Source organism: Maricaulis sp. ABE4_448 (assembly GCF_056160825.1).
In genome coordinates this window covers 2501-58642 of the sequence record NZ_JBSWXX010000003.1, presented here as the reverse complement: position 1 = coordinate 58642, position 56142 = coordinate 2501, and the positions used below count along the sequence as shown (strand labels likewise).

The window sequence follows — 56142 nt, the reverse complement described above, 5'->3', positions numbered from 1 at the left end:
CATCATCGCCGAACCGTTTGCGCCAGAGTGCTTCGCCCATCGGCGAGCGGATGGCATTGCGTCCGCAGACGAACAGGACCGAGGGCGTCGTCATGAAGCGGCCCGCCGGTGCAGGGCGCAGATCAGGGTGAAGAGCCGCCGGGCGGTGTCGAAATCCACCTCGATCTTGCCGCTCAGCCGTTCGCGCAGCAGCGTCGAGCCTTCATTGTGCACACCGCGGCGGCCCATGTCGATCGCCTCGATCTGGGCCAGAGGCGCATCGCGCACGGCCTCGTAATAGCTCTCGCAGATCAGGAAATAGTCCTTGATGATGCGGCGCAGCGGACCCAGTGCGAAGACAAAGGCACGCACGGGCGTATCGTCATCCTGGCGCACATCGAAAACCAGGCGGTCATCCTCGATCGCCAGGCGCAGGGCAAACGGGCCCTCCGCATCGCCGGACGGACGAAAACTGTTGGCTTCGAGCAGGTCGGCAATCGCGACACGCCGCTCATGGTCGGCATTGACATCGCCCGGCCCCATGCTGGCGGCATCGAGATCGATCCTGACAATCCGGTCCGGCGCCTCACTCATTGCCTGCTTGCCCCTTCTTCCGGCCCGTCCTCATGCGCCGGTCTGCCGCCGGTCGCGCGCCAGGGCGCGGTCAGGTCGGCCATCACCACATCCAGGCATTCCACATCAAGCCGTACTTCGCCGCCACCGGAAAACACCAGTACGACCGTGCCGGCCGGCATTTCCGACGGTTCGAAGGCGATCGAGAGCAGGTTGACCACGGCGTCGGCGGCGCCCTGGCGGATATTCTGCGAGCGCGCGGCGGAGACGCGGCCGATCTGCAGGCCGCTACGCACACGGCTGTCACGCCGCCCGGCTTCCCAGCAGAAGCGGTTGAAAGCGATGGTGAATGCCTTCTCGCGGCGCGAGAACTGGAAGTCGCCCAGCTGCGCCACGGCATCCTGCAAGGCTGCCGATATCGGCTCGAGATCCGCCGCGTCGAATGCCACCAGACGCAGGGGCCGGTCGTCTCGCTTCAAGGTCTCAGGACTCCGCCGGTTCAGACTGACGTTCGATCCGCGCGCCGCAGCCTGACAGCTTTGCCTCCAGGCGCTCGAACCCGCGATCAAGGTGATAGACCCGATTGACCACGGTTTCACCCTCGGCGGCAAGTCCGGCAATGACCAGACTGACCGAGGCGCGCAGGTCCGTCGCCATCACAGGGGCGCCCTTCAGGCGCGGCACACCGCGCACGACCGCCTCATTGCCATTGACGCTGATATCGGCACCGAGACGGGTGAGCTCGGGGGCGTGCATGAAACGGTTCTCGAAGATCGTCTCGCGGATCACCGATGTGCCCTCGGCCGTCGTCATCAGCGCCATGAATTGCGCCTGGGCATCGGTTGGGAAGCCCGGATAGGGCTGGGTCTCGATATCGACACCCTTCACGCGGGCGCCATTGCGCTCGACCCGCACACCACCATCGACTGGCTGAACCCTCACGCCGGCCTCGTTCATCGCATTCCACAGCGCCTTGTTGTGCGCCCATACGGCGCCGTCCAGCACCACGTCGCCGCCAGCGGCAGCAACCGCCAGCGCATAGGTGGCAGTCTCGATCCGGTCGCCGACGACAGCATGCGTGACACCGTTCAGGCGTTCGCGGCCCTGGATGCGGATGGTCGAGGTGCCCGCGCCCTCAACCTCGGCGCCCATCGCTGTGAGGCAGGCCGCCAAGTCGGCGATTTCCGGCTCGCGCGCGGCATTCTCGATCACGGTCTCGCCACGGGCCAGGGCCGCTGCGAGCATGGTGTGTTCGGTCGCGCCGACCGAGGCAAAGGGCAGATCCACCTCACCCCCGACGAGACCCCCGGCAGGCGCCTTGGCGTCGACATAGCCTTCTTCCAGCGTGATCTGCGCCCCCAGCGTCTCTAGCGCTTTCAGGTGCAGATCGACCGGACGCGCGCCGATGGCGCAGCCGCCGGGCAGCGAGACGCGGGCCCGGCCTTCACGCGCGACCAGCGGGCCGAGCACGTTGAAGGTGGCGCGCATCTTCCGCACCAGGTCGTAGGGCGCGAACGTGTCGGTGATCTCGGCCGCGTGCAGCTGCATCTGGGCGCCGGGGCCCTCCTCCACGCGCAATCCCAGACGCGCCAGCAAATGCCCCATGAAGCGGGAATCGGCCAGGCGCGGCATATTGGTGAGAATCAGCGGCTCGTCGGCCAGCAGCGCGGCGGCCATGAGTTTAAGGGCGGAATTCTTGGCGCCGCTGATGGCGATTCGGCCGTCGAGCCGGGCGCCACCCTGGATGACGATACGGTCCATGCTTACTCCCCGGTACAGATTGGTCCGATAATGCGAGCCGGCATGCAGCCCGGCGAAGCGGGCGGCATTATGACGGCTTTCCGGGCTTTTCCGGGGCCGTTTCCGCAGCTGCGGGTGTTTCTGGTGCAGTCGTGCCCTCCGCCGGCTTCGCGGCAGCCTTGCGGCGGCGCAGATTGGCCCGCAGGGCCTCGGCCAGACGAGCCTCGCGGGATCCCGGTTCGGGCTTGCCGGACTTGCGCGGGGCGGAGGGACCGCCGTTCTGGGATGGTGTCTTCATGTAATTGGTCATGTCGAACGCTGCACATCGCGTCAAGACACTCTTGGCCTCGGTCCTCCCTTGGGTTATACGCCCGTCTCTCGATCGCCGACAGGCGAACCCGGTGCGCCGCTATAGCTCAGGGGTAGAGCGTTCCCTTGGTAAGGGAGAGGTCGAGTGTTCAATTCACTCTAGCGGCACCATTTCTTTCATTTCCATCCGACACGCCCGCTCAGGGACAGTGTTCTTTATTGTCCGGCATCGCGATATGGACGCCGCGCGGCGCTGGCGATAACGTCCGCCGCCGAATATCGAGGGGGCGTTCCGGGGAATGCTGGGTTCTGATCTTTTTCGAGCTGCGGGCCTGCTGGCTGCAACGGCAGCCGGAGCGGCTGTGCTGGCGGGATTTGCGCCGGAACTGCGTGCCGCCGGCGTGCTGCCTGCACCGGCGGAACGCGAGACGCTGGTCTATACCGTGATCGAGATGACCGAGCGGTTCGACACGCGGCGCGCCTGCCCGCTGGATCTGGACACCGCACGACAGAAAATCGAACGGCAGATCGGCCGGCTGGGCTTCCAGCCCGTCTACAGTCCGATCGCCGGTGGGCCGGACGTGCTGACCCATGAATTCCTGGCCGAACGCGACATCAGCCCCCAGGCCGGTGCACAAGCCTGCGCCTGGCAGGTCGCCGCCTTGCTGAACGGCCGCATGACACCGGCCAGCCGCGATATCGACGGCCAGCCCCTGTCGGCGGTGGACCGGCTGACACCGGCGCTGACACATCTGCTGGCCGACCGGGCAGCAGCGCCGTCATCCTGACTGCAGCGCGCATTGGAACTCATCGCGCCCCGGCCGGGTTACTGCTCACGCGCGGGCGGAGCCGGTGCCGTCCCGGATCACCCTCCGGCCCCTCTGGCTACACCCCTCATGCGCTTGACGTCGGCCCGGCATAACGCACCATTGAGGCGATGACCGAATATTTCCCCTCTCTCCCGCCCCGCCGCGCGGACGACCTGCCGGTCTCCGGCGGTCACACGCTCTATTTCGAGGAATGCGGAACCCCGGACGGGCTGCCGCTTGTCTTCCTGCATGGCGGACCGGGCTCGGGCGCATCGGCCAAATACCGGCGCATGTTCGACCCCGACCTGTTCAACCTCATCCTGTTCGACCAGCGCGGCTGCGGGCGTTCGACGCCGCATCTCTCGCTTGAGGCGAACACGACGGCCCACCTGATCGAGGATATCGAGCGGCTGCGCGAACATCTCGGCTTCGAGCGCTGGATGGTGTTCGGCCCGTCCTGGGGATCCACACTGGCCCTCGCCTATGCCGAAGCCTTCCCGGAGCGGGTGAGCGGGCTGGTGGTGGAGGGGATTTTCCTCGCCCAGCCATCCGATCTCGACTGGATGCACGGCCCCGACGGCGCCCGCAATGTCTTCCCCGACGCTTGGGCGGATTTCGCCGCGCCGGCTCCGGAGCGGGCCCGCAAGTCACCGCGCGCCATGATGGAGTGGTGCTTTGAACAGATGCAGGCGGAGATCGCCAACGGTCTGACGCTGCTTCGCCGCCTGGACGACACGACTGTCAGCCTGGAGGAGATCCGCCAGTCCACGCTCTACCGCTGGACCGAGTATGAGGACCGCCTGTCCTATCTCGACAATCCGCCAGAAGCGGTGCTGTCGGGCCTGCGGGCCCGCGGCGCCGAATTCGTGGCGGCCCACTCGCTGATCGAGCTGCACTATTTCCGCAATGGCTGCTTCCTCGAACCAGACCAGCTGATCCGCGATGCGCGGCAGTTGGCCAACACGCCCATGCACATCCTGCACTCGCGCTATGACATGGTGTGTCCGGCCAGTGCCGCTTTCCGCCTGGCCCGCGCCTGCCCCCATGCCGGTTTCGACCTCATCACCGTCAATGGCCACGCCATGACCGAGACCACCCAGCCGGTGCTCAACCGCATCATGGCGCGCATGGCCGAAGTCGTGGAGTAGCGCCGTATCAAAGCGCCGGCGCCAGCGGCCGCCAGGCGTGAATGGCGATGGCGACGCTGCCGCCGGTGAAGTCGCCGCCATTCGCGGTCAGCTCGACGGGCGTGTCGGCATAAAAGGCTGTGGGTCCGATCACGCCGATATTGCTGGCACCGGGTGACACCCCCAACGAACCGCCGAACTTCGACGCCTCGCCGGATATCCCGCAATCGAAAGAGGCCGCGCCGGTGATCGCGCTGCGCGTTGTCACCGAGACCGCGAAAACGATGGAACGCGCCGGGATCACCACGCTGCTGGCAGCGCTGGCACCGGAAAGCCCTGACAATATGTCCTCGATCAGTACAGCCTCGGTGGCCGCACCGCCCTCGCCAGCCGTCAGGATGGTGTTCGCCGCCGCGGCGATCCACGTTTCTCGGCCGGCATCGAAGGCCACGCTGCGTGCCTCGTCGCGCACATGCACCCGCCAGCCATCCGCTGGCGTGATCGCTGTCCAGAAGCCGTCACGCCAGATCGCCAGCGTGCCCGCCGCCATCGCCGCCCAGTCATCGCCGCTGGCGCCGGCCGGCACGATCCAGACATCGCCCTCGCCGGGCGTTTCGGGCTGGACGGCCAGCGTGCGGCTTTCCACACAGGCCTGTGTGAGGGCGTCGAGCCGCAGCAGCGCCTCGTTCACGGTGACATGTTTCTGCGCCTGGGCCGGCATGACCAGCGGCAGGGACAGGTTGGGGGTGGTTTCGCTCATGGTTGATGCTCTCCCGGTTTGCCCCGTCATTGTGCAGCCGGTTTGGCGTGCGGGGATTTCCCCCATGCACTGTCCACGCACCGCACCGCCTCTTGACGCACGGGCCGTGCGCGCCTTTTCTCCGCGCCAGAACAAAAACACACGCTTCGAGGACAATCGCGCATGACCGACGATATCCGCGCCCTGGCCGGGGGATTTCCGGCCTTGAGCCCACAGGATTGGCGGCCCCTCGCCGAGAAGGCGTTGCGGGGCGCGGATTTCGAGGAGGCGCTGTCGCGCACCACGATCGACGGGATTGATCGCGGACCGGTCTTCTTCGACCGGCCCAAGGGTGCGCACGCTGTCGACGCGGCTCCGCGCGACCTCCATCTGCCTTGGGGCATGCGCCAGACTCTGGTCGAGGCCACACCGGAAGTGGCCAATGCCGCAGCGCTGGCCGACCTGATGGGCGGCGTGTCCGAGCTGGAATTGCGGCTCGATCCGGAAGGCCGCTTCGGTCTCAAGGCCAATGATGTCGATCTGATGGACGCCGCCCTGAAGGGCGTCGACCTCACCCTCGCCCCCATCCATCTGGACAGTCTGGGCGGCCAAGGCCACCACGCCCATGTCTTCCTGACGCTGATGGCGCGTCGCCGCGTCGATGGCGAGCAGATCGAGGGCGGGCTGGGCATCTCCCCGGTCGAACGCGCTGCGCGCCAGGGCGTGGTGCTGGACGATCAATGCTTCCCCAAGGCGATCGAGATCGCGCAGCTGGCCCATGCCGCCTTTCCCAATCTGAAAATCTTCCGCGCCGATGCCGCGCTGGCCTTCGAAGCCGGCGGCAGCGAGGTGCAGGAATTGGCGATGATGGCCGCCTCGGCCGCAACCTATATCCGCCTTGCCCTCAAGGCGGGGCTGGATGCGGACGCCGCCGCACGTTCGGTCGAGGCCCGCCTGGTGGCCGATACCGATATCCATCTGACCATCGCCAAGCTGCGCGCGGCCCGTCGCATCTTTGCCCGCATCGCAGAGAGCTTCGGCGCGTCGGACAATGCCCGCCGCCTCAGCCTCCATGCCACCACGGCACACCGCATGCTGTCGGCCAGGGATCCCTGGACCAATCTCATTCGCAATGCCTGCGCCGGCTTTGCTGCAGCCGCCGGCGGCGCCGACGCGATCACCGTGCGTCCGCTCACCGAGGCGATCGGCCGGCCGACGCCCTTTGCCCGCCGCGTCGCGCGCAATCTGCACATCCTGCTGGCCGAGGAGAGCCATCTGGGCAAGGTCACCGATCCGGCCGCCGGATCCTACCTGCACGAAAGCCTCGCCGACGCCCTGGCGCAAAAAGCCTGGGCCTTGTTCCAGGAGATCGAGGCCAAGGGCGGACTCGCCTCGGCCTTCTCCTCGGAATGGTTCCAGTCAGAGATCGCCAAATCCCGCCGGGCCCATCTCAACCGCTACGAGGCCGGCAGCGACCAGATCCTGGGCGTGACCCAATATGCCGACCCGGATCCACGCGCCGTCGAGACCGACGGCAGCTGGCCCGATGACGACCTGCCCGCCTGCGCCCTCGCCCCGATCCGCTTTGCCGCCCAGTTCGAGGAGGCCGCCCAATGACCCCTCCCCGCCCCGACTTCACCCGGATCGATCTCGGCGACGCGCAGAATCCCGGCAGCGGATCGCGCGAGCCCTGGGACACCGCCGAAGGCATTGCCGTGAAATCGCAATACCGGGCGGAGGATGCCGCCGGGATCGATTTCACCGGCTCCGTCCCGGGTGCGGCGCCCTTCGTGCGCGGTCCCTACCCGACCATGTTCCTGCAGCGGCCCTGGACGATCCGGCAATATGCCGGTTTCTCGACGGCCGAGGATTCCAACGCCTTCTACCGCCGCAATCTGGCGGCCGGCCAGAAAGGCCTCTCCGTCGCCTTCGACCTGGCCACACACCGCGGTTATGACAGCGATCACCCGCGCGTGTCCGGCGATGTCGGCATGGCCGGCGTGGCGATCGATTCGATCTACGACACCCGCACGCTCTTCGACGGCATTCCGCTGGACGAGATGTCGGTCTCGATGACGATGAATGGCGCGGTGCTGCCGGTGATGGCGCTCTACATCGTCGCCGCCGAGGAACAGGGCGTGAGCCCGGACAAGCTCTCGGGAACGATCCAGAACGATATCCTCAAGGAGTTCATGGTCCGCAACACCTATATCTACCCGCCGCGGCCCTCGATGCGGATCATCTCCGACATTTTCGAATACACCTCGACCCACATGCCGCGGTTCAACTCGATCTCGATCTCCGGCTATCACATGCAGGAAGCCGGAGCGCCGGCGGATCTGGAACTCGCCTACACGATCGCGGACGGGCTCGAGTACATCGCCACCGGGATCGAGGCGGGTCTCGACGTCGACACCTTCGCGCCGCGCCTCTCCTTCTTCTTCGGCATCGGCATGAATGTCTTCATGGAGGTCGCCAAGCTGCGCGCCGCGCGCCTGTTGTGGGCCAAGCTGGTGAAGGAACGTTTCTCGCCCAAGTCCGACAAGTCGATCTGCCTGCGCACGCATTGCCAGACCTCGGGCTGGTCGCTGGCTGCCCAGGATGTGTTCAACAATGTCGGCCGCACGGCGCTGGAAGCCATCGCCGCCGTCGACGGTCACACCCAGTCGCTGCACACCAATTCGCTGGACGAGGCGCTGGCCCTGCCGACCGATTTCTCGGCCCGTATCGCCCGCAACACCCAGCTCCTGCTGGCCGGTGAAGCGCATCTTTGCGACGCGATCGATCCCTGGGGCGGCAGCCATTACATCGAACGCCTCACCCATGATCTCGCCGCCCGGGCGCTGGACCATATCGCCGAAGTCGACGAACTGGGCGGCATGGCCAAGGCCATCGAGGCCGGGATTCCCAAACTGCGGATCGAGGAAGCCGCTGCCCGCACCCAGGCGCTGATCGATAGCGGCCGCCAGACCATCACCGGCGTCAACAAGTTCCGCCTTGACGAGGAAGAGGACGTGCCCGTCCTCAAGGTCGACAATTACATGGTCCGCAAGCAGCAGATCGAGAAGCTGGAACGCCTGCGCGCCGAACGCGACCCGGCCGCTGTCGAGGCTGCCCTCAACGCGCTGGCCGAAGGCGCCCGCACCGGCGAGGGCAATCTGCTCGCCCTCTCCGTCGACGCCGCCCGCGCCAAAGCCACCGTGGGCGAGATCTCCGACGCGATGGAGACCGCCTTCAACCGCCACGTCGCCAAAATCAAGGGTGTGACCGGCGTCTATGGCGCGGCGGCGGGTGAGGACGACAAAGTCAAACACGCCCTCGCCCTGGCCGAGGCCTTCGCCAAACGCCATGGCCGGAAGCCGAAAATCCTGATCGCCAAGCTCGGCCAGGACGGCCATGACCGCGGCCAGAAAGTCGTCGCCTCGGCCTATACCGATCTGGGCTGGGATGTGGTGATCGGCCCGCTCTTCCAGACGCCCGGCGAAGCCGCTGAACTCGCTGTTTCGGAAAGTGTCGATGCGGCAGCAGCCTCATCGCTCGCCGCCGGCCACCTCACCCTGGTACCCGAACTGCGCGACGCGCTGCGTGACAAGGGGCGTGAGGACATCCTGGTCATCGTCGGCGGCGTCATTCCGCCGGATGACGAACCGGTACTGCGCCAGATGGGCGCTGCCGCCGTCTTCCCCCCCGGCACCGTGATCGCCGACTCGGCCCTCATCATGCTGGAACGCATGGGGATGGAGGAAGAGGAGGCGTAGGGTGCACCTTCACCCTTCCCCTTGATGGGGAAGGTGTCCGGCAAAGCCGGACGGAAGGGGTGAAGCCCGGTGCCTGACCGGGGGACACCTCGCCCCCACCCACTCCACCGCGCATTCGCGCGGTCCCCCTCGCCCATCAAGGGCGAGGATGGTGCGTCTCAGATCACCAGCCCGTGCAGAGCCAGCCAGGCGAAGCCGAAGTAGAGGGCGGAGAGGACGGCGGTCATGCCGGCGCCGGTGAGGAAATAGGGTTTCAGGGTCGGCAAGGAGAGCCCGTGGGCGATGGCGGCGACCTCGCGCGCGATCTCCTCGACCAGCCGGTCGCGCTTCTGGCCGGCCAGCGCCAGCAAGAGATCGTCATGCCAGAGCTGCGGCTGCTGGGCGCTCTCTGCCAGCACTTCGTCGAAAGTCTGGGCGGCGATGATCTCGGCGACGGTCAGGCGCGGCCGCCAGCCATGCTTGCGCAACTCGCTGGCGGCAAAACTAAGCGTCGGCCAGAGCATGTAGAGATCACGGATCAGGAAGGCCGTCAGCAGCGCCAGCAGCATCGCGCCATAGAGCCAGCCCTGCAGCACGCCCAGCCGCTCCAGCGCCAGCACGAGCAGTAACAGACCGGCCTTGACGACCAGAGCGATGGAAAAGCGGCGCAGATGGTCGACCACGAAGCCGCGCGCCTGGGTGCGGATGCGTTCGCGCACCTCCGCACCGGCGCGCTGGACCAGCGCTGCCTTCTTCTTCTCGACCTGGCCGGCCAGCAGTTTGCGCCCGATGAAGACGCCACCGGACACCGCCGACACGACCAGCGTGGCGATCCTGAATACGCTCATCGTCCCTACCGTCTGCGGACCACTTACCGGTGGCCCTGTCATGCCCTGATCGCGCGATTCTGGCGCCAACTAGCGGCGAAATCGCGGCAAGGCCTGACGACTAGATAGAAATCGCCGCCGTTCAGAGCAAACCGGCAATGACACGCTGCACGCCCCGCGTGGCGTTTTCCGGGTCGCGCGCCACGACATAACCGGCGGCCAGCGCGATCGCGACGGCGCTGAGCGGGTGTTTCTTGACGATGTGCTGGACGGTGTCGAAGGGCAGGTCGGCCAGGGTTTCCGCCGCCAGGCTTTCGGCCTGTTGCGCTTCGGCCTCTGCCGGCTTGTAGGGCAGAAGAAAGAAATAAAGGCACAGGCAGGACAGGCCGATCAACACGCCCCCCACGCTCACCGTCGCCCAAGCCAGCCCGAGGACCGGCGTCAGCACGACGACCAGCGCGTAGGCCATGGACAGCGCCCCGGCAAAGCCGAACAGGGCGCCGCCCACAGCGGCCAGCAATCTGAGCTTGGCCTTTTCCATGACGCGATCCCTCTCGCAGCCCTAGCGGCGCGACGAGACGTAGGAGAGCAGCGCGCCGACGCCCATCGCGATGCCGATGGCGGCCAGCGGATTCTCGCGCACCTTGTCCTCGACCGTGGTGCGGGCCTCGTCGACGCCCTGCTGGGCGCGTTCGGACCATTCCTTCGAGCGCTCGATACCCTCGCGCGACTTGGCGGAGGCGTAGCTGCCCGTGTCTGAAAGCAGTTTCGACAGATCGCCGCGCAGCGCCTTCAGGTCGTTGCGCAGTTCGTCGATATCGGAATCCACGGACTTGGCGGCATCCTTGGCGTTCTGCTGGCCCGCCGCGATCTTGGCCTCGGTCTTCGTCGCCATGTTTCATGCTCCTTGGGCTGGTTTCCGGTTCGGGTTCCCCTTTGCAACACCCACCGCGGGCAATCGTTCCATCATTCCGCGCATTCATGCAGATCGCCGCTCCCCGGTCGCAAACGGACAAGACCGAGCGGAACACTTGGCTGGTTTCACACGTTGTCCTTGCAGTTGGCCGGCTGTGTACCGCCCCTGCGTATCGAGCCGGCGCCTCCAGGAGCCGCCCATGCCGAAGAAGCACTTGTTCAGGACTGCCCAACGCCCCGCTCAACGCGCGGCCGGCTATGCCCTGATCGGGCTCGGCGGTATTCTCGCCGTGACCCCGCTGCCGGCTGGCATCCTGCTCGCCGGCGTCGGAGCGGCTATTCTCATGCCGGCGGATTCAGGGTTCCGGCGCTGGGTGCGCGAACGCCGGCGCAGCTGGAAATGGCTCGACAGCACGCTGAACCGTGTCGGACACGCCGTCCCCGGCGCCCTCGGACGCTATCTCGTCCGTTAGCCCCTGGCCCTGCAGGCTGTGACGAACAGAAGCGCCGTTCATCGCGGTGTCAGCGGGAATATGGCACAGTCCTCATCAGCTCAGAAAAGTGAGGTTATCCGACATGCGCTCCCTCATCTGCCTTATGGCGTTTGTATCCGTGACAGCCTGCGCCTCGACGCCAACCGCCTATCAGCCGATGGCCGGGGGCGAGCGCGGTTATTCGGAAATGCGCATTGAGCAGGACCGCTACCGCATCCGTTTTGCCGCCGGCAGCGATGCCTCCTTCCAGCTGGCTGAAGACTACGCCCTGCGCCGGGCAGCCGAGATCACCCTGCGCGATGGCGGCGACTGGTTCCTCGTGGTCGGTCGCGCCCGCGACGGCAATGACCGCAATCCCGTCGGCGTCGGTGGTTCGGTCGGTCAGAGCTGGGGCTCCGGAGGCTTCCGCGCTTCCGGCGTCGGGATCGGCCTTCGCATTGATGGCCGTGCGGGCGAGAAGGAAGTAATGCTGGAAATCGTCGTGCGGTCCGGCGCCCGGCCGCAGGATCCGCAGGCCTATGATGCCCGTGCCATCCTGGACTTCGCGCCGCGCTAGTCGCGCGCCTATTCCGTCAGCAGACCCAGTTCACGCTGTTTCTTCTTGCTCAGGCCGGATGCGACGAGCTCGTGTGACTTGGCGATATAGGCCTGAAGATCGCTGTCCGGCAGCCCTGGCGTGTCATAGTGCTGTATCCAGCTCATCCCGCGCGAGGCGAGATAGGGTGCCGGGCGCAGGCCGGGCTGTTCCTGCAGGATTTCGAAGGAGAGCGGCGTCACCTTGAAGGTGATGCCCGGATAATCCCGCTGGCCCCAGCCGCCGATGGCGAACACCTTCCCGCCGACTTTCCAGACATTCGCATCGCCCCATTGCACCACATGTGTCGTCGCGGGCAGTGAGGCGCAAAAGGCGTTGAATTCGTCTTCGGTCATGGCCGGATGTCAGCCGGCGAGCTCACGCGCCTGGCTGACCCAGTTGTCGCGCTCGATCCGGCCACGGCCATTGATACGATCGTCCCAGACTTCCACATCGGTTTCGCTCCAGGCCGCGATCTGGGCGAAGGTCGTTACGCCGCCAGCCTTGAGGGCCGCTTCGGCCTTGGGGCCCAGCCCCTTGATCCGGGTGAGATCATCCTCGCCGGAAACCGTCTCCGCCTTGGCCGGCGCCTCTGCAGTGTCTGCCGGCTTCGGGGCGGGGGCCGGTTTGGCTTTCGCCCTGGCTTTGACCTTCGGCTTGGGCGCGGCTTCGGCGACAGGCTCCGGTTCCGACGTTTCAGGCGTCGCTGGCACTGCCGGTGCAACCTGGGGCGCAATCTCGGCAGACGGTGTGCTGCGGGCCGACGCCTCGCCAAGGCGGCGCGCCAGATTCTCGTTCTCCTGACGCAGGCGGGCATTGTCGGCCTGGGCCTTGTCGGCGTCGATGCTGCGCGCATCGCCGCTCCAGACCAGATAGCCTACCAGGAGGCCCAGTCCGCAGAAGATCACCAGCAGAACACCCATTTGCCAGATCAGCCAGAACATGCGTCAGTCCTCATTCGTCGAGATGGTGAATGAAATTGCCGCGTCCTGGTCCTGCACCAGTTCGACAGCGATACGCGGCGCCTCGGTGCCGCCGGCATCGACCAGCCGGCTGACCTCGGCCATGCGTGCCTGGTCCAAGCCGGCCTGCACGGCTTCGCGCAGCACGCCGACCGTCAGGACCGCATCGGCCGGACAGGCCGCAAACGCGCGGGCCACTCGGCGCAGGGCAACAACCGTCAGCGGGCTCGGTGCCGCACCGGCGCGGTCGAAGCGCAGGTTTTCGGTGCCTTGAGCAGCGCGTACGATGGCGGCACAACCGTTGACATCGGCGATGCGGCTCACGGTCGGTGCGCCCGCCGGCATAACGATCCAGGCGGCCTCATAGGGTTCGGGCATGCTGGACAGCGCAGAGGCGACCGATTGCGCGATCTGCGGATTGGCGGCCTCGCCGACCAGCGCGCCGGTTTCTGACTGCAGCACGATTGCGCCCCGATCGAGCCGCGCCAGCTGGCCGAGCAGTCGCCGCGCAGCAGCTTCCCAGTCCGGCGCGGCACCGCCGCCCGGAACCAGGGTGAGGTCGGTATCCGCGCCATTGGCAAAAGTGGTTTCGGCAAAGGATGCGATGGCCTCGCGTGCCACAGCGTCCGTTGCATCGCCGCGAATCAGCACCCGGCCATTCACCGCCATGTCGGCACGGAAAACGAAGCCGTGCCGCAGGCGCGCCTCGACCGTTTCGTCGGTGATGGCAGTCACTCCGCCGGCGACGCGGCCACCTGACCAGGTCGAAGCCATGACGGTCGCCAGGGCATCGTCACGCGCCGTGCCGCTGGGCGCAGCGCCGGTCAGAATGGCGTGCTGCCCGTCGAACCGGACCGACGCCCAGTCGTGCCCACGCAGGCTCAGGGCCTGCTCGGCATTGGCCGTCAGCCGGGTCTCCAGCGCGCCGATCGAAAACGGACCGACGCTCATTGCAAGGGCCGACACAGCAACCAGCCCGGCAATCGCTCCGAAGAGGATCCGGCGTTGTCTCGATGTCGCGGCAAAAATCGTCATTGCGTGAAAAACCGTCCCGCGGAGCATACAACCGACAGATATCGGCGGTTTCAGGGCAAGCCTGCACCGGAATTACCATTAAAAATTCGGCATCTCCAGAGGGCAAACCCCAGATTGGGCACTCTATTGCCGCAACGCACAAACGCAGCGGCAAAAAAAGCAGAGGGCCGCAGCACCGGCTGCGGCCCTCCCCTGTTCGGATTGCGCAGCCTGCTAGCGGCGCACGCGCAGGGTCACGCCATAGGTCCGCGGACGGCCCAGGAAGGCGTTGAAGGAACCGGCCTGGAAGGGACCATCAAACCCGACCTGGATATAATCCTCGTCGGTGATGTTCTGGCTCCACAGCTCGAGATTCCAGGTGTCGTCGACGGCACCGATGCCGACCCGCGCATTGAAGATCGCGTAGCCGTCCTGGACCTTTTCAGGATCCAGGTCCGAACCGGTGTTCTGTTCGGACATCCAGCGGCCGTCCAGGTGAGCCAGCCAGCCCATCCCGTTCTCCAGCGTGCCTTCATAGGTGATGGCACCGGAGGCATACCATTCCGGAGCCAGCGAGAAGTTCTGGCCCGACAGACGGTCCACGTCCGGCGTACCGGTAGCCGGGAACTCGTCATAGGTGGCATCGGCATAGGTGACACCGCCCTGAAGGGTCAGACCGTCGATCTCGCGCGGCAGCCACAGCAGTTCCAGCTCGGCGCCCTGGGTGGAGGCCCCCGGGATCGACGTCACGAAGAAGCCGATGCCGTTGAACGTGTTGAGCTGGTAGTTCTCGAACTCCGAGGAGAAGAGGTAGAAGTTGGCCAGCACGCTGTCATTGGCCCACTCGGTCTTGATACCGATCTCGAAACTGTCGACCGTCTCCGCGTCGAAGGAGGCCGGATAGAGTTCCGGATTGGCGATCACCGCTTCGAAATTCACCGGATCGCTACCGGCCTGGGTGAAGCGGTCCAGGTTGAAACCACCCGCCTTGTAGCCGCGCGAATACGTACCGTACATCAGCAGGTCTTCGTTGAAGCGGTGCGACAGCGAGACCATGCCGGACATTTCCTCTTCCTCGATCGACTGGGTGTGGTCGATCATGGAATAGACGTCGCGGCTCTGCGGCAGGCAGGAGAAGGTGCCGAACTGGGCCAGCGTTGCTCCCGGCAGGCCGGTCGCGCCGGACAGCACACCAAGCAGCGCCTGGTTGGCCGGCGAGGCGAAGTTGAGCGCCGGACCGAAAGCGTGTTCCCAGACCGCACAGGCCGGGCTGTCGCTGTCGCTCCAGTCGAAGGTCGCCGTCTTCTCGGTCGAGGTGTAGCGCAGGCCGAAGGTCAGGTCGGTGCCCTGGGTCATGTGCCACGTATTGTGGGTGAAGAACGACAGGGCCTCGGCTTCCTGATGGTAGTAATCGCCGCCGGAATTCCAGGCGCCGGCCGGAATGGCCTGGCCTGGCGCCAGCGGGGTGAAGCCCGGGACCGGATTGCCGAGCGCAGCCGAGACACCGGCCACGCCATTGGCCAGATCCGCCACGGTGGTGGTGGACAGGCCGTTGGAGGCCAGCAGCGACAGGAAGGGTTCGAAGTGAGCACCGACGACAATGCTGTCGCGGCGTTCCAGGGTCTCATCTGAGAAATATGTACCGACCATCCAGTCAAAATTCTCGGTCGCACCGGACAGACGCGCCTCGAAGGTCGTCACATCGACATCAACCGTGTTGTCGTCCGGCAGACGGTAGACGATGTCGGCGCCGGTGAAATCGACGTCCTGGCCATTGGCGATCCCGAAGGAGCGATCAGAGGCGATCACGGTGAGGTCGAAATTCTCGAACGCCCAGTTCAGCTCGCCGGAAAACCCATAATCCTCGATCTGCTGCAGCGTGGTGCGGTTCGCGTGAACGACGCGGCTGAACGGATCGTCCTGCCCCGGCAGCGGGCGGCCGCCCGGCTGCAGCGCATTGATGATGCCGGCCGTCGGGCCGGATTCGAGCGACGCACCGACACAGCAGTCCTCGTCACGGTCGGTATAGTCGGCACTGAGCAGGAGGTTCACATCATCGGAGATGTCGAACAGCAGCTGGCCGTTGATCGTGTAGAAGTCCTGGTTGGAATCCTCGGTCTCGCTGCGCGGACCATTGAAGGTTTCCACCGACTGGAAGCCGTCGCGCGCACGACGGGCCACATAGATGCGGCCGGCAACGTTTTCGGAGAGGCCACCGGTCATGCCGCCGGCAAGCCCCCAGCCATCAGCGCCTCCGCCAGACAGTGTGGCTTCGGCATGGGCGCCGAACTCGTATTCCGGACGCTTGGTGACGACGTTGATGATACCGGCGGAAGTGTTGGCGCCGAACAGCGTACCCTGCGGGCCGCGCAGCACTTCGATCCGTTCGATCTCACCGAGATCGCCGAAGCCGACACCGTTACGGGCGCGCGGCACGCCGTTGATGACGACACCGACGGAAGATTCCAGCCCCGGGTTGTCACCCACGGTACCGATGCCGCGGATACGAGCGGTCGTCTGGAACTCGTTCGAGGTCGAGGTGACGTTCAGGCCCGGCGCGATAACGGCAAGGTCTTTCAGGTCGCGGACACCGGCATTGGTGAGGAGTTCCTCGTTGTACGCCGTAACGGCGACCGGAACGTCCTGGATGCCTTCTTCGCGTTTCTGGGCCGTGACGGTGATGACGTCGACCGTGCGGCCTTCATTCTGGGCCGCGGCGTGACCGGCCGTCAGCGCAGCCGCCGAGGCGGCTGCGAACAGAATCGTGCGCTTGGTGAGTGACATGCTTTAACTACCTCCCGTATCGACGGTCATTGCCGCCGTTTTGTTTTGAACGCGGACGAGCCGACGCCATCCGGTTCTTCTCCGAACACTTTTCGATAACCCGGGTCGACCCGGGCTGAAAAGGCGAGAAGGCCTCCTGCTGACCGGCAGGACGCTTTGCGTGTCGGTTTTCCACGACCATGTTGCAGGACTGTCACATAACAACCAGCAGCAGCAGCATTGCTGGCGCCTCAAAGGCGAGCTTAGATGACCGGGTATTCGAGGAGACCGCGTGTGATCAAAACGACAAGCTGTGTTCTGGCCCTCATGGCCATCACCCTTCCCGCCTCTGCCCAGGCCATCCGTCCCCTGTCCCAGGAAGATGTGTTCCGCCTGGAAGCCGCCGCTGACCCGCAGATCGCTCCAGATGGCGGTATGGTGGCCTATGTGCGCCGTAGCAATGATATCGCCACCGACCGCACGCGCAGCGCAATCTGGATCATCAACGCCGATGGCAGTGGTCACCGCCAGCTCCTGCCCGGCCAGAGCGAGAGCGGCAGTCCGCGCTGGTCGCCGGACGGCGCGCAGCTGGCCTATGTGCGCACGCAGGACGAGACCACCACGCTGGAAGTCCTGACGCTCGCGGACGGCACTTCGCGCACCTTGACGACACTTCCCGCGGGCCAGTCCGGCCTGGCCTGGTCGCCGGACGGGACACAACTGGCCTGGGCCGCCTTCCGGCCGTCTGCCAGTCCGGCCGCTGCAGACCTGCCCGAACGCACCGAGGAGATGGACTGGGCGGCCGGAGCGCAGGTCGAGGAACGCCTTTCCTTCCGTTTCGACGGGGCGGGTGAACTGCCCATGGGCCGACAGCAGCTCTTCGTCATCGATGTGGCCGGCGGCGAGTCGCGGCAGCTGACCGATGACGAAGCCGGCGCCGGCGGCGAGTTCGCCTGGTCGGCCGATGGTCATGCGCTCTACTTCTCCGCCGACCGCCGTCCCGACAATGGCGCCCTCGCCCCGGACAGCGAACTGCACCGGGTCGACCTGGCCACGGGCGAGATCGAGACGCTGACCGGTCGCACCGGTCCCGACACCACGCCGCGCCCCTCACCGGACGGGTCGCAGCTGGCCTGGCTGGGCTATGACGATCACCGGATGGGCTATCACAATGTCGAGCTTTATGTCGCCGGCCCGGACGGGACCGAGCCGCGTTCAGTGACCGCAGAACTCGACCGGTCGGTCTCGGCGCCGCAATGGAGTGCCGACGGCCGCATGATCTATTTCCTGTACGATGATTCCGGCCAGACCCGTCTTGCGCGGACCAATCTGGAGGGCCATATCGAGGTCGGGCTCAACGACCTCACCCCGCCGACCTTCGGCCGTCCCTATACCGGCGGCAGTTTTTCGGTGTCGGCAAATGGGCGCGTGGCCGCGACCGTTGGGTCATCCATACGTCCCCCGGACGTGATCCTTATGTCACCGCTCGGTGATACGCACGTGCTCACTTCACTCAACGAAGATGTCCTTGCAGAGATCGATCTCGCCCCGGCCGAGGAAATTCACTGGGCTTCGCCGCATGACGGTCTCGATATCGAAGGCTGGGTGCTCTACCCGCCCGGATTCGACCCCGCACGCGAATGGCCGATGATCCTGGAAATCCATGGCGGCCCCTTCTCCGCCTACGGTCCCGCCTTCTCGGCAGAATTGCGGCTGATGGCGGCGGCGGGTTATGTCGTCGTCTACACCAATCCGCGCGGATCAACGAGCTATGGCTACGACTTCGCCAACCTGATCCACCACGATTATCCCGGCCATGATTATGACGACCTGATGGGTGCCGTGGACCACATGATCGGCCGCGGCTTCATCGACGAGGACCGGCTGTTCGTGACCGGCGGTTCGGGCGGCGGCGTGCTGACGGCCTGGATCATCGGCAATACCGACCGCTTCGCCGCGGCCGCCGTCGTGAAGCCGGTGATCAACTGGACGAGCTTCGTGCTCTATTCCGACCTGCCGCAATTCTTCTACCGCTACTGGTTCGCCAGCGCGCCGTGGGAGGATCCGGAGGAATACTGGCGCCGCTCGCCGCTGTCGCTTGTCGGCAATGTCGAGACCCCGACGCTGATGATGGTCGGCGGTGCCGATCTGCGCACGCCGCGGGCGGAGACGGAGCAATACTATTCCGCCCTCCACCTCAACGGCGTGCCGACCCGGCTGGTGGTGATCCCCGACAGCTATCACGGCATCTCGAATTCGCGCCCCAGCCGCCTGCTCACCAAGGTCGCGGAAATCCTGCGCTGGTTCGGGGAATACGATCCGGCGGCACAGTCTGGCGGTGCAGAGCCGGAGGCTGCTGGCGAATAGGCTTCCAGCATTTGTCATCCCGGATGGATGGCCGGCCTTGGGCCGGGCGGAAGTCCGGGACCCATAATCACGGTCTTCGTCCGGTTGGCACGAACAGCGAGCCTGCTTTCGGCCGGCATCGGTGCGTATGGGTCCCGGCCCTCCGCCCCGCCTGCGCGGGGCATTCGGCCGGGATGACAATGCTGGATGACGAAAGCTAGGCCTCCGCGCTTGGCCGGGCGCCGACCGTCGCCCGCCACTGGGCGAGATGGGTCAGCGTGTCGGCCGGCTTCAGCTTGATCCAGCCGGCAAAGTCCACGAACACAAAGGCCGCGATATCCGCAGCGCTGAAGCGCTCGCCCGCGAGATAGGGCACCTCCGCCAGACGTGCGTCCAGCACCTGGAAGAAGGCTTCGGCACGTGTGCGTCCACGCTCGACCAGTTCGGGTACCTGGGCATAGCGCTCCGGGCCGGTGATCGAAGAATCCTTGAAGAATTCGGAGCGGTTGCGCAGTGCTTCGGCGACACCGAGCAGCCCCTCTCCCTCGGCCCGCGACATCCATTCGGCCACCAGAGCCTTCTCGACCGGTGTCGTGCCCAGAAGCGGCGGGTCGGGGAAGACTTCCTCCAGATAGCGCGCGATCGAGGTGTTGTCGCACAGCACCGTGCCGTCATCGAGGACCAGGGCCGGGACCGTACAGCGCGGATTGACGGCCCGGTAGGCCGGCTCGAACTGGGCCTTCACCCCCAGATCGACCTGCTCGGTTTCGATCTCGATGCCCTTTTCGGCCATGAAAATACGGGCACGGCGCGGACTGGGCGCCGCGCGATAATCGTAGAATTTCATTAGTTTATCCTGACTGTCTGAAAACTAGGCAAACCCGGATGGACGTTCATTCGCGACCCCAAGCCGCGCTTCGATCGCACGCCCCAGCGCGATGATATTCCCCTCCTCAAAGAGGGGCGCCCACAGGCTGGTGGTCTGGGGCACACGGAACTCGGCCGCGCCGGCATCCGCCTGCTCGCCGCCAAAGATGGTCCGGGTGCGCTGCTGGGAATAGCCGGAGCGGAAGGCCAGCTGCGGATGGCCGGTATAATTGGTGATCAGCAGCATTCCGCCCGCGAAATTCGGACCGATCACGGCGTCCAGCCCGTCAAAGGCCGCATGGACGTCCTGCATCACCTGGCGCCGGAAACGGTCGACATTCACATAATCGACGGCCGAGATGAAACGGGCCCGCCGCCAGGTATTGGGCCAGGCCTGCGGCGCCTGCCAGACCAGGCTGTCATCGCTGTTGTCCAGGGTGAGATGTTCGAAGGCTGCAGCCGACTCCACCTCGACACTCGCCAGCAGTGCATCATAGGGGCGGTCCGGCAGCGAGAATTCGACAAGCTCGACGCCGGCATCGCGTGCGGCCTGCAGCGCAGCGCGGTCGGCATCGGTGCCGTTTTCGAACCAGGCCGGATTCCACCCGACCCGCATGCCGCGCACATCGCGACCGGCATCCGCCTCGAACCCCGCCTCCAGCGAGCCGGGGTCCAGCGGGTCGGCCCCGTTGATCACCGACAGGATCAGCGCCGTATCCTCGACGGAACGCGCAATCGGGCCGATCTTGTCGAGCGACCAGCACAGCGCCATGGCGCCTGAACGCGACACCCGGCCAAACGACGGGCGCAGCCCCGTCGTGCCGCAACGATGCGAGGGCGAAACGATCGAGCCGAGCGTTTCCGTGCCGATACCGAAGGCGACCAGTCCCGCCGCCGTCGCCGAAGCCGATCCGGCACTGGAGCCGGACGAGCCTTCCTGCGGGTTCCACGGATTGCGGGTCTGGCCGCCGAACCAGCGATCGCCATAGGCCAGCGCACCATTGGTCGTCTTGCCCAGCAGCACGGCCCCTGCCTCGCGCAGCATCACGGCGATACGGGCATCCTGTTCGGCAACACGCTCGCGATAGGGCGTGGCGCCCCAGGTCGCCGCCACACCGGCCACATCAATGATGTCCTTCATGCCGTAGGGAATGCCGTGCAGCGGCCCCAGAAGGCGCCCCTCCGCAAGTACGCGATCGCACTGATCGGCCTCGGCACGCGCGATCTCCGGCGTCACGGTGACGAAACAGTGCAGCGTGCCGTTATAGCGGGCGATCCGGTCGAGATAGATCTCGGTCAGCCGGCGCGCGGACAGCGCCCCGGAGCGGATCCACAGAGCCTGCTGCCAGACCGGCGCAAAAGCGATATCGGCATCATTGTCCGGCAGGGCACCGGTCTGCTGCCCGGACAGGCTGAGCGCATTTGACTGAGGACGGTAGGCGACCCCCGGCAGACGCGGATCGAACATGCAGGACGGCGCCAGCGTATTCGGCTTCTCCACCGCCCGCTGCTGCGAGGTTCTCGCGATCCAGTCATCAAGACCGGCCACAACCTGTTCCCGCTCGGCATCCGTATAGCGGATATCGAACAGGGCCTCGGCGCAATGCAGCGTATCGGCCGAGAGGGCGGGCGCGGCAGCATCGGCCGTAGCGGAGGCAGCGTCCTGACGCGCCAGTGCCGGACCAGCTGTCCCGGCGGCAACGACAGCAATGGCGCCCCCCTTGAGCAGTTCACGCCGCGTCGAAACCTTGTCGGACATTCTTCCCCTCCCCGCTTTTTTCTGCCCCCCGAGCGTGAGCGCCAACCCACCGGAATTCAATACACAAGCGGCAGAGAAAGACCGGCCCACCCCAAAATAGCCGCATTCCGCCCCATTTCGGTTCACAATTGGCCGTTAACCATGGCTGAAACGCCAATGCGGCGCGCGCCAACCGGGGGGAGGCCATGCCCTTAGACCAGATGGAAAACACCGTGCTCGACCGAAGCGATTTCGGCAGTAGCCAGGACTATTCGACCGAAGCGAGCGAGATGCGCGAGACCCGCGCACCGGCTGCCATGATCCAGTTGTCACGCGCCCGGGCCATCGCCCGCGCCCGTCATGCCGACCTGTTGAAATTCCGCCGCACCTGGGGCGGCGCGATCAACGACCCGGCCGAGGACGGCAAGGCTGACGAGGCCCGTCCGGCTGTGAAGCCGATCGACCGGGCGGCGGTCTATCCCAAATCCCACATCCTGCACTTCTCCGTGCTGGCAACCCTGGTGCTGTTCGAGGGCCTGGCGAATGCCTACTTCTTCTCGACGGGCTCGGACCTCGGCCTGCTGGGCGGCTGGCTGCAGGCCATCACCGTCTCCTTCACCAATGTGATCGCGGCCTTCTTCCTGATCGGCTTTATCGGCCTGCGTCACATGTCAAACCGCAACAAGCCGATCATCGCCGCGCTCGCCGCGGTCGGTGTCGGCGTCACGGTCGCTGCGCTGGGCCTGTTGAACCTCACCGCAGCCCATTTCCGCGACCTGCTGGAACTGAATGCGGCCACGCTCGCCCTGGGCGGCGCCGAAACCACGGGTACGGTGCTGACGCCGGTTCTGGATGCACGGGCCAACCCGTTCAACCTGCAGACCCTGGAAGCCCTGCTGCTGTTCATCCTCGGCTCCACCTTCGCCGCTATCGCGGCCTACAAGGGCCGCACGTTCGACGATGCCATCCCCGGCTATGGCGGTGTCTCCCGCCGGCTGGACGTGGCGTCGCGCGACCTGGAAAAGGCACTGGAAACAGGCTGGAAGGACGCGAAAAAGCTCTCGGCACCCGAGCTGGAAGAGCTGGTCGAAGCCAAGGCGCTGCTGGATGAAATCTGCCAGGATCTGGCCGGACCGGGCCACCAGCGTTAAGACAGACAAGCCGGTGCGGGGCTGTACCGGTTCGACCTGCGACGGGAGGGGGCATGTCCGGACGCGATCTCATCGGGCTTTTCAACCTGATCATCATCGCCGGCGTTGTCGGTGCCATCAGCTATGCCGCCTTCGTTCTGAAGCCGGCCGAGTATGACAGTCAGACACTGTGCCTGGTCGACGAGACGCCGCCCCACCGCGTCGTCGTGATCGACAAGACCGACCTTTATTCAACCGCCCAGGCCGACGCGATCGGCGCTGTGATCCTGGGCGAGCGCAATGCGCTGGCGGTCGGCGAACGCTTCTCGCTCTACGAGCTCAATGAGAGCGGCGAGCTTCGCAACACCAACCGCTTCTCCCTGTGCAATCCGGGCGCCGGCGAGCAGGTCAATCCGCTCTATCGCAATCCCGAACGCGTGCAGGCCCGCTACAATGCGCTGTTCGCCGAGCCGCTGCAGCGGGCGCTGGCCGATCTCGTATTGCCCAAGGACGCCCCGTCCAGCCCGATCATCGAAGCGCTCGCCCGCCTCGGTCAGGACCCGGCCTTCGACCGGACCGTGCCCCGGCGGCGCATCGTGCTCGTCTCCGACATGCTGCAGAATTCGGACATTTTTTCGGTCTATGGCCGGCGCCGGGGCAGTTTCGAACAGCGCGTTCCGCCGGCCCGCGCCGTCGCGGACATCATCCGCGAGACCTATGGCGACAGCCTGCGCGGCAGCGAGCTGGAAATCCGCCTGATCCCGCGCGAGACCTGGGAAGCCGAACAGCGCGGCGAGTTGCAGGCCTATTGGAGCGAGATCTTCCGGCAGCTCGGCGTCCGCGCCTACTGGCTGGACATCTAGCGCCACCCCCTCCTGTCCCTCGCCAGGTTTTCCACATTCGCGAACCGGGATGCATAGGATATGCATTTCCCCGACTCGCAACGCGTACCACAATATCTGGTATTGAAACTGAAACGATGCGCTAGAGATGGGGCTCGCCATGTCCATTCAGCCCGCGCGAAACGCGACCGGAACACGCGCCCTGGACCGTGAGGCACGTCGCCTGCTCGACCGCGACATGCTGACCTTCTGCGCCCGCCAGCCGCAGCTTGCGGAACTGGCCTTCACACTCGCCGATCATGGTCACACCCATGTCGGCCATGTGGCGAACCTGACCTTCTACACAATTCTCGACCTCGCTGGCGGAGATCGCGCGCTGGCGGAAGAGTTGCAGCACCGGCTTCGCCATGCCGGTCTCGATACCGGCCTTTCCCTGCCCGACTGGCAGCAGCCGGCCGGCGATATGATCGAGCCGATGCTCGATTAAGGTTTTGCATTGCAGCACCGCACAGGCGCTCTATCTTTGCGGGAAGTGACGAAACCCGCAGGACAATAGCCATGATCACGGTGCACCACCTCAACAATTCGCGCTCGCAGCGCATTCTCTGGCTGCTGGAGGAAATCGGGCAGACCTATGAAATCCGCAAATATGAGCGTGACGCGCAGACGATGCGCGCGCCGGCGGCGCTCAAGGAGGTTCACCCGCTGGGCAAGTCGCCGGTGATTTCCGATGGCGACCGCGTCATCGCCGAGTCCGGCGCGATTACCGAGTATCTGACCAACACCTACGGCTCCAGCCTCAAGCCCGAAGCCGGCAGCGACGAACACCGGCGCTATGTCTACTGGCTGCACTTTGCCGAAGGCTCGGCCATGCCGCCGCTGCTGGTGAAACTGGTGGTCGACCAGATCGCCAAGGCCAAGATGCCCTTCTTCGCCAAACCGATCGCGCGCTCGATCGTGACCCGGCTCAATGACGGTTTCGTCCAGCCCGAGATCGACAATATCTTCGGCTATATCGAGGCCGAACTGTCCGGACGTGACTGGTTCGCCGGCGACAGCTTCTCGGCCGCCGATATCCAGATGAGCTTCCCGCTGGAAGCGGCGGCAGCCCGCGGCGGTATCGGCAAGGCCTATCCGGCCATCCAGGCCTGGCTGGAACGCATCCACAACCGCCCCGCCTATGTCCGGGCGCTCGAACGCGGCGGCGAATACGGGATCGTCGGACGCTGATGTCATGAAAAAGAGGCGGGAGCCACGCTCCCGCCTCTTCCCTGTCAGACTGTTTGCGGTCGGAGCCTACTGGCTTGCCGTGTCGTCCGGCGTTTCGCGGAAGTCGACATCCGTCTCCGCCGCCAGGTAGACCAGCGCCGCATAGGCGGCGACATTCTGGGCCAGCTCGTCGGGATCGATCTTGTCCAGCGTGTCGTCCGGCGTGTGGTGCAGGTCGAAGTAATCCTCGCCATTCTGCTCAAGACGCACAGTCGGAACGCCCAGCATGGCCAGCGGGATGATGTCCGGGCCGCCGCCGGGCTCGTTCGAGCCGCCGCGGATAATCCCCAGCGGGGCGATGACACGGCCCACCTCGTCGATCACCGGCGTGCCGGCGTCCGAGACATTCGAGGACAGGCGCCAGACGGTCCGGGCACCGAAATCGGATTCGGTCGCCAGCACATGGTTGGCCACCTCATCGGCGTGTTGTGCGGCATAGGCGCGCGCGCCCAGAAGACCGACTTCCTCGGCCCCGAACATCACGACACGGATCGTGCGGCGCGGCCGTTGCGGCAGGTCGGCGATCAGCTTGGCAGCCGCGACCGTGATCGCGACACCAGCCCCGTCATCGACAGCCCCCGTGCCCAGATCCCAGCTATCGAGATGGCCGCCGATCAGCACGATCTCTTCCGGGTTTTCCCGCCCGACAAGGTCCAGCACGACATTGCCGCTGGTCACTTCACCATGCCAGCCGGCAGCGGAATTCACCGTCAGGCTGATGGCCTCGCCATTATTGTGGAGGCGGCGCAGATGGTCGGCATCGGGATTGGAGACCGCGATCACCGGGATACCGGCCCAGCTGCCGTCGAGATCGCTCATCATGCCGGTGTGCGGAAAGCGATGGCTGTCCGAGCCGACCGAGCGAACGACCAGGGCCGAGGCGCCAGCGCGCTCGGCATGTTGCCAGCCGATACGGCGGCGCTGATTGGCCGGGCCATAGCCGGCCCCGACCTGGCTGCGCACCATGATGTTTCCGTCGATGAAGGCAATACGGCCTTCCAGTGAACCGTCTTCAGCGGCCACCAGATCATCAACGGTGCGGAAATACACGATCTCCGACTGAACGGAGCCAGCCCCCGAACCACCCAGCGCCGTACCGTAGAGCTCCATCTCGTAAGGGGCGGTCATGGTGATGGACAGGCTGTCGCGATCCCAGAAGGGCATTGTGAAGCCTTCGACCTCGACGCGGTCGAAACCCAGTTCCTGCCCCAGCGCCGCACCCCAGGCGCGCGCCCGCTCCTCGGCTTCGGAACCCGCCAGACGCGGCCCGATTTCCGTCGTCAGAGACTCGACAATGTCATAGGCCAGGTCGCTTTCGAGCGCGGTCTCCATCAGCGTGCGTGCCGTGGCGGCTGCTTCCGGTGAAGTATCCTGGCGCTCCTGACCGATTGTTTCCGCCGTGAGAAACATGGTCATTCCAAGGGCGACAATTGCTTTCATCCTTACCTCCCCACACATTCGATGCGTCACTATGAAACGCTTTGCCCCCGGCGCAAGGGCCGGGGCTGTGGAAGCCGTCACCAACAGATGGGAACGAAACGATGGACAGCAAGATCGAACGAACCATTCAGGGACGCACGCGCGACCTGGGCGGATTTGAAGTCCGCCGTGTCCTGCCCTATGCGCGCCGCCGCATGGTGGGGCCCTTCATCTTTTTCGACCAGATGGGCCCGGCCGACTTCGCGCCTGGCCAGGGCATCGATGTGCGCCCTCACCCCCACATCGCCCTGGCAACGGTGACCTATCTGTTTGACGGCGCCATGCAGCACAAGGACAGTCTCGGCGTCGACCTGACCATCCGCCCCGGCGATGTGAACTGGATGACGGCCGGCCGCGGCGTGGTGCATTCCGAACGCACACCGGACGAGGAACGGACTGCCGGGCATCGCCTTTACGGTATCCAGACATGGGTGGCCCTGCCCTCGGACAAGGAAGACATCGAGCCGGCCTTCCATCACCACAAGGCCGAGACCCTGCCGCGCTTCGAGCGCGATGGTGGCGATTTCCGGCTGATCCTCGGCACCGCATGGGGGCACCGGTCTCCCGTCGAGGTGTTCTCGCCCATCGTCTACCTGCACGGCGAATTGCGGGCGGGCGCCTCGACCAAGCTCAATCTCGAGCATGACGATGTGGCGGTCTATCTGGTGGAAGGCGCCGTCACGGTCGACGGCCAGGCGCTCGAACCGGGTGAAATGGCCGTGATCGAACCGGGCACGGCGCCGGAGCTGGGCGCACAATTGCCCAGCCGCATCATGATCTGTGGCGGCGCCCCGCTGGGCGACCGGCACATCTACTGGAATTTCGTCGCCAGCGACGAAGCCGATATCGACACGGCCAAGCATGACTGGGTCGCAGCGGCGGAGGCCGGTTTCCCGGACGGGGGACGTTTCATCCTGCCGCCGGGCGAGCAGGAACACATCCCCCTGCCCGACGACATCAAACGCGAAGAGCCGGTCAAACCGACCCCGGACAACCCGACCAGCTGATCTCAGCCATCCTCGCCGGCGGACGGTACGGCGCGCCATAGCGGTGCGTCGAGCGCACGGCCCGTGACATAATAAGTGGCAAAGCTCGCAAGCCAGTGTCCGCCGGCATAATCATCGCCCGTCACCGAGGCGATACCCGCCTCGCCATGGCGCTGCGCGCTGGCTTGCAGGGCTGCAATGCGCGGGTCGCCCTGCGGCAGGGCATGGGCGATCGCATCGAGATTCCAGGCGCGCGACAGGTTCACACCGTCCAGGTGGACCAGCTTGCCATCGGTCGGATCGACAACCCGTCCCGGCTCCAGCCAGTCGGCGGACCCGTCCTCCGGGATGCCCGGCAGGAAACTGCCCAGCCAGGCCGCAAACTCGGCCTGCGGCATCACGCGCCGCATGAGATCCGCCTCCATCAGACAGGGTGACAGGAAATCCTCGCCGGACGGTTCATAGGCAATCGGGCAGTCGCGGTCCCCGATGTGAAATTCGCGCGCCTTGTCGACGATCAGCCTTTCCAGCCCGGCATCGCCGGTCGCCCGGGCCCAGTCCAGCGCGAGGGCAAAGCCGAAGGCCGACTGGTTGTGCGTGCCGATGCGGATCGGATAGAGCAGATTGGGCAGCCAGGTCTTGTACCGGTCGGCCACCACCGTCTCGAGCGGCGCCAGCGCCGCCAGCCAGCGCTCGGCGCGCGGGTCATCCCATTCGCGCAGCTCGAGACCAAGCTGCAGCAGCCAGGCCAGACCGTAAGGGCGCTCGAAGGAGCCGCGCCCCTCGCCGCCGAAATAGGCCACTTCCCCGGCAATATTCCCGGGCGTCAGATTGGCATCGAGTGCCGCGGTCGCGCGGTCGGCCAGCTCACCGTCTCCGGCCTCGCGCAACAGCCGGACCAGAAGCCAGTGTCCGTGGACCGCCGAATGCCAGTCATAGCAGCCATAAAATGCCGGATAGAGGTCCCGCGGGGTCAGCGCGTCCTCACCGGATTGCAGCACGTGCGAGATCTTGTTGGGATATTCGCGCTGCACGCAATCCAGTGCCAGTTGCATGAAGCGGACATTGCGCCCGGACGGCGCAGGCATTTCCTGTGCAAAAGCAGGCGAGGCAGAAAAAACCGAAGCAATTGCGGCACATGCCAAAAGTTTTTGCGATACCATTTCGTTCCCCATCCTTCACTTTCAATTTCCGGCGTGACCGAAGGGCTTTTCTGCCTCCGGACGATCTGCTACCGCCGGAATACCAAAACCGTTCGACCCGTGTGGCAAGCGTCTTGCTCCCGGGATCGTCGATAACAGGGTGCGCAAACAGTCCCGTTTCATACAAGCGCCCGCAAACAGGTGAGTGGCTCACCGGCGCCCGGCCCGACACGGTCCGGACCGGAACCATGAAGAGCGAGCAGACTGACCACACTGGGGAAGCAGGAAACATGTCGAATTCCGAAACGCGTGATGGCGGGCTCAAAGCCCTTGGCGTCAATGCCGGCCGCGTAAATCTGAACTGGAACGAGGCCCGTCTCTATGAAGAGGCCGTGCGTCGTGGCGAGGGTGACGTGGCCGAGGGTGGCCCGCTGGTAGTGAAAACCGGCGCCCATACCGGCCGCTCGGCCAAGGACAAGTTCACCGTCCGCGATGCGGAGACCGAAGAGCAGGTCTGGTGGGATACGAATGCGTCCATCACGCCCGAACAGTTTGACACGCTGTGGCAGGACTTCCAGGCGCACTTGGACGGCAAGGAAGTCTTCGTGCAGCAATTGTTCGGCGGCGCCGATCTGGATCACCGCCTGCCGGTGCGCGTCGTCAACGAGCTGGCCTGGCACTCCCTCTTCATCCGCCACCTGCTGCGCCGTCCCGAGCCGGCCGAGCTGGACGGGTTCGAGGCCGAGTTCACCATCGTCAACCTGCCCAGCTTCCAGGCCGATCCCGCACGCCATGGCTGCCGCTCGGAAACGGTGATCGCGGTCGATTTCGCGCGCAAGCTGGTGCTGATCGGCGGCACGTCCTATGCCGGCGAGACGAAGAAATCGGTCTTCACCATCCTCAACTACCTGCTGCCCAAAAAGAAGATCATGCCGATGCACTGCTCGGTGAATGTCGGCAGCCAGGACGACGCCGCGATCTTCTTCGGCCTGTCCGGCACCGGCAAGACCACGCTGTCGGCCGATGCCAGCCGCACGCTGATCGGCGATGACGAGCATGGCTGGTCGGAAAACGGTCTCTTCAATTTCGAAGGCGGTTGCTACGCCAAGATGATCCGTCTGTCGGCCGAGGCCGAGCCGGAAATCCATGCCACCACGAAAATGTGGGGCACGGTGCTGGAAAACGTGGTGATGGATCCGGTCACCCGCCAGCTCGACCTGGACGATGACAGCCTGGCCGAGAACAGCCGCGGCGCCTACCCGATGCACGCCATCCCCAACGCTTCGGAAACCGGCCGCTGCGGGCATCCGAAAAACCTGGTCATGCTGACCTGCGACGCGTTTGGCGTGCTGCCGCCGATCGCCAAGCTGACCCCGGCCCAGGCGATGTATCACTTCCTGTCCGGCTATACCGCCAAGGTCGCCGGCACGGAAAAGGGCGTCACCGAGCCGACCGCCACCTTCTCGGCCTGTTTCGGCGCGCCCTTCATGCCGCGCCACCCGGCCGATTACGGCGCCCTGCTGCGCGAACTGATCGCCGAGCACGACGTCGATTGCTGGCTGGTCAATACCGGCTGGACGGGCGGTGCCTACGGCACAGGCCACCGCATGCCGATCAGGGCGACACGCAGCCTGCTGAATGCCGCACTGGACGGCTCGTTGAACGACGCCGCCTTCCGCGAGGACAAGCTGTTCGGCTTCATGGTGCCGATCGCGGTTCCCGGTGTCGATGAGGGCATCCTCGACCCGCGTGCGACCTGGTCCGACCCGGCCGCCTATGACGCCCAGGCCGCCAAGCTGGTGACCATGTTCGTCGAGAACTTCACCAAGTTCGAGGACAATGTGGCGGCCTATGTCCGCGCCGCGGCGCCCAAGCTGCCAGCGCGTGAAAAGACGCTGGAAACCGCGGCCGAATAGGCCTGCCGGCATCCACCTGACAAAAGCCCCGGCCCGCACCTGCCGGGGCTTTTTCGTGTCCGGAGGCAAGATTTTTTGCTAACCAGGCCGCCTCACTCGATATGAGTATATTTTGGCATCAACCGCCGGCACGGCGGGATATTCTTTCTCCAAACGATCGCAACGGGTAATTTATCTCACACCTTCCGCCGTTTTCCGAACCAGCATCCGGCGAAAAAATTGCGTCAATTCGGTAAAAAAACACCCCCAGCGCAAAATTTGTTTGACGCACCCCGGTAAATACGCCTTCCTTGCGGGGACTTCGCAAGCGCAGCACACCGCTGCCGCAGGGATGGACCCGTCATGACGCTCGACGCCATGAACATCGCCGGCCTTCAGACCCAGACCGTCACCGGTCTGCCCGGTCGCGGCGGCGCCATGCCCGGCGGCCTCGGTACCACCACGACCACCATTATGACCACCTCCTGGACACGGGGGGCGGCCGGCGTGCGCTAGCGGACTAGAAAACCGCAACACACCGACCCCGCTCCCCGGCCCCGGCGAGCGGGTTTTTTTATGCCCGAAATTCACTCTTTACCGATCAGCCAGACCCAAAAGACCCGAAGGACCCAGACCCATGCCCCTCGACCTCGATGCCCGAAAACCGCTGAAGCTTTGCGTTCTCAAATTCGGAAGCTCCGTCCTCCAGAAGCCCGACGACTATGTCCGCGCCGCTCACGAAATCTATCGCCACACGCGTGCCGGCGAGAAGGTTGTCGCGGTCGTATCCGCCCTGCAAGGTGAAACCGACGCCCTGTTTGCCGTCGGTGGCGATGTCGGCCAGGGGGCGAGTGACGGCCTGATGGCCCGGCTGGTCCGGTGCGGCGAGCTGAAGTCTGCAGCGCTGATGGGTCTGGCGCTGGAGCGAACCGGCATTCCCTCTGCCGTGCTCGATCCGCATGAAATGGGTCTGATGGCCGATGGCGAGCCGCTCGACGCCAATCTGACGGGTCTGGATTCCGATCGGGTCCTGGCCCATTTCGAAAGCGCTGACGTGATCGTTGCGCCGGGCTTCTTCGGGGAAGGCGTTGCAGGACCGGTCACACTGGGTCGTGGCGGAACGGATCTGACGGCGGTCGAGTTCGCACACTGGCTCGATGCCGACCGGGTCCGGCTGATCAAGGATGTCGACGGGGTCTACACGGATGATCCGGCCAAGGTTGCCGACGCCGAACGCCTCGACCAGCTGGACTATGACGAGGCCGTGCGTGTCAGCCGTGGACTGGTTCAGGAGAAAGCCATCTTCCGGGCCCGCGACAACCAGGTCGTGATCGAGGTTGCCGCTCTGGGGCGTCCCTATGCCACGCGCATCGCCGGACGCGTGCAGCAACGCCCCGGCCCGGTGCCCGCGGTCCGCAAGCTGAAAGTCGCGGTTCTCGGGCACGGCGCGGTGGGCGCCGGTGTGTGCTCTCATCTCCTTGCCCATCCCGGCCGGTTCGAGCTCGCTCCGGTTCTTGTACGCGACCCGGCCAAACATTCAGCCGCCTGCGATCACCCACTCGAATTTACCGGCGACCCGGCCGTCGCCCTCGCCGGAACGCCCGACATTGTGGTGGAAACGCTGGGCGGTACGGATACGGCCCGCGCGCTGAGCCAGACTGTGCTGCGCGATGGCAGCCATCTTGTCACCGCCAACAAGGCCGTGGTGGCGCTGGATATCGACCGCCTCAATGACCTGGCCCGCCAGCAGGGACGGCAATTGCGCTATTCGGCGGCCATCGGCGGCGGTGTTCCGATCCTCGAGCTGGTCGACTTGCTTGGCCGCAATGGTGAAATCCTCGCCGTCGAAGGGGTGATGAACGGTACGTGCAATTTCATCTTCGATCAGCTTAAACAGGGCACACGCCTCGCCGACGCCGTCAGTGAAGCCCAGCGACTGGGCTTCGCCGAGGCCGACCCCAGCACCGATCTCGATGGCCATGACGCCGCCGACAAGCTGGTCCTGCTGGCCCATCACGCCTTTGGCGTCACGCTGCACCCCAACCAGATCGAAAAGGAAAGCCTCAACGATCTCGACGCCAACCGGATCAGGGCCGTCAACGAAAAGGGAATGGTCTTCAAACAGATCGCCCGCTGCGAAGCGACGCCGGACGGGCGCATCGAAGCGCGGGTCGAGATTGTCGCCCTGGAGCCGGACCATCCCCTCGCCGGCCTCGTCAATGAAGGCAATGGCTTCCTTGTGAAACTGCCGCAGAAGACAGTTTCCGTCCGCGGCAAGGGCGCCGGCCGCTGGCCGACAGCGGAAGCGGTGTTTGCCGATATCATGGATATCCAGCGCTCCTATCTCACCGGCGAGGCCGAGGCGTCGCCTGTACCGGAGAATCCGCTTAGCCATATCCGCCGAATGTCGACGGGACAGGTGGCATGACGACAGCAAATCCGGCGGCCCGCGCCAGCGCGCCCGCCAGTGTGGGGAATGTCGGGGTCGGCTTCGACGTGCTCGGCCTCGCCTTCGATGCCGTGCGTGACGAAGTCTGCGCGACACGGGAAGACCAGCCCGGTGTCCGCCTCGGGACGGTTTCCGGCCTGGTCGACAGCCTGCCGGCCGAACCCGGGCGCAATTGTGCCCTCGCCGCAGCCGCGGCCGTGCTTGATGCCGCCAGGGCCGATTTCGGCCTGCGGATCGATGTGCACAAGGGCGTGCCGCTGAGCGCCGGCATGGGTGGTTCCGCCGCCTCGGCCGTCGCGGCTGCCGGTGCCGCCAATGCGCTGCTCGACAAACCCTTTTCCGATATCGAACTCCTGCCCTTGGCGATGGAAGGCGAGAAGGTCTCCGCCGATCCGCCGCCCTGGGACAATGTGATGGCGGCATTGCTGGGCGGTCTGGTCCTGGCTGCGCGTCTCGACCCGCCCCTGATCCGGCGCCTCCCCCTGCCCGAAGGGATTGCCTGTGTGGTCTTCCACCCCCAGCGCAAGATCGAGACCCAGGCTGCACGCGAACTTCTCTCGCCGCAGATCAAAAAAGACATCGCGGTCGAGCATTCGCGGAACATGGCCAGCTTCGTGGCCGGTTGCGCCAGTGGCGATCTCGACCTCGTGGCCAGCGGCCTGCGCGATATCTTCATCGAGCCCCAGCGGGCCAGCCTGCTGCCGGAACTGGCACCGGTCCAGGCCGCCGCCCTTGAGGCCGGCGCGCTGGGCTGTTCCTTCTCCGGCTCGGGCCCGTCTGTCTTCGCCTGGACCCGGGTGGCCGATCTCGACGCCACGCGTACCGCCATGGCCGCGGCCTTTGCTGCAGCCGGGTGCCCGGCGACCGCCTATGACGCCCCGCTCAACTCCGCCGGCCTGCGTGTCGAACCGCAACAAGGATAGTGCCGTCCATGCTTTTTCGCTCAACCCGCGGCAACGCGCCTGCCGTCACCGCCGACATCGCGCTCAAGGCCGGCGCGGCACCCGATGGCGGCCTCTACCTGCCTGAACGCCTGCCGGGCTTCACCAGCAGCGATTTCGCCGACACGCCGGAGCTCGGCGATCTGGGGGCGCGCCTGCTCGCCCCCTTCTTCGCCGGCTCGCCACTGGCGGACGCCATACCGGACATCTGCCGCGATGCGTTCGACTTTCCGGCGCCCTGCATTGCCCCGCAATCGAGCGATGACGCCCCGGCCGTGCTCGAACTGTTTCATGGCCCGACCGGCGCCTTCAAGGATTTCGGTGCCCGTTTCCTGTTCCGCAGTTTCAGCGCTCTGGGCCAGGATGCCAACGCGCCGGTCACGGTTCTGGTCGCCACTTCGGGCGATACAGGCGGGGCCGTCGGCTGTGCTGCTGAAGGCGTGCCCGGCGTGCGCGCCGTCATCCTGTTTCCCAAGGGCCGCATCTCGGCCTTCCAGGAACACCAGCTGTGCTGCTGGAAGCCACCCGTCTCGGCACTCCGCGTGGCTGGCGATTTCGACGCCTGCCAGTCCCTGGTCAAGGCCGCCTTTGCCGATGCCGGCCTGACCGCAAGGCATTCGCTGACCTCGGCCAACTCGATCAGCATCGGCCGCCTTCTGCCGCAAATGGTCTACTGGTCCCGCGCTGCGGTCGACATGGAAGCCAAGACCGGGGCAAAGCCCGGCCTCGTCATCCCCACAGGCAATCTGGGCAATGCCTTTGCCGCCATTCTGGCGCGGGCCTGCGGCCTGCCGATCGGCCCGATCGTGCTGGCCACCAATGCCAACACCACCCTGTCCGACTGGTTCGCCTCGGGCCGTTATTCAGCGCGCGCATCGATCGCGACCATCGCCAATGCCATGGATGTCGGTGCGCCAAGCAATTTTGAGCGCCTGGACGGGTTCGACGGTGGCCGGATCGCAGGTGTGGAGTGTATCGGCGACGACACGATCCGCGCCCGCATGCGCACCACATTCGAGGACAGCAACTACATCGCCTGTCCGCATACAGCGACCGGTCTCGAGGCCCACGCACGCCTGCCCGAAGCCGAGCAAAAAGCCCGGCCCTGGATTGTCGCCGCAACCGCCCACCCCGGCAAATTCGCCGATATCGTCGAACCGGTCATCGGCCAAAAGGTCGACCTGCCGCCCGCTCTCGCTGCGGTGCTGGACCGCAATGTGCGCGTCAGCGACATCGCACCGGAACTGGCGGCTCTCACGGCAAGTCTCGACGACGGAACCTGATTGTCGTCGACTAGCGCCCGTCGACAACGGTGTGGCGGACCAGCCGGCCGGCCGGCACCCGGGTGCGGAAGCGGGCTTCATTATAGGCCAGCCCCGCATCCACATCCCAGCAACCGGCCGAGACGGTGAAGCGGTAGGAACGCCCCGGCGGCACCGTTACACCGGACGGCAGTCGGTTGAGCCCGTAGCTCGCGGCCGAACAATCGGAGATGAGGATTGCCGTAAGGGTCCGGCCCGACCCGTTGGCGATCTCCAGAACGCCGGTCGGCTCGCCCGGACGCACCAGCGGGCCGCCGGTGATGAGCGATGCGCACGCGGTCAAGCTCGCGGCGACACCGACGGTCGCGATGATTTGAAGAATGCGTTTCATGTCCCCTCCCGTGCCCCGCCACCAAACCTGGCAGAGCGTTTGCCAGTGGATTTCACGAGGTTATCGAAGTGTAATCGATTGCGGCCATCCCCTGATCGGGGGAGCGGCCAAGGGGCGGCCTGCCGTTATAAGCGTGAAACGACACGCCGGAGGAAACCGGGGGCCGGAAGAGATCGGGGGAATACCGTAGCCGCATGCCCACAAGCCGCACTCGCCTGACACCGAATACGAGACTGGCCATATTGCTTGTGGCCGGGCTCACGGCGAGCCTTGCAGTGATCTGGGCCGCCATGAGACCGGCCATTCCCGGCGACCCTTTGCGGCCGCTAACCGGCCTCTCCCATGTGTTCTGGATCCAGATCGCGATCGGCTTCGGCTCGCTCGCCGTGTCGGGCTGGGTCTGGGCGCTGAGACCCCGGGACACGGCAACGCGCCTCTTCGTGCTCAGCGGCATCGCGACCATGTGCTTTACCTACGCACCGGCGCCCTTGCGCGAGTCGATGGCACCGGTGCCCGACACGGTTTTCCTGACACTGATCGGCCTGAACGGCGTTGGTGCCTCGATGTTCGGCATCGCCATGACCGCGCTTTTCATTTGCTATCCGGCCCGCCTGCCCTACCGGCGCATTCTCGCTATCGGCAGCACGGCCTTTTTCGGTCTGTGGACCGTGATCGGCATGACGGGTGCGCTGCAGGGCCGGACGGAGCCGGTCTACAACATCCATCTCCTGACCACGGTCGAGATGCTGACGATCTGTCTCGCCGTCGCGGCCCAGATCGCCGTGACCGGCCGCGATCCCAAGGCGCGCGCCGTGGCAATCTGGTTCGGTCTCGCCGTGCTGTTCGGTGCCGGCGGCTTCATCACGTTGACCGCAATCCCCGGCGTTCTGGGCATCCCGGCGCCCCTGGATTCACACTACTCCTTCGCCTTCTTTCTCCTGATCTATATCGGCGTTGCCGCGGGGCTGCAGCGCTTCCGCCTGTTCGAGCTGGGCGACTGGGCCTATCGCATCCTGTTCTACGCGGCCGGTGCCATTGTGCTGCTCGCCATCGACGCCGTCCTGGTCTCGCTGATCGCGATCGACCCCGGGCCGGCTTTCGGCGTGTCGCTGCTGGCCACAGCGCTGATCTATCTGCCGCTGCGCGATGTGATCGGCCGCCGCATCCTGCCCCGGCCCGGCCTGAAGCAGGACGAGCTTTTCCTCGCCGTGGTCGACACCGCCTTCGGCGCATCAGGACGCAGCCGCCATCATCGCTGGCGCAGCCTGCTCGACCGCCTGTTTGCCCCGCTGGAGATCGCCGAGGCCGACGGCCCGGTCGGCCAGCCCGAAATCCGCGAGGATGGCGTTGAAATGCGCCTGCCGTCGACACCGGGACATCCCGCCCTCATCCTGCGTCACCCCTGGCGTGGACGCGCCCTGTTCTCGCCCGGCCACCTTGCCACTGCGCGCCAGCTGATCGAGCTGATGGCCCATGCCGAAGAAAGCCGCCGCTCCTATGATCGCGGCGTCGCCGAGGAGCGCAGCCGGATCGCCCGTGACATGCATGACAATATCGGCGCCCAGCTGCTCGGCGCGCTGCATTCCAGCGATCACGACCGCAAGGACCTGATGATCCGCGAAACGCTGACCGACCTTCGCGACATCATCAACAATGCCGCCACCCCGGGCCTCGACCTGGACGAAACCCTCGCAGATCTGCGTGTTGAAACAGCCGAACGCCTCGGCGCCGTCGGGATCGAACTGGTCTGGGAGAACGACATCGGTGAAACACCCGACCTGTCGACCTCGGCCACCCACGCCCTGCGCTCGATCATCCGCGAGGCCGTCAGCAACACGATCCGGCATTCCGGTGCCACGCATCTGTCGGTTCAGCTGGCCCGGGAGGCCGGCAAGGCCCGCCTTGTCATTACCGACAATGGCCATGGCTTCCAACGCGAGACCGTCAGCGCCGGCAATGGTCTCTCCAACATTGAAAGCCGGAGCGAGACTCTGGGAGGACGAATGACATGCGACAGCTCGCCCGACGGGACACGGATCGAGATCCGCTTTCCGCTGAAACAGCCCGGAGTGCCGGCATGAAACGTATCCTGATCGTCGAGGATGTCGCCCAGACCCGGCGCTGGCTGTGCGAGATTGCCGGGAACGCCTTTCCCGGTTGCTCCATCGAAGAAGCTGCGAGCATGCGCGGCGGTCTGGCCGCAGCGGCAGCCAGTGCGGATTTCGATCTCGCCCTGATCGATCTCGGCCTGCCGGACGGTTCGGGACTGGAAGTCCTGCGCAGCCTGAAACTGGTCTGCCCCGACGCCGTGCCCATCGTCACGACCGTGATGGGCGATGACGCGCATATCGTTGCTGCGCTGTCGGCCGGCGCGGAAGGCTATCTGCTCAAGGAAAATCCGGCCGATCTGCTCACCGCGCAGCTGAAACGCCTGGCCGACGGGACACCGGCGCTGTCGCCGTCCATCGCCCGGCGCATCATGGAGCATTTCCGCTATACCGGACCGGCGGCCGATCCGGAGGAAGAGCTGACGACGCGCGAAAAGGAAGTGCTCGGACTGATCGGACGCGGTCATCGCAATGTCGATGTGGCGGCCAGCCTCGATCTCGCCGAGAGCACGGTGGCCAGCCACATCAAGTCGATCTATCGCAAGCTGGGCATTTCTTCACGCGCCGAGGCGTCTTGGCACGCAACCCGGATGGGGCTTACCCTCAACAAGCCGGACGAGCCCTCCGGACGCTGATCCCGGTCAGTCCCAGCCGAACTGCACCACGATATCGGCATTGCCGTCACCGATCTGGTGATAGGTGGTGTGCTGGCCGCTGCCGATCTGCAGCACGCCGAGGATATTGCCATTGCCCTCTTGCACGGTGTGCGCGGTGTGGCCTTCGCCCACCTGTGCGACACCGACCAGATTGCCATTGCCGGACTGATAGACCGACCCGGTCAGGTTCTCGCCGAACTGGCGGGTCAGCGCGCGATTGGCGAGGCCCGCCTGCAGCACATCCTGCCAGTTGTCATAACCCTGCTGGCGGATGTCCAGCCGGTTGCGATAGCCGTCCTGGCGGGCGGCAGCCGCGTTCTGGTCGCCACGCTGGGCGATCCGGGCCCGGTTTCGCCAGCCGTCAAAGCGGCCCTCCACCCTATTGCCATAGCCGGACTGTTCCACACTGACGCGAGAGCGCGACTGGGCATCGGCTTCACCTGCAGCGAAAGCGATCGAGGCCAGAGCGGCCCCGGCGAGCATCAACTTCGAGAAGGTCATCATCCTGTCTCCCTGTCGGGGGGCCGGCTCCACGCAGCGGCCTTTCATGCACACCGGTCTAGCAAGCCCAGGCTGAGTGCAGTCTGAGAGGATGGTTCATCTCAAAGTCACCCAGCGTGACACCGGGCTTACCCTCGCGTGACCCCGAATTAAGTTGTCCGGGAAGGATCGGCGCCCCCTATTTGGCCGCAACTGACGTCGAGCGTGATCAGGTGACATGGGCAACGGTTCACCGGTTCGGTCACGCGACCGCGCAGGATTCTAAAACAGTGCGGCCTGTCGGGGTTCGCCCCAGCGGGCCGCGTCCACACCCTCGTGCGCCAGCAGCCAGCGCTTGCGATCCAGCCCGCCACCGAAGCCGGTCAGCGAGGCATTGGCGCCTATGACCCGGTGACAGGGCACGACAATGGGGATGGGATTGGCGCCATTGGCCAGGCCGACGGCCCGCACCGCTTTCGGCCGGTCAATACGCCGGGCCAGCTCGCCATAGCTGACGGTCTCACCGACCGGGATATCGCGCAGGGCCTGCCAGACGTCCCGCTGGAATTCGGTCCCCGCGCCTTCAACAGAAATCCCGTCCAGGGCCGTGAGGTCGCCCGCGAAATAGGCCTCCAGCGCCCGGCGCGCCGCGCTGGGCGTATCCGCATGGCTCAAAGACAGATCCGCGCCATAACGCCGCTCCAGCTGCCGGTGCAGCCGTTCGGCATGATCCTCCCAGTCGACCGCGCGCAAAATGCCAGCGCGGTCCGTGACCAGAAAGGTCAGGCCGATCGGCGTGTCGATCTGCTCGATGAGAAAGTCCGGCAGAATGTGCGGTGCTGGCATGCTGTTCTCCGATAGGGCCCGACACACATTGCACCAGAGCGGCGCGCGCGACTGGCGGTTTCCGGACATGATACCCGGCATCTGTCAGACCCGCACATCCATGTCCGAAAACCGCTAGACAGCCCGGCCGGCCCGGGCAAGCCTTGGGGCATGGATCTCGATCACGACGCCTGCTACCGCGCCATGTCCCAGCGCGATGTCCGTTTCGACGGCCGCATCTTCACCGGAGTGAAGACAACGGGCATCTATTGCCGTCCCGTCTGCCCGGCGACAACGCCGAAATCGGAAAACGTCGTTTTCTACCCGTCTGCTGCAGCCGCACGCGAAGCCGGCTTCCGGCCCTGTCTGCGCTGCCGGCCGGAGACCGCGCCGGATATGGGCGCCTGGCGCGGCACGTCGAACACGGTCTCCCGCGCCCTGCGCCTGATCGAGCAGGGCGCGCTGGATACGGCTTGCGTCGATGAACTGGCTGGCCGGCTGGGTGTCGGCGAACGGCAATTGCGCCGCCTGTTTCACCAGCATCTGGGCGCCTCGCCCGTCGCTGTTGCCCAGACCCGCCGCATCCATCTCGCCAAACAGCTGATCCATGAAACACGCATGCCGATGGCCGAAATCGCTTTCGCTTCGGGCTTTTCCAGCATCCGCCGCTTCAACGAGACCTTCCGCGACATGTTCGCCCGCCCGCCGGGCGAATTGCGCCGGGCGAGCGCCAAAGCTGTCCCGGCCGGCACGGCGGGCGGACTGAGCCTCCTGCTGCGCTACCAGCCGCCCTATGACTGGGACGCCATGCTGGATTTCCTGCGTCTGCGAGCGATTGCGGGGATCGAGCATGTCGGCGGGAATGCGTACGCGCGCACGATCGAGATCGACGGGGCCCAGGGTCATGTGTGCATCGAGCCCGCCAGCGGCGATGCCCTGCGGGCGACCATCGTCTTCCCGGTCCTCTCCGCCCTGCCCGGTATCATCGGACGCATCCGCCGGGTCTTCGACCTCGCCGCAGATCCCGCCGCCATTGCCGCCCATTTGAGCGAAGACCCGGATCTGGCCCGCCATATCGCGCGCCGGCCCGGCCTGCGGGTCCCCGGAGCCTGGGACGGGTTCGAGCTGGCGATCCGGGCTGTGCTTGGCCAGCAGATCACTGTGACCGCGGCGGCGCGTCTCGCCGGCCGGCTGGTCGCCTGTTACGGAACGCCGCTGGCGGAACCTGCCGGGCCGCTGACGCACACTTTTCCGCAAGCCGCGGTCCTTGCCGATGCCGACCTGACCGGCCTTGGCATGCCCCGGAGCCGGTCTGCGACGCTGAGCGCGGTGGCCGCGGCCAGCCTGGACAACCCCAACCTGTTCGACGCCCATCGCGGCCTCGACGAGGCCATTCACGATCTGCGGACCATCCGCGGCGTCGGCGAATGGACGGCGCAATACATCGCCCTGCGGCAATTGCGCGAGCCCGACGCCTTCCCGGCGGCAGATATCGGACTGATGCGGGCGCTCGCGGCGCCGGACGGGACCCGGCCCTCTGCCGAGGCCATGACCCAGCGCGCCGAACGCTGGCGCCCCTGGCGGGCCTATGCCGCCCAACACCTCTGGGCCGCCGACCCCGGATTGCACGCTTCCTGACACAAACTCCTGAAGGACAACCGGATTCTGAGGCTTTTCATTCAAAATGACTGGCCTCGCGGCGGCCGGTCGCGTTATGCCTCCAATCAACCAGGGCTAATGCCCGGTCCAACGGCCCTGAAAAGGTCATGAAACCGACAAGCTGGCGTTCGGCTCTGCATGCAAGCGTGCAAGGAGGCGGAAAAACCGGCCGGACCGGAGTGTGTTTCCCGCCAGGATGTGTCCCGCACGGGTGTGAGCAAGGCAGGGCCTTGCCGCGGCCGGTTGCGGCCACCGGCGGCGTGGATGGCGGTTTTTCGCGGACAGGAGACGGGCCGGCGGCGCGATGGAGGCGTGCGTCCGGCGCTATGTGACCCGGAAAGAGGAGCTCCCCGGATGGCGAACACGATGCAGATGGCCGGCCTGGCAGTCGCAGCCATCATTCTGGGACTGACCGGAGGCCCCGCAGCCGCCCTGATCCAGGCCGACGAACAGGATGGGCGCCCTGACGCGCGCACCCCGGTCCAGATCGTTGAATCCCTCGCCTGTACGCTGGAAGACCGCACCCAGTGCGTCGGCGAGACCCAGATCGTCGAGGAGGTCGAGGAGTGGAACGACTTCCTCGAGCGCAAGCGCCCCTTCCCCGGCCTCCTGAAATTCTACCGCGACATCCAGACCGGCGAGCTCTTCCTGGAGCTCACCGAGGACGAGCTCGGCGAGGAATACATCTATTTCAGCTATGTCCATGACGGCTCGCGGCGGGATGGCATGCGCATGGCCGGCCTGATGGGAGAGAACGCCGTGATCTCCTTTCGCCGGCGGTTCCGCCATGTCGATGTTGTTCGCCGCAATACCGACTATGTGATGGATCCGGATTCGACCCTGACCCGGGCGGAAGGCACCAATGTGCCCTTCACCGTGCTGGCCAGTCTGGAAGTCGTCTCCGAAAGCCGCCGTTCCAACCGCGTCATCGTCCGCGCCAACGACCTGTTCATGACGAATTCGCTGGTCCGCATCGGCCAGGCCTCGGCGATGGGCCGCGCCCTCGGGGTCCGGCCGGGTACGCTGAACGCCCGCAAGACCAATATCCGCTCGATCCGCAATTACGAGGACAATACCGAGATCGTTACCGAGTTCGTGTTCGACTGGAGCAGGGCGAGCACGCCGGAAAGCTCGTCGGACACGACCGTGGTGCAGCACACATTTGTGCGCATGCCGGATGACGGCTTCACGCCGCGCCGCGCCGATCCGCGTGTCGGTTTCTTCACGGAACGCCGCACCAATCTGACCCGGGTCGATGGCAGCCCGGTCGACGATCTGATCCAGCGATGGCGGCTGGAAAAAACCGATCCGGAGGCCGAGGTTTCCGATGTCGTCCGGCCCATCACATTCTGGATCGAGAACACCACACCGCTGGAATACCGTGACGTGATCCGCGATGCCGTCCTCGCCTGGAACCCGGTCTTCGAAGCCGCCGGCTTCCGCAATGCGATCCGGGTCGATGTGCAGCCGGACGACGCGGCCTGGGATGCCGGCGATGTGCGCTACAATGTGATCCGCTGGATCGCCTCGCCTCACCCGATTTTCGGCGGCTACGGCCCGCGCTTCACCAATCCGCTGACCGGCGAGATCCTGGGCGCCGATATCGTCATCGAACACGCCGCGGTCCAGCGCTGGGTGCAAACGGCCGATCTCTTCCCGCCGGTCGACGAGGGCAGTGCCGCAGCGGATCCCGGGACCGCATTCGACAGCGAAGCGATGGCCGCGATCGGTGCAGCCGGTATCGACGAGGCCTGCGAGGCCGGCATGCACATGGCCCGCTCGACTGCCTTTGCGCGCCTGGCGGCCGTCGCGGCTGCCCGCGCCGGAAATCGTCCGGATATCGATCCCGATGCGATCATCGAGCAGGGGCTGAGCTGGATGGTGGCGCACGAGGTCGGCCATACGCTGGGCCTGACCCACAACATGATGGCCTCCTATTTCGGCGATCTGGAGACCCTGGCCAGCGGCGATCCGCGCGCCGAGCGCCGCCTCTCGGCTTCGGTGATGGACTATCCCGGCGTCAATCTGGCCGCGGCCGGCGAAAGCCAGGGCCCGTTCTTCCCGGGCCTGCCGGGGCCCTATGACAGTTGGGCGATCCGATTCGGCTATGCGCCGGAGACCGCTGAGACCGAGGCGCGCAATGCCCTGCTCGCCCTGTCGAGCCGGCCCGAGCATGTCTTCGGCAACGACGCCGATGCCGTGCGGGTGCCGGGCCGCGGTATCGATCCGCGGGTGAACACCTATTCCCTGTCCAACGACCCGATCGGCTTTGCCGCGCGGCAGGTCGATGTCGCCCGCACAACGATGGCCGGCCTGGTCGAGACGGTACCGCAGGACGGCGAGAGCTGGGCCGAGACCCGCGCTGCTTTCGGCGTGCTGATGGGCATGTGGAAACAGGCCGGCGGAATCGTGTCGCGCTATGTCGGCGGGGTCTATGTCGACCGCTCGGTCGTCGGCCAGCCGGGCGCGGCCGATGCGCCCTTCGTCCCGGTCTCCGCGGCCGAACAGCGCCGCGCCCTGCGCACGCTGGGCGAGACCGTATTCGGACCGGATGCCTTCGATTTCCCGCCGGAACTGATTGCCCGGCTGCAGCCGGAGCGGCGGGGGTTCGACGCCCTGCGCCGGGCCGAGGAGCCGCGTGTCCAGGCCTATGTCCGCGATGCCCAGAATTCGGTGCTCGCGCACCTTCTGCATCCGCGCGTGCTGAACCGGCTGACCGACAGCCTGGCCTATGGCGGCGACTACTCCACCCACGCCATGCTGCGCGATCTGACACGGGAGATTTTCAAGGGCGACCCCTGGGGCCGTCCCAATGTCTACCGGCGCAATCTGCAGATCCAGTATATCGACCGGCTGATTGCCGTCGAAGACGCGTCCTCGCTGCAGCATGTCCCGGCGGTCGCCGTGCGTGACACGCTGCGCCGGATTGCCGGGATGAATCACGGCTGGGATGTCTGGCTGGATGCCGAGACCCGCGCCCATTGCCGCTATATCCGTGAGCGCATCGCAGCGGCACTCGACACCTGACGGGCTCTATCGGAGCAGCGCACAGAAGAAAGGCCCGCCGGTTCGACCGGCGGGCCTTTCCCGTATCACCTTCCTGTCGCCCCGGTCAGGCCTGGTCCGAGCTCTCCGCGTCCAAGGCCGCATGGTCGCGCCTGGGCAGGAAATGCGAAATCCAGCGGCCGACCACGTAGAAGACCGGCGTGAAGATCAGGCCGAAGAAGGTCACCCCGATCATCCCGGCGAACACCGCAATCCCCAGGGCCTGGCGCATTTCCGCACCGGGACCGTGGGCGAATGCCAGAGGCGTCACGCCGAGAATGAAGGCAAAGGAGGTCATCAGGATGGGCCGCAGGCGGATCCGGGCGGCCTGGGCGGCGGCCTTGAAGCGGTCGCTGCCGGCCTCGTCCTCGGCCTGGCGCGCAAACTCGACCAGCAGGATCGCGTTCTTGGCCGCCAGGGCGATCAGCACGATCAATCCGACCTGGGTGAGGATATTATTGTCCATCCCCATCAGATTGATGCCGACCATCGCCGCGAGAATACACATCGGCACGATGAAGATCACCGCCCACGGCAAGGTGAAGGCCTCGTACTGGGCCGCCAGCACCAGGAAGACGAACACCACCGCGAAGGCGAAGATCATCAGGCCGGAATCGCCGGCCGCCTTTTCCTGGTAGGCGATCTCGGTCCACTCATAGCCAAAGCCCGGCGGCAGGTTGGCTTCGAGGATCTCCTCCATCGCATCCAGCGCCGTGCCCGAGGCCACGCCGGGCATGGCCTGGCCCTGGATTTCCACGGCGGTGAAGTTGTTGTGCCGCACGACGCGGACCGGTCCGGACTCCGTGGTGATCGACGCCACCGAGGCAATCGGCACCAGTTCGCCATCCCGTCCGCTGACCCGCAGCCGGCCGATATCGGCGATATCGTCCCGGGCCTCGGCTTCAGCCTGGGCGGTCACACGATAGGTACGGCCCTGATAGTTGAAATCGTTCACATAGGTCGAGCCGAGATAGGTGCCGAGCGCGGAATAGACCGATGCCGGATCGACACCCAGGCGCTGGGCCCGGTCACGATCGACATCGACACGCACGCGCGGCGAGTCGGTCGAGAAGTCGGTGAAGACCTGGGTCAGGCGCGGGTCCTGGTTGGCGGCGCCGATGATCTGCCAGGCCACCTGGCCCAGCGTGTTCAGCCCCTGGCCTGTGCGGTCCTGCACGATCACCTTGAAACCGCCGCCATTGCCCAGCCCCTGAACCGGAGGCGGGGCGATGATGAAGGCACGGCCTTCCGGCACGATCTGGGCCAGCATGCCCGTCAGCTGCATGGACAATTCCTGCGCCGACATGCCCGGATGCCCTTGCCGCTCGTCAATCGGGTCGAGACGGATGAACATGGTCGAGCCGGACGAGTTGAGCGAGAAGGTCGCCCCGTCCAGGCCGACAATCGCAGCCATGCCATCAACGCCCTCGGTCTCGGCGACCGCGCTCTGGACACGGGCCATGACCTCGTCGGTGCGTTCAAGGGACGCGCCCGGCGGCAATTGCACAATGCCGATCAGGAAGCCCTGGTCCTGGTCCGGAATAAAACCGGTCGGGGTCTCCGACAGGCGCCAGCCGGTGAGCGCAAGCAGGCCCGCATAGGCAATCAGAACGATGACAATCATGCGCACAAGGCGTGACACAACGGCCCCATAACTGTCCGATAGCCATGCAAAACCGTTATTGAACTGTCGCGCCGCAAAGCGCAGCGGAGCCAGCGGGCCCGGCCGGGCGTCATGGGCGTCGGACTTGTGCGGTTTCAGCAGCAGGGCGCAGAGCGCCGGGCTGAGTGTCAGCGACACGACGAGCGAGATGATCGCGGCGGTCGCGATGGCGACGGCGAACTGACGATAGAAAATTCCCGGAATGCCGCCCATGAAGGCGGTCGGAATGAAGACCGAGATCAGCACCAGCGACATGGCGATCAGCGCACCGCCGACCTCCGTCATCGACTTGCGGGCCGCGATCCGTGGCGAATTGCCCTCGCGTATCAGGCGCTCGACATTCTCTACCACCACGATGGCGTCGTCGACGACGATGCCGACAGCCAGCACCATGGCAAAGAGGGAGAGCGAGTTGATCGAGAAACCCAGGGCCGCCTGCACGGCAAAAACGCCGACAATGGAGACCGGGATGGCGATGATCGGGATCAGCGCCGCCCGCCAGGTCTGCAGGAAGACGATGATCACCAGCACGACCAGAAAAACCGCCTCGATCAGCGTGCGTTGCACGGCATGCACCGAGGCTTCGACGAATTCGGTCGGGTTGTAGGGGATGATATAGTCCATGCCCTCGGGGAATTCGGCCTCGGCGGCCTCGATTTCCTCGAGCACGGCCGAGGCCGTGTTCAGCGCATTGGCGCCGGGCTGCTGGATGATCGCCATGGCGACACCGGGCCGCTGGTCGAAATAGCCGCGCACGAGATAGGTCTCGGTACCCAGTTCGACCCGCGCGACATCTTCCAGCCGTGTGACGGCCCCGTTTTCACTCCGGCGCACCACGACATTGCCGAACTCCTCCGCCTCGATCAGGCGGCCGCGCACCTGTACCGGCACCTGGAAGGAGGGCGCATCGCCGGCGCCATAGGGCGGCTGGCCGAGAATACCGCCGGTGGCCTGGATATTCTGCTCACGCAAGGCGGCGACGACATCGTTGGCCGTCAGGCCGTGGGCGGCGGCGCGGTCGGGATCGATCCAGACCCGCATGGAATAATTGCCGGCACCGAAAACCTGTACATCGCCGACACCGTCGAGGCGTAGCAAGCGGTCGCGCACCCGGGTGTTGGCGTAGTTGCCGATATAGTCGGTATCCAGCGTGCCGTCCGTCGAGCGCAGCGACACAATCAGCAGGAAGCCGGTCGCCTGCGCCTCTACCGAGACGCCGGTCTGACGCACGATTTCAGGCAGGCGCGGCTCGGCCCGGTTGACCCGGTTCTGCACCTTCACCTGGGCGGTATCGATATCGGTGCCCGGCTGGAAGGTAACGGAGATCTGCACCATGCCGTCCGCTGTCGAGGAGGAGGTCATGTAGAGCATGCCCTCGACGCCGTTGATCTCCTGCTCAAGTGGCGCGGCGACCTGTTCGGCGACATCCTCGGCGGTGGCGCCGGGGTAGGCAGCCGTGATCGCCACCGTCGGCGGAGCGATCTCGGGATATTGCGAAAGCGGCAGCTGCGGATAGGCGAAGACACCCAGCAGCGTGACGATGACCGAGATCACCAGGGCGAAGATCGGTCGGTCGATGAAGAAATGGGACAGGCGCATGAGGGAGGCTTTCTTCCGCGCAGCTGTGGACGGGATCAGTCGACGGGCTGGGCGCTCGTGGCCGGCTGGGATTCAATGAAGGCGGCACCGCCCCGGGCCGGAGCAGCACGGGCGATCTCGGCGTCCCGGGGCACCACTTCGGCGCCCGGACGGGCCCGCAGGAGTCCGTTGACGATCACCCGGTCTCCCGGTTCCAGACCGTCACGGATGACGCGCAGGCTGCCGCTCAGCGGCCCCTGGACGATATTGCGCGTCTCCACCATGTTCTGGTCGTTCACCACATAGACGATCCGGCGCGAGCCGTCGGACAGGATCGCCGTCTGCGGCAGCAGCATCGCCTCATAGGGCGCGCTGCCGCGTACCCGGGCCGTGCCCAGCATGCCCGGACGGATGAGACCGTCCGGATTGGGAATGCTGGCGCGCATGTGGATCGTGCCGGTATTCGGATTGATGGCGTTGTCGGCAAAGACGATTTCACCGCGGCGATCAAAGGCGGTCTCGTCCTGCAAACGCACCTCGACCGGCGCGCCCTCGTCCGTGACCCGCCGGCGCTGATAGCGCAGAAAGACAGCTTCGGAGGCATCGAACTCGAAATAGATCGGATCGGAGCTGACAATCGTGGTCAGCACATCGCCGGCTGAATTACCGCCGGAGACGAGATTGCCCGGATCGACCTGGCGGGCCGAGGCATGACCGGAGATCGGTGCGGTAACCTCGGTGAATTCCAGGTTCAGCTGCTGCGCCTCGACCTGGGCCCGGGCAGACGCCACCGCGGCTTGCGCCGTGCTGACCGCCGTACGGCGCTGGTCCACCGCCTCCTGGGAAATGGTGCGCGATTCGATCAGGCGTTCGGCGCGTTCCAGGTCGGTGCGCACCTGGGACAATTCGGCGCGTGCCTGGGTCAGGCGGCCTTGTGCAGCAGCCAGTTCCGCCTGGAAGGGACGGGCATCGATGGTGAACAGGCGTTGCCCTGCCTCCACCTCGGCCCCATCTTCAAAGTGGACGGCTTCAAGATAGCCGCTGACACGGGCCCGCACATCGACATGCTCCGGCGACTCGAAACGGCCGGTAAACTCGTCCCAGTCGGCAACCTGCTCGACGAGCGGTGTTGCGACATCGACCTGGGGTGCCGGCATCTGGCCCTGCTGCTCCCCGCCGCCGCAGGCAGTCAGGAGAATGGCCGAAACAAGGAGGACACCGGTGGTGTTGGAAAATAGGCGCGCCATGAATCAATCCCGCAGACGAAAACGGACGCGCATGCCGCCGGGCCGGCGGTGCCACGTCCTCCGAGTGTAAATCTGGCCGGAATGTAGTAAGTCAACAGGTGATGACAACCCGGCAGTGTGAGAAAAAATCGCATGGTAGCTATTTATCCACCCCGGCCTCGCAATGCCGAAGCCACCAAGGCCGCAATCCTGGCCGCCGCACGCGGCCGCTTTGCCCAGGCCAGCTATGATACGGTGGGAATCCGGGAGATCGCCTCGGATGCCGGCGTCGACCCCGCCCTTGTCTCCCGCTATTTCGGCTCGAAGGAAGACCTGTTCGCCGCGGTGCTGAACCGGCCGGAGAAGATCGAGCGCATCGGCGATCTCTTCACCGGCGATATCGCGACGCTCTCAACGCGCATTGCCAACATGATCGTGGAGGAGCCGGACGACGAGAACACCGTCGAGGACTTCCTGATCATGCTCAACTCGATCGCTTCGGCGACCGCCGCGGACATGGTCCGCAACACGATCTTCGAACGTTGCGACCGGCCCGTTGCCGCCGCCCTGACCGGCCCTCACGCCGAACTGCGCGCCCGGATGCTCGGCGCCCTCATCGTCGGCCACATCATGAACCGCACCATGTGGGGCGACCTGGCCAAGGACTCCGACCTGCGCAGCCGCGTCCGCGAACGGATCATGGAACAGGTGGAGTTGAGCCTGTCGGAGCTTTAGGCGCGGGACCGCGGGGGAGCGAATATCGTATGGACACTGATGGTTTGCGCTTGTTCGTTCTCGCGGCCGACCTGCTGAATATCAGCGGGGCCGGACGCCGGCTGGGCCTGTCCCCGGCTGTCGCCAGCGCACGTCTGGCCAAACTCGAGCAGCAGGTCGGCGCCGATCTGCTCCACCGGTCCACACGCAAGGTCAGCCTGTCGCTGGAAGGCGCGGAATTCCTGCCGTTCGCCCGCGAAATTCTGGCCCAGGAAGATGCCGCCCGGGCCGCCCTGGGACACGGACGCCCCGATGTCGCCGGCACTTTGCGCTTCGCCGCATCCAGCACCTTCGCCCAGCTTTACATCGTGCCGATACTGCCGGAATTCCTCGACCGCTATCCCGGGATCAATCTTGAGCTCAAACTGTCCGACATCCCGATGAACCTGATCGAGGGCGGCTATGACCTCGCCCTGAGAAACTACGCGATCGAGGACAGCAGTCTGCGGGCCCGCAAGCTCGCCGATGACAAACGGATCCTGTGCGCATCCCCGGGCTATATCGCGCAATTCGGCAGCCCGGCGACGCCGGAGGATCTCGCCGGACACCGGCTGCTGCATTTCATGGGCGGGTCATCCAAGACCCTCCTGTCGCTTGCAGACGGTCCGGCCGGCCGGTTTCCGCCCGAGAACACGCGCAGCCGCGTGATCTGCGATGACGGCACCAGTATGAGGCTGGCAACCCGGGCCGGGGTGGGCATTTCCATCAATTCGCTGTGGAGCGTGCACGCCGACATCAAGGACGGCTCGATCGTCCGCGTCCTGCCCGATTACGAGGTCGATGACCAGTCGGCGATCTGGCTGGTCTATCCCAAGTCGAACGTGCTGACCGCGAAAGTCCGCGTCCTTATCGACTACCTGGTCGAGAAAATGGGCAAGCCCCCTGTCTGGGAGCGTGAGGCGGATTGACGAGATTGTATTGAAAATACGAATACTCCAATCGCCGACAGGCCAATTTTATTCGCGATGACAGGGCGTATTTCAGGGGCAGTTTCTCATCCAAAGGAGTTGCCCGATGAAAGCGATGATCCTCAACAGCTATGGCGAACAGGCCGCCTTCGAAACCGCAGACCTTGCCCGTCCCGAAGTCCGGCCCGGGCATGTCCTCATTCGCATTTCCGCGACGAGTGTGAACACGGTGGACACAATGATACGCCAGCTTGGCCAGGATAATCTGCCGCTGGCACCTGATCTGCCGGCTGTGCTCGGCATGGACTTCGCCGGGACGGTCGTCGCGGCCGGTGACGGCGTCAACGGCTTCGCGGCCGGAGATGAAGTCTACGGGTGCGCAGGCGGCCTGGCCGACCTGCAGGGCGCGCTTGCCGAATACATGCTCGCCGACGCCCGGCTGATCGCCCACAAGCCGAAATCCCTCTCGATGCGCGAAGCCGCCGCCCTGCCGCTGGTCGGCATCACCGCCTATGAAGGCCTCACCCGCGCCGGCACGCGGACCGGACAATCCGTCCTCGTGCATGGCGGCGCTGGCGGTGTGGGCCATATCGCGGTGCAGCTGGCCCGGCATTTCGGTGCCGAAGTCTCGGCAACCGGAAGCGGCGACGCCCAGATGGATCTGATGTCCCGGCTCGGCGCCCGGCCGATCGATTTCCGTACACAGTCTGTCTCCGATTATGTGGAAGCGCATACAGGTGGCGCGGGCTTCGACGTGGTGTTCGATTCCGTTGGCGGCGCGAACATGTCCAACTCCTTTGCTGCCGCCGCCCTGAACGGGCATGTCGCCAGCACGGTGGCCATGGTCGAGCTCGACCTGACGCCTGTTCATTTCAAGGGCCTGTCCCTGCATGTCGTCTTCATGCTGATCCCGATGCTGCACGATCACCAGCGCGCAGCCCATGGCGCGATCCTTCGCGAACTCGCTGAACTGGTCGATGCCGGCGCCGTGCGCCCGGTGCTGGACGACCAGCATTTCGGCCTTGATCAGGTCGGTGAGGCCTATGACCGCCTGACAAGCGGCCAGGCCATCGGCAAGGTCGTGATCGAGGTCGGCTAACACCCCGCCGAGCCTGCAACCGCAAACGAAAACGCCCCGGACCAGACGTCCGGGGCGTTTTCAGTTTCGCCGATCTTGCGATCAATTTGGGTGCGGGGGTAGGATTTGAACCTACGACCTTCAGGTTATGAGCCTGACGAGCTACCGGACTGCTCCACCCCGCATCAGGATGGCCCGCGGAACCGGAGTGCCGTGGGGAGGCGCGTATGTAGGATGACACTGATGTGTCGTCAACCAGCCAGCTGCGCTTTACCTGCGTTCGGGATCATGGCCTAACATCTTGCCATGACACACACTCCCTCAGATCCCGACGCGCCCATTCCGACCGCCCTGCGCGACTGGCAGGAGGGCCGCTACAGCGCGGCGCTCGACCGGCTGGACCGGGCTGCCCGGAATGGCGATGAGGCCGCCCTCACCCTGCTGGTGGAACTGGGCGGACACGAGCCCGACCCGGCATCGACAAGGGCGCGTGCCTTTGCGGCCATGGAGGCGATGCCACCATCCATGATGCGCAATCGCCATCGCGCCTATTACCGGGCCGCCGGCCATGCCGGCGAGGCCGACTGGCGGCGGGCGCTGTGCGAGCGCCACGACCAGGCCGAGGCCGGCGACTGGCTGGCGCTGACCGAGCTCGGGCTGCTGGCGCTGATGAGTGGCGAAACCGAGGCCGGAACCGCCTGGCTGGAGCGCGCCGCAGGCAGCGGCTCCGGACTGGCGATCGCCGCCCTGCTGCGGCTGGGCTGCGACAGCGGCGCCGTATCGCCGGCGGCGCGAGATGCGTCGGAGGGCTTCGTGCAGTCCGGTCATCCCATGGCCCAGGCCTTGGTGCAGAGCGCGGCCGCGCTGCCCCTCATTAACACGCCGTCCAGTCCGCCAGCGGATCCAGACGGACTGCTGGAGGGTCTCGCCCGCACGGTCTGCGCCGTACCGGCACCGGATACGCTTCTGAATGAAGCACCGCGGATCGCCAGCTGGACAGAGGTCCTGCCCGGCGCTGTGTGCGATTACCTGACAGTGGGCGCCTCGCCGCTGCTGCGTCCGGCCGAGATTCATGACCCCGCAACCGGCCAGATGCGCCGTGACCCCTATCGCAGCTCGCTGACCGCCGCGATGCCGGAGCAGGCCATGGACCTGGTCAGCCTGGCCATCAAGGCACGCATGGCGGCCCTCGCCGGCCGGCCCGTCGAAACAGGCGAGCCGCTCGCCGTGCTGGCCTACCGGCCTGGCGAGGAATATCGCGCTCATTTCGACTTCATCGTCCAGGCGGCCGGCACAGAGACCTCCCCCATGGGCCGGCGCGGCCAGCGGGTCGCGACAAGCCTGATCCGGCTCAACTCGGAATTCGAAGGCGGCGCCACACGGTTTCCGCGGCTCGACATTGCCTGGACCGGCGGACGCGGTTCGGCTCTGAGTTTCGACAATGTCACGGCGGACGGCCAGGGCGACAAAGCGACGCTCCACACCGGCGAACCGGTGACCCATGGCGTGAAGGTGATTGCCAGCCTGTGGCTGCGCGAACGCGCCTGAAACCGCATGTCTGACGCCCCGATGACGCTCTGAGCCGGCGAAACTCCGGAATCCGGGCACAAAAAAACCGCCGCGAAAGCGACGGTTGATTTGTGAATTGTCATGGAGGGGGATCTAACGGGCAGACCGGGCAGCGACCTACTCTCCCACGCCTTAAGACGCAGTACCATCGGCGCTAGGGGTCTTAACGGCCGTGTTCGGGATGGGAACGGGTGCGGTCCCCCTGCAATAACCACCCGGTCAGCGCGTTAGATCCAAAAGAAGAGACATGTCTGATGTATTTTGAGGTGTTGCTTTGCTTTGTCCGACGAAGCGATCGCCGGGCATGAGCATCATAAGATCAAGCCTATCGAGTAATTAGTACCAGTCAGCTTCATGTGTCGCCACACTTCCACACCTGGCCTATCAACGAGGTAGTCTTCCTCGACTCTCAAGGGAAAACTGGTTTTGAGGGGGGCTTCCCGCTTAGATGCATTCAGCGGTTATCCCTTCCGTATATAGCTACCCTGCTATGCTGCTGGCGCAACAACAGGTCCACCAGAGATACGTCCACCCCGGTCCTCTCGTACTAGGGGCAGCTCCTCTCAATTTTCCGACACCCACGGCAGATAGGGACCGAACTGTCTCACGACGTTCTAAACCCAGCTCACGTACCGCTTTAATTGGCGAACAGCCAAACCCTTGGGACCTGCTCCAGCCCCAGGATGCGATGAGCCGACATCGAGGTGCCAAACAATGCCGTCGATATGGACTCTTGGGCATCATCAGCCTGTTATCCCCGGCGTACCTTTTATCCGTTGAGCGATGGCCCTTCCACGCGGGACCACCGGATCACTATGGCCGTCTTTCGACTCTGCTCGACCTGTCAGTCTCGCAGTCAGGCAGGCTTATGCCATTGCACTCATCGACCGATTTCCGACCGGTCTGAGCCTACCATCGCGCGCCTCCGTTACTCTTTGGGAGGCGACCGCCCCAGTCAAACTACCCACCACACAGGGTCCCGGACCCAGGTTCATGGGCCGCGGTTAGACATCAACAATTATCAGGGCGGTATTTCAAGGATGACTCCACCACAGCTGGCGCCATGGCTTCAAAGTCTCCCGCCTATCCTACACAAATAATCGCTAATGCCACTGTGAAGTTGTAGTAAAGGTGCACGGGGTCTTTCCGTCTGACCGCGGGAACTCCGCATCTTCACGGAGAATTCAATTTCGCTGAGTCTATGCTGGAGACAGCGGGGAAGTCGTTACGCCATTCGTGCAGGTCGGAACTTACCCGACAAGGAATTTCGCTACCTTAGGACCGTTATAGTTACGGCCGCCGTTTACCGGGGCTTCAATTCGGAGCTTGCACTCCTCCTTTTAACCTTCCGGCACCGGGCAGGCGTCAGACCCTATACGTCGTCTTGCGACTTCGCAGAGCCCTGTGTTTTTAGTAAACAGTCGCCACCCCCTGGTCTGTGCCCCTGGACACTGCTTGCGCAGCGCCAGGCTCCCTTCTCGCGAACTTACGGGAGCAATTTGCCGAGTTCCTTCAGCATAGTTCTCTCAAGCGCCTTGGTATGCTCTACCAGTCCACCTGTGTCGGTTTCGGGTACGGTCTAACGCGGGAGCTATTTCCAGGGACGCCTTGGCTGCCAGCTCAATCCGATAAGGACTGACAACTTCCGGAATCCGTCACTACCCGCCGGTGCAGGAATATTAACCTGCTTCCCATCGACTACGCATTTCTGCCTCGCCTTAGGGGCCGACTAACCCTGCGCTGATTAGCATTGCGCAGGAACCCTTGGACTTTCGGCGAGGGGGTCTCTCACCCCCTTTATCGCTACTCATGTCAGCATTCTCACTTCCGATACCTCCAGCAGCCCTCGCGGGTCTGCCTTCATCGGCCTACGGAACGCTCCGCTACCGCTCAACAAAGTTGAGCCCGCAGCTTCGGTGTATCACTTAAGCCCCGTTACATTTTCCGCGCAGGAGCGCTTGACCAGTGAGCTGTTACGCTTTCTTTAAAGGATGGCTGCTTCTAAGCCAACCTCCTGGTTGTCTAAGCACTCCCACATCGTTTCCCACTTAGTGATAACTTAGGGACCTTAGCTGGCGGTCAGGGCTGTTTCCCTCTCCACTACGGACCTTAGCACCCGCAGTGTGTCTGCCTCGTATTACTCCATGGTATTCGGAGTTTGGTTAGGTTTGGTAAGTCGTTGGGACCCCCTAGCCCATCCAGTGCTCTACCCCCATGGGTATTCACGAGACGCTCTACCTAAATAGATTTCGCGGAGAACCAGCTATTTCCGGGTTTGATTGGCCTTTCACCCCTAGCCACAAGTCATCCCCGTCTTTTTCAACAGACGTGGGTTCGGTCCTCCAGTGAGTGTTACCTCACCTTCAACCTGCTCATGGCTAGATCACCCGGCTTCGGGTCTTATCCCTCGAACTCAGTCGCCCTATTCAGACTCGCTTTCGCTACGCCTACACCTACCGGCTTAAGCTTGCTCGAGAGACAAAGTCGCTGACCCATTATACAAAAGGTACGCCGTCAGGCTTGCGCCCTCCGACTGCTTGTAGGCGTCCAGTTTCAGGGTCTGTTTCACTCCCCTCGTCGGGGTGCTTTTCACCTTTCCCTCACGGTACTGGTTCACTATCGGTCATGTAGGAGTACTTAGGCTTGGAGGGTGGTCCCCCCATGTTCAGACAGGATTTCACGTGTCCCGCCCTACTCGAGGCTCTTATCTCACTGACGTGTACGGGGCTGTCACCCACTGCGGCCCGACTTTCCAGACGGTTCCACTTCGATTGATAAGAGCACTGGCCTGATCCGCGTTCGCTCGCCACTACTAGCGGAGTCTCAATTGATGTCCTTTCCTCCGGGTACTTAGATGTTTCAGTTCCCCGGGTTTGCTTCTAAACCCTATGTATTCAGATTTAGATACCTCACACGAACTCTGGTGATCGGCCGGCCGATTGCTCGACCGAACGACCGCCAGGGTCCGTAAAGGTGGGTTTCCCCATTCGGATATTCTCGGATCAAAGTTTGCTCGCAACTCCCCGAGACTTATCGCAGCGTGCCACGTCCTTCATCGCCTCTACATGCCTAGGCATCCACTAAACGCCCTTTTGACACTTGATCTTGAAATTGATGCTCATGCGCGGTGAACGCCTCGCCACTCATTCCGCTTGCTGATGCCTGGGTCGTGCAAACCCAAGCGGCAATCGGCGATCGTGACAAGACCCGACGCATGAACCTCGGTCAGGATGTCTCTTCAGTGCAACCTGAGACGGCTGCACCCTCCACAACA

At 65.1% G+C, this 56142-nt stretch carries 47 protein-coding genes, 2 tRNA genes and 2 rRNA genes (1 of these 51 running past the window's edge); 26 read left to right on the top strand and 25 right to left on the bottom strand.

The window, feature by feature from the left end; all coding sequences use genetic code 11:
- From ACXAJV_RS09305 to ACXAJV_RS09285, 5 genes are all read right to left on the bottom strand, one after another.
- Positions 1 to 94: the 5' portion of an arsenate-mycothiol transferase ArsC gene (locus ACXAJV_RS09305; RefSeq protein ID WP_348335645.1), read on the bottom strand. Its footprint begins 341 nt before the window's first position; only the first 94 of its 435 coding nucleotides appear in the window; the start codon lies at positions 92 to 94; its stop codon lies off the left edge, out of view.
- A complete protein-coding gene (locus tag ACXAJV_RS09300; RefSeq protein WP_475084547.1) occupies positions 91 to 573 on the bottom strand; it encodes a UPF0262 family protein in 483 nt (160 codons plus the stop codon). The genes ACXAJV_RS09305 and ACXAJV_RS09300 overlap by 4 nt, the downstream gene beginning before the upstream one ends.
- Positions 570 to 1031, bottom strand: a complete 462-nt coding sequence (locus ACXAJV_RS09295) for a DUF2948 family protein (RefSeq protein ID WP_475084545.1) — start codon at positions 1029 to 1031, stop codon at positions 570 to 572. The genes ACXAJV_RS09300 and ACXAJV_RS09295 overlap by 4 nt, the downstream gene beginning before the upstream one ends.
- A 4-nt stretch (positions 1032 to 1035) precedes the next feature.
- Positions 1036 to 2313 (bottom strand): UDP-N-acetylglucosamine 1-carboxyvinyltransferase, encoded by a 1278-nt coding sequence (gene murA / locus ACXAJV_RS09290; protein WP_475084544.1) that lies wholly within the window; start codon positions 2311 to 2313, stop codon positions 1036 to 1038.
- A 67-nt stretch (positions 2314 to 2380) separates the two neighbouring features.
- Positions 2381 to 2602 (bottom strand): hypothetical protein, encoded by a 222-nt coding sequence (locus ACXAJV_RS09285; RefSeq protein WP_475084542.1) that lies wholly within the window; start codon positions 2600 to 2602, stop codon positions 2381 to 2383.
- 95 nt (positions 2603 to 2697) lie between these two features.
- Here ACXAJV_RS09285 and ACXAJV_RS09280 point away from each other — a divergent pair.
- The 3 genes from ACXAJV_RS09280 to pip all read left to right on the top strand — a co-directional run bounded on the left by ACXAJV_RS09280 (position 2698) and on the right by pip (position 4558).
- Positions 2698 to 2772: transfer RNA gene (locus tag ACXAJV_RS09280), tRNA-Thr, on the top strand.
- A gap of 128 nt (positions 2773 to 2900) precedes the next feature.
- Positions 2901 to 3389: a hypothetical protein gene (locus ACXAJV_RS09275; RefSeq protein WP_475084540.1), complete on the top strand. Its 489-nt coding sequence runs from the start codon at positions 2901 to 2903 to the stop codon at positions 3387 to 3389.
- Between the two features lie 149 nt (positions 3390 to 3538).
- The gene (gene pip / locus ACXAJV_RS09270) at positions 3539 to 4558 is read left to right on the top strand and encodes a prolyl aminopeptidase (RefSeq protein ID WP_475084538.1); all 1020 of its coding nucleotides are present in this window, start codon (positions 3539 to 3541) and stop codon (positions 4556 to 4558) included.
- Between the two features lie 7 nt (positions 4559 to 4565).
- On the opposite strand, the gene ACXAJV_RS09265 is transcribed toward pip, so the two are convergent.
- Positions 4566 to 5297: a DUF2793 domain-containing protein gene (locus tag ACXAJV_RS09265; protein WP_475084537.1), complete on the bottom strand. Its 732-nt coding sequence runs from the start codon at positions 5295 to 5297 to the stop codon at positions 4566 to 4568.
- A gap of 162 nt (positions 5298 to 5459) precedes the next feature.
- On the opposite strand from ACXAJV_RS09265, the gene ACXAJV_RS09260 reads away from it, so the two are divergent.
- Both ACXAJV_RS09260 and scpA read left to right on the top strand, forming a co-directional pair.
- Entirely contained in the window at positions 5460 to 6893 is a 1434-nt protein-coding gene (locus ACXAJV_RS09260) for a methylmalonyl-CoA mutase family protein (RefSeq protein WP_475084535.1), read from the top strand.
- Positions 6890 to 9034 (top strand): methylmalonyl-CoA mutase, encoded by a 2145-nt coding sequence (gene scpA / locus ACXAJV_RS09255; protein ID WP_475084533.1) that lies wholly within the window; start codon positions 6890 to 6892, stop codon positions 9032 to 9034. Before ACXAJV_RS09260 ends, scpA begins: the two co-directional genes overlap by 4 nt.
- A 158-nt stretch (positions 9035 to 9192) precedes the next feature.
- Here the strand turns inward: scpA and ACXAJV_RS09250 are convergent, their stop codons facing one another.
- The 3 genes from ACXAJV_RS09250 to ACXAJV_RS09240 form a co-directional block, all read right to left on the bottom strand.
- A complete protein-coding gene (locus ACXAJV_RS09250) occupies positions 9193 to 9861 on the bottom strand; it encodes a hypothetical protein (RefSeq protein ID WP_475084531.1) in 669 nt (222 codons plus the stop codon).
- A gap of 121 nt (positions 9862 to 9982) precedes the next feature.
- Positions 9983 to 10381, bottom strand: coding sequence for a hypothetical protein (locus ACXAJV_RS09245; protein WP_475084529.1), 399 nt, complete (start codon positions 10379 to 10381; stop codon positions 9983 to 9985).
- A gap of 21 nt (positions 10382 to 10402) precedes the next feature.
- Positions 10403 to 10735 carry an ElaB/YgaM/YqjD family protein gene (locus tag ACXAJV_RS09240; protein WP_475084526.1) on the bottom strand — a complete coding sequence of 111 codons (333 nt, stop codon included), beginning with the start codon at positions 10733 to 10735 and terminating at the stop codon, positions 10403 to 10405.
- 220 nt (positions 10736 to 10955) lie between these two features.
- Between ACXAJV_RS09240 and ACXAJV_RS09235 the strand changes: the two genes are divergently transcribed.
- Both ACXAJV_RS09235 and ACXAJV_RS09230 read left to right on the top strand, forming a co-directional pair.
- Complete coding sequence (locus ACXAJV_RS09235) at positions 10956 to 11228, top strand: hypothetical protein (RefSeq protein ID WP_475084524.1); 273 nt, start codon at positions 10956 to 10958, stop codon at positions 11226 to 11228.
- Between the two features lie 103 nt (positions 11229 to 11331).
- Positions 11332 to 11805 (top strand): CC0125/CC1285 family lipoprotein, encoded by a 474-nt coding sequence (locus ACXAJV_RS09230; protein ID WP_475084523.1) that lies wholly within the window; start codon positions 11332 to 11334, stop codon positions 11803 to 11805.
- An 8-nt stretch (positions 11806 to 11813) separates the two neighbouring features.
- Here ACXAJV_RS09230 and ACXAJV_RS09225 read toward each other — a convergent pair whose 3' ends face one another.
- From ACXAJV_RS09225 to ACXAJV_RS09210, 4 genes are all read right to left on the bottom strand, one after another.
- Entirely contained in the window at positions 11814 to 12179 is a 366-nt protein-coding gene (locus tag ACXAJV_RS09225) for an MmcQ/YjbR family DNA-binding protein (RefSeq protein ID WP_475084521.1), read from the bottom strand.
- 9 nt (positions 12180 to 12188) lie between these two features.
- The gene (locus ACXAJV_RS09220) at positions 12189 to 12767 is read right to left on the bottom strand and encodes a hypothetical protein (RefSeq protein WP_475084519.1); all 579 of its coding nucleotides are present in this window, start codon (positions 12765 to 12767) and stop codon (positions 12189 to 12191) included.
- A 3-nt stretch (positions 12768 to 12770) separates the two neighbouring features.
- Positions 12771 to 13820 carry a hypothetical protein gene (locus ACXAJV_RS09215; RefSeq protein ID WP_475084516.1) on the bottom strand — a complete coding sequence of 350 codons (1050 nt, stop codon included), beginning with the start codon at positions 13818 to 13820 and terminating at the stop codon, positions 12771 to 12773.
- 213 nt (positions 13821 to 14033) lie between these two features.
- Complete coding sequence (locus ACXAJV_RS09210) at positions 14034 to 16583, bottom strand: TonB-dependent receptor (protein WP_475084513.1); 2550 nt, start codon at positions 16581 to 16583, stop codon at positions 14034 to 14036.
- Between the two features lie 273 nt (positions 16584 to 16856).
- Between ACXAJV_RS09210 and ACXAJV_RS09205 the strand changes: the two genes are divergently transcribed.
- Positions 16857 to 18929: a S9 family peptidase gene (locus ACXAJV_RS09205; RefSeq protein ID WP_475084511.1), complete on the top strand. Its 2073-nt coding sequence runs from the start codon at positions 16857 to 16859 to the stop codon at positions 18927 to 18929.
- A gap of 196 nt (positions 18930 to 19125) precedes the next feature.
- Here the strand turns inward: ACXAJV_RS09205 and ACXAJV_RS09200 are convergent, their stop codons facing one another.
- Complete coding sequence (locus ACXAJV_RS09200) at positions 19126 to 19755, bottom strand: glutathione S-transferase family protein (RefSeq protein WP_475084509.1); 630 nt, start codon at positions 19753 to 19755, stop codon at positions 19126 to 19128.
- 24 nt (positions 19756 to 19779) lie between these two features.
- Positions 19780 to 21534, bottom strand: a complete 1755-nt coding sequence (locus ACXAJV_RS09195; protein ID WP_475084507.1) for an amidase — start codon at positions 21532 to 21534, stop codon at positions 19780 to 19782.
- Between the two features lie 185 nt (positions 21535 to 21719).
- On the opposite strand from ACXAJV_RS09195, the gene ACXAJV_RS09190 reads away from it, so the two are divergent.
- The 4 genes from ACXAJV_RS09190 to ACXAJV_RS09175 all read left to right on the top strand — a co-directional run bounded on the left by ACXAJV_RS09190 (position 21720) and on the right by ACXAJV_RS09175 (position 24715).
- Entirely contained in the window at positions 21720 to 22664 is a 945-nt protein-coding gene (locus ACXAJV_RS09190) for a hypothetical protein (RefSeq protein WP_475084505.1), read from the top strand.
- A 53-nt stretch (positions 22665 to 22717) separates the two neighbouring features.
- The gene (locus ACXAJV_RS09185) at positions 22718 to 23506 is read left to right on the top strand and encodes a hypothetical protein (protein ID WP_475084503.1); all 789 of its coding nucleotides are present in this window, start codon (positions 22718 to 22720) and stop codon (positions 23504 to 23506) included.
- 139 nt (positions 23507 to 23645) lie between these two features.
- The gene (locus ACXAJV_RS09180; protein WP_475084500.1) at positions 23646 to 23972 is read left to right on the top strand and encodes a hypothetical protein; all 327 of its coding nucleotides are present in this window, start codon (positions 23646 to 23648) and stop codon (positions 23970 to 23972) included.
- A 71-nt stretch (positions 23973 to 24043) separates the two neighbouring features.
- Positions 24044 to 24715 (top strand): glutathione S-transferase, encoded by a 672-nt coding sequence (locus tag ACXAJV_RS09175; RefSeq protein WP_475084498.1) that lies wholly within the window; start codon positions 24044 to 24046, stop codon positions 24713 to 24715.
- Between the two features lie 66 nt (positions 24716 to 24781).
- Here the strand turns inward: ACXAJV_RS09175 and ACXAJV_RS09170 are convergent, their stop codons facing one another.
- Positions 24782 to 26194 (bottom strand): M20/M25/M40 family metallo-hydrolase, encoded by a 1413-nt coding sequence (locus ACXAJV_RS09170; RefSeq protein WP_475084496.1) that lies wholly within the window; start codon positions 26192 to 26194, stop codon positions 24782 to 24784.
- Positions 26195 to 26295: 101 nt separating this feature from the next.
- Here ACXAJV_RS09170 and ACXAJV_RS09165 point away from each other — a divergent pair, with 101 nt between their 5' ends.
- Positions 26296 to 27240, top strand: coding sequence for a pirin family protein (locus tag ACXAJV_RS09165; RefSeq protein WP_475084494.1), 945 nt, complete (start codon positions 26296 to 26298; stop codon positions 27238 to 27240).
- Positions 27241 to 27242: 2 nt separating this feature from the next.
- Here ACXAJV_RS09165 and ACXAJV_RS09160 read toward each other — a convergent pair whose 3' ends face one another.
- Positions 27243 to 28307, bottom strand: coding sequence for a DUF2891 domain-containing protein (locus tag ACXAJV_RS09160; RefSeq protein ID WP_475084492.1), 1065 nt, complete (start codon positions 28305 to 28307; stop codon positions 27243 to 27245).
- A 344-nt stretch (positions 28308 to 28651) separates the two neighbouring features.
- Between ACXAJV_RS09160 and ACXAJV_RS09155 the strand changes: the two genes are divergently transcribed.
- From ACXAJV_RS09155 to thrC, 5 genes are all read left to right on the top strand, one after another.
- Positions 28652 to 30277: a phosphoenolpyruvate carboxykinase gene (locus tag ACXAJV_RS09155; protein WP_475084490.1), complete on the top strand. Its 1626-nt coding sequence runs from the start codon at positions 28652 to 28654 to the stop codon at positions 30275 to 30277.
- A 342-nt stretch (positions 30278 to 30619) separates the two neighbouring features.
- The gene (locus ACXAJV_RS09150; protein ID WP_475084488.1) at positions 30620 to 30772 is read left to right on the top strand and encodes a hypothetical protein; all 153 of its coding nucleotides are present in this window, start codon (positions 30620 to 30622) and stop codon (positions 30770 to 30772) included.
- 121 nt (positions 30773 to 30893) lie between these two features.
- The gene (locus ACXAJV_RS09145; protein ID WP_475084485.1) at positions 30894 to 32684 is read left to right on the top strand and encodes a homoserine dehydrogenase; all 1791 of its coding nucleotides are present in this window, start codon (positions 30894 to 30896) and stop codon (positions 32682 to 32684) included.
- Entirely contained in the window at positions 32681 to 33628 is a 948-nt protein-coding gene (locus ACXAJV_RS09140; protein ID WP_475084483.1) for a homoserine kinase, read from the top strand. Before ACXAJV_RS09145 ends, ACXAJV_RS09140 begins: the two co-directional genes overlap by 4 nt.
- Positions 33629 to 33636: 8 nt before the next feature.
- Positions 33637 to 34929 (top strand): threonine synthase, encoded by a 1293-nt coding sequence (gene thrC, locus ACXAJV_RS09135; RefSeq protein WP_475084480.1) that lies wholly within the window; start codon positions 33637 to 33639, stop codon positions 34927 to 34929.
- Positions 34930 to 34939: 10 nt separating this feature from the next.
- Here the strand turns inward: thrC and ACXAJV_RS09130 are convergent, their stop codons facing one another.
- Positions 34940 to 35299 carry a hypothetical protein gene (locus tag ACXAJV_RS09130; protein WP_475084477.1) on the bottom strand — a complete coding sequence of 120 codons (360 nt, stop codon included), beginning with the start codon at positions 35297 to 35299 and terminating at the stop codon, positions 34940 to 34942.
- A gap of 194 nt (positions 35300 to 35493) precedes the next feature.
- Here ACXAJV_RS09130 and ACXAJV_RS09125 point away from each other — a divergent pair, with 194 nt between their 5' ends.
- Positions 35494 to 37380: a sensor histidine kinase gene (locus tag ACXAJV_RS09125; protein WP_475084474.1), complete on the top strand. Its 1887-nt coding sequence runs from the start codon at positions 35494 to 35496 to the stop codon at positions 37378 to 37380.
- Entirely contained in the window at positions 37377 to 38042 is a 666-nt protein-coding gene (locus ACXAJV_RS09120) for a LuxR C-terminal-related transcriptional regulator (RefSeq protein ID WP_475084471.1), read from the top strand. Before ACXAJV_RS09125 ends, ACXAJV_RS09120 begins: the two co-directional genes overlap by 4 nt.
- Positions 38043 to 38048: 6 nt before the next feature.
- Here the strand turns inward: ACXAJV_RS09120 and ACXAJV_RS09115 are convergent, their stop codons facing one another.
- A complete protein-coding gene (locus tag ACXAJV_RS09115; RefSeq protein WP_475084470.1) occupies positions 38049 to 38567 on the bottom strand; it encodes a curlin-associated protein in 519 nt (172 codons plus the stop codon).
- A 258-nt stretch (positions 38568 to 38825) separates the two neighbouring features.
- Positions 38826 to 39389, bottom strand: coding sequence for a methylated-DNA--[protein]-cysteine S-methyltransferase (locus ACXAJV_RS09110; RefSeq protein ID WP_475084468.1), 564 nt, complete (start codon positions 39387 to 39389; stop codon positions 38826 to 38828).
- Positions 39390 to 39539: 150 nt separating this feature from the next.
- Here ACXAJV_RS09110 and ACXAJV_RS09105 point away from each other — a divergent pair, with 150 nt between their 5' ends.
- A complete protein-coding gene (locus ACXAJV_RS09105; RefSeq protein ID WP_475084466.1) occupies positions 39540 to 41006 on the top strand; it encodes an AlkA N-terminal domain-containing protein in 1467 nt (488 codons plus the stop codon).
- Positions 41007 to 41381: 375 nt separating this feature from the next.
- Positions 41382 to 44054 (top strand): zinc-dependent metalloprotease, encoded by a 2673-nt coding sequence (locus tag ACXAJV_RS09100; RefSeq protein ID WP_475084464.1) that lies wholly within the window; start codon positions 41382 to 41384, stop codon positions 44052 to 44054.
- Between the two features lie 85 nt (positions 44055 to 44139).
- Here ACXAJV_RS09100 and ACXAJV_RS09095 read toward each other — a convergent pair whose 3' ends face one another.
- On the bottom strand, positions 44140 to 47334 hold the full coding sequence (locus tag ACXAJV_RS09095) for an efflux RND transporter permease subunit (RefSeq protein WP_475084463.1): 3195 nt from the start codon (positions 47332 to 47334) through the stop codon (positions 44140 to 44142).
- 35 nt (positions 47335 to 47369) lie between these two features.
- Positions 47370 to 48560 carry an efflux RND transporter periplasmic adaptor subunit gene (locus ACXAJV_RS09090; protein ID WP_475084460.1) on the bottom strand — a complete coding sequence of 397 codons (1191 nt, stop codon included), beginning with the start codon at positions 48558 to 48560 and terminating at the stop codon, positions 47370 to 47372.
- A 132-nt stretch (positions 48561 to 48692) separates the two neighbouring features.
- Between ACXAJV_RS09090 and ACXAJV_RS09085 the strand changes: the two genes are divergently transcribed.
- The 3 genes from ACXAJV_RS09085 (at position 48693) to ACXAJV_RS09075 (ending at position 51320) form a co-directional block, all read left to right on the top strand.
- Entirely contained in the window at positions 48693 to 49274 is a 582-nt protein-coding gene (locus ACXAJV_RS09085; protein WP_475084458.1) for a TetR/AcrR family transcriptional regulator, read from the top strand.
- A gap of 29 nt (positions 49275 to 49303) precedes the next feature.
- A complete protein-coding gene (locus tag ACXAJV_RS09080; RefSeq protein ID WP_475084455.1) occupies positions 49304 to 50221 on the top strand; it encodes a LysR family transcriptional regulator in 918 nt (305 codons plus the stop codon).
- A 106-nt stretch (positions 50222 to 50327) separates the two neighbouring features.
- A complete protein-coding gene (locus ACXAJV_RS09075; RefSeq protein ID WP_475084453.1) occupies positions 50328 to 51320 on the top strand; it encodes a zinc-dependent alcohol dehydrogenase family protein in 993 nt (330 codons plus the stop codon).
- A gap of 87 nt (positions 51321 to 51407) precedes the next feature.
- Here ACXAJV_RS09075 and ACXAJV_RS09070 read toward each other — a convergent pair.
- Positions 51408 to 51484 (bottom strand) — tRNA-Met (locus ACXAJV_RS09070).
- A gap of 121 nt (positions 51485 to 51605) precedes the next feature.
- Between ACXAJV_RS09070 and ACXAJV_RS09065 the strand changes: the two genes are divergently transcribed.
- The gene (locus ACXAJV_RS09065; protein WP_475084451.1) at positions 51606 to 52847 is read left to right on the top strand and encodes a prolyl hydroxylase family protein; all 1242 of its coding nucleotides are present in this window, start codon (positions 51606 to 51608) and stop codon (positions 52845 to 52847) included.
- 125 nt (positions 52848 to 52972) lie between these two features.
- Here ACXAJV_RS09065 and rrf read toward each other — a convergent pair.
- Positions 52973 to 53087: ribosomal RNA gene (gene rrf / locus ACXAJV_RS09060) — 5S ribosomal RNA — on the bottom strand.
- 96 nt (positions 53088 to 53183) lie between these two features.
- A 23S ribosomal RNA gene (locus ACXAJV_RS09055) occupies positions 53184 to 55973 on the bottom strand.
- Between the last annotated feature and the right edge of the window lie 169 nt (positions 55974 to 56142).

What these genes read in the sequence shown, in the direction of transcription:
- ACXAJV_RS09300 (WP_475084547.1), bottom strand. Translation starts at nt 573, where the DNA reads ATGAGTGAGGCGCCGGACCGGATTGTCAGGATCGATCTCGATGCCGCC.
- murA (WP_475084544.1), bottom strand. Translation starts at nt 2,313, where the DNA reads ATGGACCGTATCGTCATCCAGGGTGGCGCCCGGCTCGACGGCCGAATC.
- ACXAJV_RS09285 (WP_475084542.1), bottom strand. Translation starts at nt 2,602, where the DNA reads ATGACCAATTACATGAAGACACCATCCCAGAACGGCGGTCCCTCCGCC.
- ACXAJV_RS09275 (WP_475084540.1), top strand. Translation starts at nt 2,901, where the DNA reads ATGCTGGGTTCTGATCTTTTTCGAGCTGCGGGCCTGCTGGCTGCAACG.
- pip (WP_475084538.1), top strand. Translation starts at nt 3,539, where the DNA reads ATGACCGAATATTTCCCCTCTCTCCCGCCCCGCCGCGCGGACGACCTG.
- ACXAJV_RS09265 (WP_475084537.1), bottom strand. Translation starts at nt 5,297, where the DNA reads ATGAGCGAAACCACCCCCAACCTGTCCCTGCCGCTGGTCATGCCGGCC.
- ACXAJV_RS09260 (WP_475084535.1), top strand. Translation starts at nt 5,460, where the DNA reads ATGACCGACGATATCCGCGCCCTGGCCGGGGGATTTCCGGCCTTGAGC.
- scpA (WP_475084533.1), top strand. Translation starts at nt 6,890, where the DNA reads ATGACCCCTCCCCGCCCCGACTTCACCCGGATCGATCTCGGCGACGCG.
- ACXAJV_RS09250 (WP_475084531.1), bottom strand. Translation starts at nt 9,861, where the DNA reads ATGAGCGTATTCAGGATCGCCACGCTGGTCGTGTCGGCGGTGTCCGGT.
- ACXAJV_RS09245 (WP_475084529.1), bottom strand. Translation starts at nt 10,381, where the DNA reads ATGGAAAAGGCCAAGCTCAGATTGCTGGCCGCTGTGGGCGGCGCCCTG.
- ACXAJV_RS09240 (WP_475084526.1), bottom strand. Translation starts at nt 10,735, where the DNA reads ATGGCGACGAAGACCGAGGCCAAGATCGCGGCGGGCCAGCAGAACGCC.
- ACXAJV_RS09235 (WP_475084524.1), top strand. Translation starts at nt 10,956, where the DNA reads ATGCCGAAGAAGCACTTGTTCAGGACTGCCCAACGCCCCGCTCAACGC.
- ACXAJV_RS09230 (WP_475084523.1), top strand. Translation starts at nt 11,332, where the DNA reads ATGCGCTCCCTCATCTGCCTTATGGCGTTTGTATCCGTGACAGCCTGC.
- ACXAJV_RS09225 (WP_475084521.1), bottom strand. Translation starts at nt 12,179, where the DNA reads ATGACCGAAGACGAATTCAACGCCTTTTGCGCCTCACTGCCCGCGACG.
- ACXAJV_RS09220 (WP_475084519.1), bottom strand. Translation starts at nt 12,767, where the DNA reads ATGTTCTGGCTGATCTGGCAAATGGGTGTTCTGCTGGTGATCTTCTGC.
- ACXAJV_RS09215 (WP_475084516.1), bottom strand. Translation starts at nt 13,820, where the DNA reads ATGACGATTTTTGCCGCGACATCGAGACAACGCCGGATCCTCTTCGGA.
- ACXAJV_RS09210 (WP_475084513.1), bottom strand. Translation starts at nt 16,583, where the DNA reads ATGTCACTCACCAAGCGCACGATTCTGTTCGCAGCCGCCTCGGCGGCT.
- ACXAJV_RS09200 (WP_475084509.1), bottom strand. Translation starts at nt 19,755, where the DNA reads ATGAAATTCTACGATTATCGCGCGGCGCCCAGTCCGCGCCGTGCCCGT.
- ACXAJV_RS09195 (WP_475084507.1), bottom strand. Translation starts at nt 21,534, where the DNA reads ATGTCCGACAAGGTTTCGACGCGGCGTGAACTGCTCAAGGGGGGCGCC.
- ACXAJV_RS09190 (WP_475084505.1), top strand. Translation starts at nt 21,720, where the DNA reads ATGCCCTTAGACCAGATGGAAAACACCGTGCTCGACCGAAGCGATTTC.
- ACXAJV_RS09185 (WP_475084503.1), top strand. Translation starts at nt 22,718, where the DNA reads ATGTCCGGACGCGATCTCATCGGGCTTTTCAACCTGATCATCATCGCC.
- ACXAJV_RS09180 (WP_475084500.1), top strand. Translation starts at nt 23,646, where the DNA reads ATGTCCATTCAGCCCGCGCGAAACGCGACCGGAACACGCGCCCTGGAC.
- ACXAJV_RS09175 (WP_475084498.1), top strand. Translation starts at nt 24,044, where the DNA reads ATGATCACGGTGCACCACCTCAACAATTCGCGCTCGCAGCGCATTCTC.
- ACXAJV_RS09170 (WP_475084496.1), bottom strand. Translation starts at nt 26,194, where the DNA reads ATGAAAGCAATTGTCGCCCTTGGAATGACCATGTTTCTCACGGCGGAA.
- ACXAJV_RS09165 (WP_475084494.1), top strand. Translation starts at nt 26,296, where the DNA reads ATGGACAGCAAGATCGAACGAACCATTCAGGGACGCACGCGCGACCTG.
- ACXAJV_RS09160 (WP_475084492.1), bottom strand. Translation starts at nt 28,307, where the DNA reads ATGCCTGCGCCGTCCGGGCGCAATGTCCGCTTCATGCAACTGGCACTG.
- ACXAJV_RS09155 (WP_475084490.1), top strand. Translation starts at nt 28,652, where the DNA reads ATGTCGAATTCCGAAACGCGTGATGGCGGGCTCAAAGCCCTTGGCGTC.
- ACXAJV_RS09150 (WP_475084488.1), top strand. Translation starts at nt 30,620, where the DNA reads ATGACGCTCGACGCCATGAACATCGCCGGCCTTCAGACCCAGACCGTC.
- ACXAJV_RS09145 (WP_475084485.1), top strand. Translation starts at nt 30,894, where the DNA reads ATGCCCCTCGACCTCGATGCCCGAAAACCGCTGAAGCTTTGCGTTCTC.
- ACXAJV_RS09140 (WP_475084483.1), top strand. Translation starts at nt 32,681, where the DNA reads ATGACGACAGCAAATCCGGCGGCCCGCGCCAGCGCGCCCGCCAGTGTG.
- thrC (WP_475084480.1), top strand. Translation starts at nt 33,637, where the DNA reads ATGCTTTTTCGCTCAACCCGCGGCAACGCGCCTGCCGTCACCGCCGAC.
- ACXAJV_RS09130 (WP_475084477.1), bottom strand. Translation starts at nt 35,299, where the DNA reads ATGAAACGCATTCTTCAAATCATCGCGACCGTCGGTGTCGCCGCGAGC.
- ACXAJV_RS09125 (WP_475084474.1), top strand. Translation starts at nt 35,494, where the DNA reads ATGCCCACAAGCCGCACTCGCCTGACACCGAATACGAGACTGGCCATA.
- ACXAJV_RS09120 (WP_475084471.1), top strand. Translation starts at nt 37,377, where the DNA reads ATGAAACGTATCCTGATCGTCGAGGATGTCGCCCAGACCCGGCGCTGG.
- ACXAJV_RS09115 (WP_475084470.1), bottom strand. Translation starts at nt 38,567, where the DNA reads ATGATGACCTTCTCGAAGTTGATGCTCGCCGGGGCCGCTCTGGCCTCG.
- ACXAJV_RS09110 (WP_475084468.1), bottom strand. Translation starts at nt 39,389, where the DNA reads ATGCCAGCACCGCACATTCTGCCGGACTTTCTCATCGAGCAGATCGAC.
- ACXAJV_RS09105 (WP_475084466.1), top strand. Translation starts at nt 39,540, where the DNA reads ATGGATCTCGATCACGACGCCTGCTACCGCGCCATGTCCCAGCGCGAT.
- ACXAJV_RS09100 (WP_475084464.1), top strand. Translation starts at nt 41,382, where the DNA reads ATGGCGAACACGATGCAGATGGCCGGCCTGGCAGTCGCAGCCATCATT.
- ACXAJV_RS09095 (WP_475084463.1), bottom strand. Translation starts at nt 47,334, where the DNA reads ATGCGCCTGTCCCATTTCTTCATCGACCGACCGATCTTCGCCCTGGTG.
- ACXAJV_RS09090 (WP_475084460.1), bottom strand. Translation starts at nt 48,560, where the DNA reads ATGGCGCGCCTATTTTCCAACACCACCGGTGTCCTCCTTGTTTCGGCC.
- ACXAJV_RS09085 (WP_475084458.1), top strand. Translation starts at nt 48,693, where the DNA reads ATGGTAGCTATTTATCCACCCCGGCCTCGCAATGCCGAAGCCACCAAG.
- ACXAJV_RS09080 (WP_475084455.1), top strand. Translation starts at nt 49,304, where the DNA reads ATGGACACTGATGGTTTGCGCTTGTTCGTTCTCGCGGCCGACCTGCTG.
- ACXAJV_RS09075 (WP_475084453.1), top strand. Translation starts at nt 50,328, where the DNA reads ATGAAAGCGATGATCCTCAACAGCTATGGCGAACAGGCCGCCTTCGAA.
- ACXAJV_RS09065 (WP_475084451.1), top strand. Translation starts at nt 51,606, where the DNA reads ATGACACACACTCCCTCAGATCCCGACGCGCCCATTCCGACCGCCCTG.